Below are 47684 nucleotides of genomic sequence, written 5' to 3'. Positions count from 1 at the left end.
CGCCCGGCACCCCACCCGCCGACGCGGCCGCCTGGATCGAGGGCTTCGTCGGCGGCGCCTCCGGCGGAGGCATGCTCCTCGTCCACGACGAACGCCTCCTCGCCCTGGCCGACGGGCCGCGTGCGACCAGTTCGCCGAGCGTGCGGCGCACGCCGGGTTCGTACGCCGAGAACGTGCGGCGCAGCAGCGGCAGGACGTCGGTGAAGGCACCCGCGGGCACCGACGTCAGCCAGCCGTCGACCAGGGCGAGGAGGCGTTCGTCGTGGACGAGGAGCATGCCTCCGCCGGAGGCGCCGCCGACGAAGCCCTCGATCCAGGCGGCCGCGTCGGCGGGTGGGGTGCCGGGCGAGAGCGCGAGGCCCATGAGCCGTGCCGCCTCGTCCTCGCCGAGCCGTCCCTCGTCGAGCAGGAGCCGGGCCGCCCGTCCGCGGATCACACCGGGAACGCCGTCGCGGTCGGCGAGTCGCCGCAGCACCCGGCTCCAGCGGTCGGCGAGCCCTCCGGTGCCGGGCAGCAGGCCGAGCGCGGTGTGGACGCCGTCGAGACGGCCGCGCATCTCCGCGGCGGCGTCGGCGTCCAGCCCCGTGCAGGCGGGTGGCAGCCCGACGCAGATCCGTTCGGCGATCCCGGCGGCGACCTCGCCGAGGGCGGCCGTGTCGGTGGCCCGCACGTCCCCGTAGCGCAGGGAGCGGGCGAGTGCGGGGAGCGCCTGGGCGAGGTGGCCGACGTCGGTGTCGAGGGCGGCCCGGTCGGCGAGCGCCGTCATGACGACGGGCAGGGCCTCGGAGAGGCCGGCGAGCAGGCACTGCTCGGCGAGCGCGGTGACCTCCGCGAGGGCGCTCGCCTCCAGGGCCCGGCTCTCGGCCTTGGCCGTGGCGGCGGAGGCCACGGTGGTGCCCCAGACTCCGGCTTCGGCGATCCGGACGTGCAGTTCGGGTTGCCAGCGCAGCCGCCAGGTCTCGCGGAAGGTGCCGGTGCTGCCGCGTCCGGCGACCGCCTCCCCCCAGCCGACGGAGAGCAGCCGCAGCCGGTGCAGCAGCCGGCTGCGGGCCGCGTCGTTCTCCTTGCGCAGGTCGAGCTCCACCTCCCGGTCCAGCGCCTCCGGCTTGAGGCGCAGGCTGCGCTGGAGCCGGGTCAGGTCGCGCTGGAGCGGGACGGCGGGGGCCGCTTCCGGGACCGTGCCGAGGACGTCGCCGACGACGAGCCGGTCGCGCACGAGGTCGAGCGGGACGTCCGAGCCGTCGCACATCACGGCACGTACCGCGTCGGTGGTCTCGCCGAGCCCGGCGAGCGGCCGGCCCCGCATCGCCGCGAGGGTCTCCGCGAGCCGCACGGCCTCGATGACGTGGGCGGAGGACACCAGCCGGTCCTCCGCCCTGAGCAGACCGGCGACCTTCGTCATCCAGCGCTCGACGGGCCGGTCGGGGGCGGCGAACAGGTGCCCGTACCAGCCCGGGGCGTCGATGCCCGCGCCGTAGCCCGAGCGGCGGGCGAGCCGGCGGTGGGTCCAGGGGACCCAGGTCGCCTCGGTCTTCACCTTGGGCAGGCCCTTGAGCAGGGCCCGGTCGGCGGCGACCGTGGTCTTCAGGGACAGTGCGGGCACGTGCCAGGCGCCGCAGACGACGGCCACGTCGTCCGCGAACTCCTTCCGGGCCGCTCGCAGTTGCAGTCTCATGTACGCCTCGCGGACGAGGTCGCGCGGGTGGCCGCCGTGCCCGTGGGCCTCGCGCAGCACGCCCATGGCCTCGGCGAGCGCCTCGAAGGGAGCGTACGGATCCGCGGCGCCGCGCAGTTCGACGACGTCCTCCCACCAGCGCTCGGGGTCGTCGTGGCCGGCGACCCGGGCGAGCTCGGCGATCGGGTCGACGCGCGTGTCCCGGTCCGCTCCGTCCACCTCCTCCCCGTCGTCCCAGGTGGGGTCGGTGGCGGCGAGGGTGTGGGCGGCGGGCAGGTCGACGAAGCGCACGGCGGCGCCCGCGGCCAGCGCCCACCGGATCGCCACCCACTCGGGAGAGAAGACCGCGAAGGGCCAGAAGGCGGCCCGGCCGGGATCGTCCACGGCGTGCGCGAGGAGCGCGACCGGCGGGCGCATGTCCTCGTCGCCGGCCAGCGACAGGAGCGTGTCCGCCTCGGGCGGTCCTTCGATCAGCACCGCCGCCGGCCGCGCCGCCTCCAGGGCCGCTCGCACGGCCCGGGCCGAGCCGGGCCCGTGGTGGCGCACGCCGAGGACCAGCGGCCGAGGGCCGGGCGCACGGGCCTCCGCGGCCGGGGCCTGGTCCGGGGCTGCGACGGGGGCCGCTCGCAGCGCCGTCACGCGCTCGCCTCGCGGCAGGCGCGGTAGAAGTCCTTCCAGCCGTCGCGCTCGCGGACGACCGTCTCCAGGTACTCCTGCCAGATGACACGGTCCGCGGCCGGGTCGCGGACGACCGCGCCGAGGATGCCCGCCGCGACGTCGGCGGGGCGCAGCACGCCGTCGCCGAAGTGGGCGGCGAGAGCCAGGCCTCCGGTGACGACGGAGATGGCCTCCGCCGTCGACAACGTGCCCGACGGGGTCTTGAGCCTGGTCCGGCCGTCCGCCGTGACCCCGTCGCGCAGCTCGCGGAAGACCGTGACGACCCTGCGGATCTCCTCGACACCCTCCGGGACGGCGGGCAGGTCGAGGGAGCGGCCGATCTGGTCGACCCGGCGCGAGACGATGTCGACCTCGGCCTCCGGGGTGGCGGGCAGCGGCAGCACGACGGTGTTGAACCGGCGGCGCAGCGCGCTGGAGAGGTCGTTGACCCCGCGGTCACGGTCGTTGGCGGTGGCGATCAGGTTGAAGCCGCGGACGGCCTGCACCTCCTGCCCCAGCTCCGGGATCGGCAGCGTCTTCTCGGACAGGATCGTGATGAGCGTGTCCTGCACGTCGGCGGGGATGCGGGTCAGCTCCTCGACGCGGGCCGTCATGCCCTGGGACATCGCCCGCATGACGGGGCCGGCCACGAGCGCCTCCCGGCTGGGGCCGTGGGCGAGCAGCCGCGCGTAGTTCCAGCCGTAGCGGATGGCCTCCTCGGGCGTTCCCGCGGTGCCCTGGACGAGGAGGGTCGAGTCCCCGCTGACGGCGGCGGCGAGGTGTTCGGACACCCAGGTCTTGGCGGTGCCGGGCACTCCGAGCAGCAGCAGCGCCCGGTCGGTGGCGAGCGTGGTGACGGCGACCTCGACGATGCGGCGCGGTCCCACGTACTTGGGTGTGATCACCGTCCCGTCGGGGAGTGTGCCGCCGAGCAGATAGGTGGCGACGGCCCACGGCGAGAGCTGCCAGCGGGCGGGGCGCGGCCGGTCGTCCGCGGCCGCGAGCGCCTTGAGTTCGTCGGCGAAGGCGTGCTCGGCGTGCGGCCTCAGCGCCTCGGGCGCGGAGCCGGCCCCGACGCCGGGAACGGCGCTCCCGGCGGCCTCGGACACGGCGGTCGTCGTGCTTTCGGGCACGGTCATGGATCCCCCTCCAGATCGTTCGACCTGATGTGTGATCCACCGTGCACCACGCCACTGACAATCGGCCGACTCCCTTGCCCCGCACGGTTTCGGAGGCGTTGTCAGTGGCTCCGCCTACCTTCGGGGCATGGACACACAGGGGGTGCGCTGGACGGCGGACCAGGTGCTGGCACTGGCTCCTGACGACGCCTCGCGCAGAGCGGGAAGCAAGCTCGGCACGGCCGGTCCGTGGTCCGGCGCGGGCGGCAGCGGCGACGGGGCCGTCTGGGGCCTGTGCCGCGGCAGCGGCAGCAAGCCGTACCGGACGGTGGTCGACGTCACGGGCCCGGCGTACACGTGCAGTTGCCCCAGCCGGAAGTTCCCGTGCAAGCACGCGCTGGGGCTGCTGCTGCTCTGGTCGGCGGACGAGGAGGCCGTCGGCGAGGCCGAGGTCCCCGACTGGGCGGCGGAGTGGCTGGAGGGGAGACGCGAACGCGCCGCGGCGGCCGCCGCCCGGGACGCCGACGGCGGGTCGGACGCCCCGGCCGACCCCGAGGCGGCGCGCCGCCGGGCCGAGCGCCGGGCCGCCCGGATCACCGCGGGTGCGCAGGAGTTGGAGCAGCGTCTCGCCGACCTGCTGCGCGGCGGTCTGGCCGCGGCGGAGCAGTCCGGCTACGGCCTCTGGGAGGAGACGGCGGCCCGGATGGTCGACGCCCAGGCGCCGGGACTCGCGGGCCGGGTACGGGAGTTGGGGGCGATACCCGGCTCGGGTCCCGGCTGGCCCGTACGGCTGCTGGAGGAGTGCGCGCTGACCCATCTGCTCGACCGGGCCTGGCTGTCGGTCGACCGGCTGCCGGACCCGCTCGCGGTGACCGTCCGCACCCGGGTCGGACTGCCCGCGGCGGTGGACGGGCCTTCGATCCGCGACCACTGGCTGGTCCTCGCCCAGTACGACTCCTCCGACGGCAGACTGACGACACGGCGGATCTGGCTGCACGGCCGGCGGACCGGACGCACGGCCCTCCTGCTCTCCTTCGGGGCGGCGGGCCGGGCGCCGCACCTGGCGCTGCCCGTGGGCGTCGTCCTCGACGCCGCGCTCACGCCGCACGCCGGCGCGGGTGCGCTGCGGGCCGAACTGGACACCCAGTTCTCCGCTCCGGTCCCGCTCGACACGCCGCCTCCGGGCGGCACCGTCGGCGAGGCGCTCGCGGCCTACGGCTCGGCCCTGCGGGACGATCCGTGGCTGGACGCGTGGCCCGTGACCCTGACCGAGGTCGTGCCGGTACCGACGGAGTACGGCTGGCAGCTGGCGGACGCCGGACACGGCCGGGACGGGCCGGGCGAGGCACTGCCGCTCAGCGCCCCCGCGCTCGCGCGGCCCGGCCTGTGGCGGCTCGCCGCGCTCTCCGGGGGCCGGCCCGTGACGGTGTTCGGCGAGTGCGGGCACCGGGGCTTCACCCCGCTCGCCGCCTGGTCCCCGGACGCGCCGGGCGAGACCGTCCCGCTCCACTGACGCCCCTTCATGAACCGACACGCGACGAGAACGGCCCGACGAGAGCCTGGAGGACTGTGATGGACGCCTGGGAAGAGCTCGTCACCACCGCGCTGCTCGGCACCGACCGGCGGCCGCCCGAGCCACGCGGCGCGGGCTCCGGCGCTGCGGCCGGCACCGGGTCCGCCGGGGATCCGCCGGTCGCGCTGCTGGACGCGGCCGCGCTGCACACCGTGCGGCGCAGGGCGGGGCTGCGGCCGGGGCCCGCCGCCCCGTTGCCCGACCCCGCACCGGAGGACGGCCGCCACCCGCTGCCCGAGGCGGCCCGCCACCGGCTCGGCCTGCTGCTCGCGGGCCGTGCCGCCCCCGCGCCGTCCGGGGGGCGGCGCGGGGCGACCCCCGATCTCGCGGAACTCCTGCCGCAGTGGCTCGCGGTCGCCAACGAGCACGGCTACCGGGCGCCCGCCTCCGCGCTGCCCGCTCTCCTCGACGCCGCCCGCGCCCGCACGGACCTGCGCCCGCAGGCGCTCGCCCTGGCCGGGCCGCGCGGTCTCTGGCTCGCCGGGCTCAACCCGGAGTGGCGGTTCGCGCTGCGCGGCGCCGGCGGCGCGGGGGTCGCGCTGCCGGACGCCACGGACGACGAGGGCGTGCGCACGCTCTGGGACGAGGGCCTCTTCGCCGAACGGGTGGCGCTGCTGGCCTCCGTACGGGCGAAGGATCCCGCCAGGGGCCTGGAGCTGCTGCGCTCGACCTGGACGGCGGAGCGGGCCGAGGACCGGCTGATGTTCCTGGACTCGCTGCGGGCCGGGCTGTCCGAGGCGGACGAGGAGTTCCTGGAGGCGGCGCTGGCCGACCGCAGCCGCAACGTCCGCTCCACGGCCGCCGAGCTGCTCTCCGCCCTGCCGGCGTCGGCCCTGGCCGGCCGGATGGCCGAGCGGGCCGTGTCCTGCGTGAGTCTCGACCGGACGGTGGGGGCCGCGGCCGTGGTCGTCGAGGCACCGCACGAATGCGATGCGGGGATGCTGCGGGACGGTGTGGTCCCGAACCCGCCCGCGGGCCGCGGGCAGCGGTCCTGGTGGCTGGGCCAGCTCGTGGAGGCGGCGCCGCTGTCCTGCTGGACGGCCCGGTTCGGCGGCCGCCCGCCGGAGGAGATCGTGGCTCTGCCGGTGGCCGACGACTGGCGCGGCGAACTGCACGCGGCCTGGTGCCGGGCGGCGGTGCGCCAGCGCGACGCCGCCTGGTCCCGGGCGCTGCTGGGGTCTCCGGCGGCCCCGCCCGCGACCGGCCCGGGGACCTCGTCCCTGGCGGAACGGGCGAAGCTGCTCTCGACGCTCAGCGACGCGGAGCGGGCCGACTGGGTCGCCGCGTTCGTCGCGGCCCACGGCCTGTCCGAGGCGTTCCAGCTGCTCGGCGTCTGCGCCGTGCCGTGGGCGGAGCCGCTGGGGGCGGCGGTGGTCGACGCCTTGGACATCGCTCGGGACGCCGGCAGCTATCCGTGGAGCTTCAGCGGAGTGATGGGGCTGGCGGAGCGCTGTCTGGCGCCGGAGGCCACGCCGCAGCTGGAGGCGCTGACCACCCAGGCGGCCGAACCCGAGGACGCGTCCCCGGGGGCCGGCGGCTACTGGTCGGAGGCTTTCCAGCGGCTGGTGTCGACGCTGCGGCTGCGGGCGCGGATGCACGCGGAGCTCGCCGGGCGCGCCCTGTAGGGCGGGTCCTGCCAATCAGGCCTGGCCCGCTCCGTGCGCCCGTCCGGGTCACGGCGAAGTCGCTCGCTCCGCAGGGCGGGGCGGAGACGGACGGGACGCGGCGGACGGGGGACGGACGGCTGTGTCCCTTCCCGCCGCTCTCGTCGGACGGGCCTCAGGCGGCCACGCGGACGTTCGCGTTCACCCACTGCACGATCGACGCGGTCGTCGCGCCGGGCGTGAAGATCTCCGCGACGCCCTTCTCCTTCAGCGGCGGGATGTCCGCGTCCGGGATGATGCCGCCGCCGAACACCTTGATGTCCTCGGCGTCGCGCTCCCGCAGCAGGTCCAGGACCTTGACGAACAGCGTGTTGTGGGCGCCGGAGAGGATCGACAGGCCGATCGCGTCGGCGTCCTCCTGGATCGCGGTGTCCACGATCTGCTCGGGCGTCTGGTGAAGCCCGGTGTAGATGACCTCCATGCCGGCGTCACGCAGTGCCCTCGCGATCACCTTGGCCCCGCGATCGTGGCCGTCGAGACCCGGCTTGGCCACCACCACGCGGATCGGACCGGTCACACCCATCACTGCCTCCACATGCGACCCCCGCGCGTAGATGCCGGGGAGGTGAACGAACGTTATCGCCAGCATCCCGCAAGCGGCCGTTTCGCGGTGGGCGGGGAGGGGGAAATCACACGGTGGGACATTGTTCGCTCTGCGCCGCACCCTGCTCGGGCCCTCTCCAGGGGCTCACCAGCCGCCAGACCGGGTCGTGCGCAAGGGAGCCGCTACGGGGCCGCCGGACGCCCCGGCCGTGAGCCGCACGGTCGTGGACATCCGGCCATCGCCCCTGCCGTACGGCGCCCGCGTGCCGTGACGGGAGGCCGCGATGGAGCTCACCGGGCTGACGAGGCTCGCCAAGGTCACCACCTCGCTGAAGGCCGGCGCCCTGGAGCTGGCCATCCTCACCGGCCATCTCCTCCTCTACCCCTCGGGCATCGTGGCCGAGCGCGTCGGCGAGCCCGCCGCCGACCCGGAGGACGGGTCCGGGGCCGCCCCGGGTTCCGGGCGTCCCGTCGTCCTGCTCCACGGCTTCGTGGACAACCGCTCCGTCTTCGTCCTGCTGCGCCGCTCCCTCGCCCGGCACGGCCGTCACCGTCTCGAGTCGCTCAACTACTCGCCGCTCATGTGCGACCTGCGCAACGCCGCCGACCTGCTCGGCCGCCGCGTGGAGGAGATCTGCGCCCGCACCGGTCACCAGGAGGTCGACCTCGTCGGACACAGCCTGGGGGGCCTCATCGCCCGTTATTACGTGCAGCGCCTCGGGGGTGACGCACGGGTGCGGACGCTGGTCACGCTCGGTACACCGCACGCCGGCACCACCGTCGCCCCGCTGGCCAGCGCCCACCCCCTGGTGCGCCAGATGCGGCCGGGTTCCGAGGTGCTGCGGGAGCTGGCCGGGCCCGCGCCGGGCTGCCGGACCCGCTTCGTCAGCTTCTGGAGCGATCTCGACCAGGTGATGGTGCCCGTCGAGACGGCCTGTCTCGACCACCCCGACCTGGTCGTGCACAACGTCCGGGTGAGCGGGATCGGGCATCTCGCCCTGCCGGTGCACCCGACCGTGGCCGCCGGGATCCGGCAGGCGCTCGACGCGGAGCAGCCCGGGGGCGCCGCGCCGGACGCCGCGCCGGGGGCCGCGTCCGTCGCCTGACGCCCGCCCGTCGCACGGCGGCGCTCGTCGGCCGGGGTGCCGGCGGGCACCGGAGAGCCCGGCCCTCCGGCGGAACGGTCGCCCGAGAGGCCGTCATGACGACCCTGTTCTTCGAACGTTCCTCGAACACAGAGCCAAAGCTCTCCCCCGGGACCGCCGAAACACGGCCGATTGCCCGTTTCCTGCGGACCGGAAACCCTCCGAAGATTGTCGCCCGCGCGTACCGCCGGGTACAGTCGCGCCACTGCTTCACCCCGGGACACCCCTGCGCGGGCCCGCCCGGACTGGTCCTGCCGCCGAGGCGAGAGAGAAGTTGGTGAACGACCAGCACCCCCACGCCGGGTACGTCGGAAACGACGCCCACGAAACCGGCGGCTTCGCCACGGACCCGTTGTTCGGCTCCCTGCCGGGCGGTTACGACGCAGGTCACAGCGGCCAGTACGACACCACGCAGTGGAACGGCAGCCACCAGTGGGACGCCGGCGCGTACGACACCTACGTCGCACCGCAGCCGATGACGCAGCACTACGACACCACCGGCCAGTACCAGGCCACGGGCCAGTACGACGCGACCGGTCAGTACGAGACCACCGGTCAGTGGGACACCACCGGGCACTACGACACCACCGGCCAGTGGGACGCCACCGCCTGGACCGAGGCGCAGCAGACGGGCCAGTACCAGGCCGCGCAGTTCGCCTCGTACGACACCACCGGTCAGTGGACGACGCCCACGTACGAGACCGGCGCGTACGACGCCACCGCCTGGAACTACGCAGGGCAGGAGCAGCCGCACGAGGCCGCCGAACCCCAGACGTACGGCGTGCCGCAGCAGTACACCCCCGACTACGAGTACGTCCCCGAGGCCGCCGAGTACGCCGCGTCCACCGAGCACGTCGAGGCCGCCGAATACGTCGAGGCCGCCGAGTACGTCGAGCACTCCGCGCACGCCGAGGAGCAGCTCGCGGAGGTCGTCGACGAGGTACTCGCCGAGCACACGGCGCAGTTCGAGTCCCTCGACGCGGACGCCTACCCGTACGAGTACGCCTACGACCACGAGGACGCCGCGGAGTACGAGGAGTCGACGCCCACCGAGGAGCCGGCCGCCGAGATCCGTACGGACGCCCCGGTCGCGGCCCGCCCCGTGCGCCGTTCCTCCGGCGGCAGCCGCGGCCGGCGCCGTACGCCCGCCAAGCGCTCCGCGCTGCTGACCGTCGCCGTGCCCTCCGCCTGCGTGATGGGCGTCGCCGGCATCGCCGCGGCATCCGTCGGCGGGCTCGCCGACGCGGGAGCCGACGGCAAGGGCGACACGACGCTCGCCGCCGCCGACCCGTCCTCGGTCAAGCCGGTGGCCGCCAACAACGAGCTGGACACCCAGCTCGCGGCGCTCAGCGCCGACGCCCGCGACTTCGGCGACCGCGCCAGCCGCACCCAGGAGCGCATCGACCTGAAGCTGCGCCAGGAGGCGGAGAAGAAGAAGCGCGAGGAGGAGGCGGCCCGCAAGGAGGCGCTGCGTCCCAAGTTCGCGCTGCCGGTGAAGCTGCACCAGCTGAGCGCCCGTTACGGGCAGTCGGGCGTCAACTGGATGTCCCTGCACACCGGTATCGACTTCCCGGTCCAGACCGGCACCCCGGTGATGGCCGCGACCGACGGCACCGTCCGCACCCAGCTGAACAGCGCCTACGGCAACATGGTCATCGTGACCGCCCCCGACGGCACCGAGACCTGGTACTGCCACCTCAGCAGCGCCAAGATCCGCTCCGGCAAGGTCAAGGCCGGCGACGTCATCGCGTACTCGGGCGACTCGGGCAACTCCACCGGTCCGCACCTCCACTTCGAGGTCCGGCCGAACGGCAGCTCGCCGATCGACCCGCTGCCGTGGCTCCGCAGCCACGGTCTGGACCCGATCGGCTGAGGCCGACTCCGCACGCGTTCACGAGGAAGGGCCCCGGCCGAAGCCGGGGCCCTTCCTCGTGCGCCCGTACGGGATACGGCGCCGGTCCTGCCGTCAGAGCTTCTCGACGGGCGCGTACCGCAGGAGGAGCCGCTTGGGCTTCTCGTCGCCGAAGTCGATCGTCGCCTGCGCGTCCGAGCCCACGCCCGTCACCTGCACGACCGTGCCGAGGCCGAACTGGTCGTGCGTGACCCGGTCCCCCGGCTGGAGCGCGACGACGGGCTTGTCGCCCGCACGACGGGTGGCGAAGCCGGAGGGACCCGAGCGCGAACGCGAGGAGGAGAGCGAGGAGGTGATCCCCGAGGTCGGCCCGGCGGGCTTGACCATGGGCCCGGTCCGCTTCCACTCCAGATACGTCGGCGGGATCTCCTCCAGGAAACGCGAGGCGGGGTTGTACGAGGGCTGCCCCCAGGCGCTGCGCATCGAGCTGCGGGTCAGGTAGAGCCGCTCGCGGGCGCGGGTGATGCCCACGTACGCCAGGCGGCGCTCCTCCTCCAGCTCCTTGGTCTGACCGAGCGCCCGCATGTGCGGGAAGACGCCGTCCTCCATGCCCGTCAGGAACACCACCGGGAACTCCAGCCCCTTGGCGGTGTGCAGGGTCATCAGCGTGATGACGCCGGAACCCTCCTCGTCCTCGTCGGGGATCTGGTCGGAGTCGGCGACGAGCGCGACCTTCTCCAGGAACTCCGCGAGGGTCGCGGGCTCTTCGCCTCGCTCCTGCTCGAACTCCAGCGCCACGGCGGCGAGTTCCTGGAGGTTCTCGATCCGGGTCTCGTCCTGCGGATCCGTGGAGGCCTGGAGTTCGGCGAGGTAGCCCGTCCGCTCCAGGACGGCCTCGAGCACGACGGCGGGGCCGGCGCCGGAGTCCGCGATGGTGCGGAGCTCCTCCATCAGCGTGTTGAAGCGCTTGACGGCGTTGGCCGAGCGCGCCGCCATGCCGTACGCCTCGTCGACCCGCTTCAGCGCCTGCGGGAAGGTGATCTTCTCGCGCAGGGAGAGGGCGTCGATCATGGCCTCGGCGCGCTCGCCGATCCCGCGCTTGGGGACGTTGAGGATGCGGCGCAGCGGGACGTTGTCCTCGGGGTTGGCGAGGACGCGCAGGTAGGCCAGGACGTCCCGGACCTCCTTGCGCTCGTAGAAGCGCACACCGCCGACGACCTTGTAGGGCAGGCCGACGCGGATGAAGATCTCCTCGAACACCCGGGACTGGGCGTTCGTCCGGTAGAAGACCGCGACGTCGCCGGCCTTCGCGTCCCCGGCGTCCGTGAGCCGGTCGATCTCGTCGGCGACGAACTGGGCCTCGTCGTGCTCGGTGTCGGCGACGTAGCCGGTGATCTGCGCGCCCGCGCCAGCGTTCGTCCACAGGTTCTTGGGACGGCGGCTCTCGTTGCGCTCGATGACGGCGTTGGCGGCCGAGAGGATCGTCTGCGTGGAGCGGTAGTTCTGCTCCAGCAGGATCGTGGTCGCGTCCGGGTAGTCCTCCTCGAACTGGAGGATGTTGCGGATCGTCGCGCCGCGGAAGGCGTAGATCGACTGGTCCGCGTCACCGACGACGCACAGCTCGGCCGGCCCGAGGTCCTCGTAGCCGGTGCCGACCAGCTCCCGTACCAGCGTGTACTGGGCGTGGTTGGTGTCCTGGTACTCGTCGACGAGGACGTGCCGGAAGCGGCGCCGGTAGTGCTCGGCGACGTCGGGGAACGCCTGGAGCAGGTGGACCGTCGTCATGATGATGTCGTCGAAGTCCAGGGCGTTGGCCTCGCGCAGCCGTCCCTGGTACATCCGGTACGCCTCGGCGAGCGTCTTCTCGAAACCGTCGGCGGCCTGGTCGGCGAAGGTCTCCTCGTCGATCAGCTCGTTCTTCAGGTTCGAGATCTTGGCGCTGAACGACTTCGGCGGGAACTTCTTGGGATCGAGGTCCAGGTCGCGGCAGACCAGCGCCATCAGGCGCTTGGAGTCGGCCGCGTCGTAGATCGAGAAGGACGAGGTGAAGCCGAGCCGCTTCGACTCGCGGCGCAGGATGCGGACGCACGCGCTGTGGAAGGTCATGACCCACATGGCGTTGGCGCGCGGGCCGACGAGCTGCTCGACGCGCTCCTTCATCTCGCCGGCGGCCTTGTTGGTGAAGGTGATCGCCAGTATCTGGCCGGGATGGACGTGCCGGGTCCCCAGCAGGTGGGCGATCCGGTGGGTCAGCACCCGGGTCTTGCCGGAACCGGCGCCCGCGACGATGAGCAGCGGGGTGTCGGTGTGGACGACGGCGGCGCGCTGCTGCTCGTTGAGCCCCTCCAGCAGCGCGGCGGGGTCCACGACGGGGCGCGGGGCGCCGTCGCGGTAGTACGCGTCACGGGACGAGGGCTCGCCGGAGCCGCCCTCGGGCGCCGCCCGGGGCAGTCCCCACTCCCCGAAGAGGTCGTGCGGCACCTCCTCCGCGGCCGGGGCGCCGTGGTCGTGGTCCTCGGGCGGCGGCGGGGGCTCCTCCGAGGAGTGGTTCTGGAGGTTCGCCAGGAAGCTGTCGTCGAAAAGGCTGCTCATCGCCTCACGAGTCTAGGCCGCCGCACCGACAACCCGCCCCCACCTTCCGAAGTCACGGCCGAAACACGGAGGGTGACCATCCGCATCAGGTCACGAAAATGTATCGGACAAATCGAGCATCGGACTTCCCAGCCGCCCCGGCGGTTGGCTAGCGTGCTCGCCCAAGCAGCCCGTCCCCTCCGACGGCGAATCGCGCCGAGCGGGCCGCTCACGCCGAACCCGGTTTCGCCACAAGGCGGTTGTATCCGGGCGTCCCTCTCGGCGGTCACGGAAGGAGATGCCGGTCTTGGCGTCCCATCGCAAGCCGCGCAGCACTCGCACGCACTCCCCCGCCGTCGGGGTCACGACGGCCGCGGCCCTCGCCTCGGTCACCCTGCTGTCCACGCAGAGTGCCGAGGCCGCGCCCGTCACGCCGTCGGCACCTTCCGCGCCGACGGTGGAGGAGATCCAGAAGAAGGTCGACGACCTCTACCGGCAGGCAGGCACGGCGACGCAGGAGTACAACCGGGCCAAGGAGGCCACCGACCAGCAGCGCACCAAGGTCGACGGGATCCTGGACGACGTGGCCCGGCGCACCGACGCGGTCAACGAGTCGCGCCGCGCCCTCGGCTCGTACGCGGCGGCGCAGTACCGCGGCGGGGCCGTCGGGCCCACCGCGGCGCTGATCTTCGCGGACAGCCCGCAGGCGTACTTCGACCAGACCCACCTGATGGACCGGCTCACCGAGCGGCAGCGGGGTGCGGTCGCGGACTACGAGAGCAAGCGGGCGGCGGCGGCGAAGCAGCGCGCGGAGGCCACGAAGAGCCTGGAGAGCCTCACCGACTCGCAGGCGGCGCTGCAGACGAAGAAGCGGACCGTCCAGAGCAAGCTGGCCGAGGCCCGCACGCTGCTGGCCAGGCTGACCGCCGAGGAGAAGGCCCGGCTCGCCGAGCTGGAGCGCAAGCGGGAGGCCGAGGCCCGGCGCCAGGCCGAGGAGAAGGCCAAGGCCGAGGCGGCGGAGGCCGAGCGTCGTCGGCAGGCCGAGGCGGCCGCGGCGACCGCACCGACGACGCCGTCGACCGGCGGCTCGGGCTCGACGTACGCGGCCAAGGCGGAGAAGGCACTGGATTTCGCCCGGAGCCAGATCGGCAAGCCGTACGTCTGGGGGGCGACGGGCCCGAGCTCGTACGACTGCTCGGGACTCACCCAGGCCGCCTGGAAGGCCGCGGGCGTCGACCTGCCGCGCACCACCTGGGACCAGGTGGAGGTGGGCACCCGGGTCGCGACGGCGGACCTGCTCCCCGGTGACCTGGTCTTCTTCTACGACGACATCAGCCACGTCGGCCTGTACATCGGCGACGGGATGATGATCCACGCGCCGAAGCCGGGAGCGAACGTGCGCGAGGAGTCGATCTACTACATGCCGATCTACGGGAGCGTGCGCCCGGCCTGAACCCGGGCCCCGGCGCCCTGGTCCACCGAGGCCCCGGTGCGCCGGGGTGCTGGGGCGGGGCCGGTGCGACCCGCGCCGGCCCGGACCCGGCCCTGCCGGGGCCCCGTGGTCCTGCCTGCCCGGTCCGTCGGACGCGCGGGCCGGTCCGTCAGGCGCGCCGGGCGGCCCGTGGGGCGCGCCGGGCGGTTCCCGTCACGTCCAGAGCGTCGCGATGAAGATGTTCGCGACGGTCAGACCGCCGACCGCCGCGAAGACACCCTTGTCGACCTTCTCCTCGTCCCGCTTGACGTAGACGAGGGCCAGGATCACGACGAGGACCGCGAGCTTGACGCCGATCTTCACGTTGTTGACCGGCTGGTCGTCGGCCTGGTTGAGGCCGACCAGCACGATGCCGGTGACCAGCATGGTCAGCGCGCCGTGCAGCATCGCGGGCACGAAGCGGGCCGTACCCGCGCCCATCGCCTTCATCTGGGTCAGGAAGCCGCCGAGCAGGGAGGCGATTCCGATGATGTGCAGGGCGACGAAGACATTGATGAGTACGTCCATGGGGCGGAGCCTAGCCGGGCCATACCACCGCCCCTCCGGTCGGGTCCACCTTGTCCGGCGCTTCGGTCACGCCCGCTCCGCAATGCGGCACCCCTGGGACGCCGGGGTCGGATGGGAACGGTCCGGGAGCGCCAACTGACGCCAATAACGGTCATCTCGACACCACCCCGTGACGTCCAGGTTTAGCGTCCTCCTCCAGGTGGCCGGCACCCCACCACCGTCGGTCCTTCCGGCGGCAGCCGGTCACCCCCGCCGGGAAATCCGGCGGTGGGCCGTCTCCCCTGTGCGGTCCGCCGCCGGTCCCGGTCGGGCAACGACCCCCACAGGGAGAGGATGTGACCCGCCCTCGTGGCAGCACACCGAAAGCCCCGGCAGTTCCCCCTCAGCGGCCAGGCGGTCAGGACCGCCGCCACGCTCGCCCTCGCCTCCGCGGCGACGGCGACGCTCTTCGAGGGCTCCGGGCACGCCGAGCCGGCGCTCACCCCGGCCCAGGTGAAGGCCAAGGTCGACCAGCTGTACCAGGAGGCCGAGGTGGCCACCGAGAAGTACAACGGCGCGAAGGAGAAGGCGGATCGCGCGCGCGGCTCGCTCGACCGGCTGCGCGACGAGGCCGCCCGCCGCACCGACCGCCTCAACGAGGCGCGCGACGGGCTCGGCTCGATCGCCACGGCGCAGTACCGCGCGGGCGGCCTGGACCCCGCCGTGCAGCTCGCCCTGACCTCCGACCCGGAGCAGTACCTGGAGCGGGCGGCGCTGGCCGAGAAGGCCGGCGAGCGGCAGGCGGCGGCCGTCGCCTCCGTGCACCGCGAGCTCACCGGCCTCCGGCAGCTGCACACCGAGTCGGCGGAGCGGCTGACCGAGCTCCAGGGGCACGAGGCAGACCTGCGGCGGCAGAAGGCCGCGGTCCAGGGCAAGCTCACCGAGGCCCGTACGCTGCTGGCCCGGCTGACCGCCGAGGAGCGGGCGCGCTACGAGGCCGCCACGGCGTCCGGCCGGACGGGCGGCGGGAGTTCGGCGTCGGGGGACGCGGCCGCCGTCCGGGCGGACCGGGGATCGCTGCCGCGCGGTCCGGTGTCGGCTCCCAACTCCCGCGCCGCGCAGGCCATCGCCTTCGCCCAGGCGCAGATCGGCAAGCCGTACGTCTGGGGCGCGACCGGGCCTTCTGCGTACGACTGCTCGGGCCTGACGCAGGCGTCCTGGCGGGCGGCGGGTGTCTCGCTCCCGCGCACCACGTACACGCAGATCAACGCGGGGCAGCGGGTCTCGCGCTCCGAACTGGCGCCGGGTGACCTGGTGTTCTTCTACTCGGGCATCACTCACGTCGGCCTGTACATCGGCGGCGGCCAGATGATCCACGCGCCGCGGCCGGGCGCTCCGGTGCGGATCGCGCCGATCGACGAGATGCCGTTCGCGGGGGCCACCCGCGTGACCTGAGGGCGGGTAACTCCCTTGACGCTTGGATAGTGGCGCTATCTACTATGGGTAGTGCCACTATCCAAGCATGGAGAGGACCGCGCGATGCCCACGCTCCCCTGGACCGTCCCGAACCAGGCTCGCCCCGGAACGCGGGCACAGGTCATGGCGTCCCGTTTCGAGGTGCGCTCCCTCAAGGACGTGCCCCGCTTCTTCCTCAAGTCCCTCGCCGCCTGGCGCCAGGTGAGGTCCGCGCCCGGCGCGCTGGGCGCCTCGCTGATCGCCCAGCCGCTGAAACGGACCTTCTACACCCTCTCCGCCTGGGAGGACCGCGACGCGCTCTCCGCGTACGCGCGGGCCGAGCCGCACCGTTCGATCATGCGCGGCCTGCGCTCGACCATGCGGGACTCGACCTTCACGTTCTGGGAGGTGCCGGTGGAGCAGCTCCCGCTGGACTGGGACGAGGCCCGGCGAAGGCTCGCGGCGGAGGAGGCGAGGCCGGCGGCCTGACGGCGGCGCTGCGGGCCGGCCGCCGGCCCGCTGACCCGGCCCCGGCCGCCGGGTCAGACCAGCCGGCGGGCGGTCGCCCAGCGGGTCAGCTCGTGCCGGTTGGACAGCTGCAGCTTGCGCAGCACGGCGGAGACGTGCGACTCGACCGTCTTCACCGAGATGTAGAGCTGCTTGGCGATCTCCTTGTACGCGTATCCGCGGGCGATCAGCCGCAGCACCTCACGCTCCCGCTGGGTGAGGCGGTCCAGGTCCTCGTCCACCGGCGGCGCGTCGGTCGAGGCGAAGGCGTCCAGGACGAAGCCCGCCAGCCGCGGCGAGAACACCGCGTCGCCCTCCTGGACCCGGAAGATCGAATCGACCAGGTCGGTGCCGGTGATCGTCTTGGTCACGTAACCGCGGGCGCCGCCGCGGATCACGCCGATGACGTCCTCGGCCGCGTCCGAGACCGACAGGGCGAGGAAGCGGACGGGCTGCTCGGCGGCCGCCATCAGGCTCGCGCAGCGGCGCAGCACCTCGACGCCGCCGCCTCCCGGCAGGTGGACGTCCAGCAGGACGACCTCGGGCCGCGTCGCGGTGATGACCGCGACCGCCTGCTCGACGTCGGCGGCCTCGCCGACCACCTCGACGCCGGTGACGTCGGTCCGGCCGATCTCGGCCTGCACACCCGTGCGGAACATCCGGTGGTCGTCGACGAGCACGACCCGTACACGGCGCTCCGGGGTCTCCTCCGCGGTCGTCCCGGTCCCGGTCTCGTCGCTCATGCGTCCGCCCTCTCCATCTCAAGCTCCACTTCGGTGCCTCCGCCCGGTACGGACCGCAGCCGCGCGGAACCGCCGTGGCGCTGCATCCGGCCGATGATCGATTCTCGTACGCCCATCCGGTCGCCGGGTACCGAATCCAGATCGAAGCCCGGGCCCCGGTCCCGGACGGAGACGAAGACCGTACGGCCCTCCACCTCGGCGTAGACCTGCACCGCCCCTCCCTGGCCACCGTACTTCGCGGCGTTGACCATCGCCTCACGCGCGGCCTGCATCTGTGCGGCCAGTTTGTCGTCGAGGGGGCAGTCGCCGACGACCACGACCTCCAGCGGCACGCCGTGCTTGTCCTCGACCTCGGCCGCGGCCTTCTTCACGGCCTCGGCGAGGGTGTCGGGCTCCTCGCCCTCGTCCTTGCCGGTGCCCTCGGGCTTGTACAGCCAGTTCCGCAGCTCCCGCTCCTGGGCCCGGGCCAGGCGGCGTACCTCGCCCGGGTCCTCGGCGTTGCGCTGGATCAGGGTCAGCGTGTGCAGCACGGAGTCGTGGACGTGGGCGGCGACCTCGGCCCGCTCCTGGGCGCGGATGCGCATGGTCCGCTCCTCGGAGAGGTCCTGCGACATCCGCACCAGCCAGGGCCCGGCGAGCAGCGCGATGCCGGTGAGCACGGCTATCGCGGCGGTGAACGCCGTGCCGAGCTGGGCGGCCGAGCCGCGGACGACCATGAAGGCGGTGAGCCCGAGGCCGACCAGGGCGACGCCCGCGAGCCCGCGGACGAGCTGGAGGGTGCGCCGGCGGCGGCCCGCGTCGGTCCAGCTGGCACGCCGGGCGTTGTCCGCCTGGCGCCAGACGAGCACGACGCCGACGCCGATCAGCAGGGTCGGCCAGACGTAGCGGTCGGCCTGGTTGCCGAAGTCGATGTTGCCGACGAAGACGGCGGCGCCGATGGCCAGGGCGATGAGCGCGAAGACCTGGCCGCGGTCCGGCTTGCGCAGCCGGCGCCGGCCGTCGGCGGTGGTCTCGAAGACGGGGCGTGGCGCACTGCGGCCGCCGACGCCGAGCGGGACGACGATCCAGAACACGGCGTACAGCAGGGCGCCGAGGCCGTCCGCGAGGAGGAGCGCCGCGAACAGGGCGCGGACCCAGACGACGGGCAGCCCCAGATGTCCCGCGAGACCGCGCGCGACACCGCCGAGCCACCGTCCGTCGGCGCTCCTGTAGAGCTTGCGCACGGGCGGTTCGTCGGTCTCGGCGACGCGGGCGGTGGTCGGCATGCACCGATCGTCACACGGACGCCCGTGCGGGAACATCAGGGTCGGCCCTGAGATCGCCCCTGACTCGGCCTCGGGGTGACGCGCCGCGCGAAGATCAGGGTCGGGCCAGGGTCGGTCCCGGTGCCGCGCGAGGTCACGGGCCGTCACCATGGAGCCATGACGAGTTCGACGCCTTCCTCGCACGAGGCACCGCCGCCGGCGGAGGCCCCGCCCCTCGCGTCGCTGCGGCGTTCGCAGCGGCACAAGGTGGTGGCCGGGGTCTGCGGTGGCCTCGGGCGCCACTTCGACCTGGACCCGGTGATCTTCCGGATCTCGGTCGGCGTGCTGTCGGTCACCGGAGGCATCGGGCTGATCTTCTACGGCTTCGCCTGGCTGCTGATACCGCTCGCGGGCGAGGAGGAGAACGAAGGGCGCAGGCTGCTGGCCGGCCGGGTCGACGGGGCCTCGCTGGCGGCCGTGCTGATGGCGCTCGCCGGCTGCGGCGTGTTCCTGTCGATGCTGGGGAACGGCGGCACGCTCGCGTTCGGGATGATGCTGTCGATAGCGGTGTGCGGCGCGGCCGCCTGGTCGAGGCAGCGGCGCCAGGCCGTCGGCGCCGAACCGGAGAGCCGGCTGGACGCGGCCACCGCCGCCGCGGTCGCCGAGGCGCCGCCGGAGACGAAGGCCCCGCCGCTGGTGGAGTTCCCGTCCTGGTGGAAGGACCCCATCGTCAAGGACGGGTCGACCGGCAGGATCGCCGTCGGCTACCTCTGGGGGCCGCACGGTGTCATGGAGAACGGCGAGTTCCCCGGCGGCGAGGTGCCGGTGCCCGGCAGCCAGTGGGGGCGCAGCACGCCCGAAGCGAAGGGCGGGCCGGCCGCGTCCGCGGTCCGGCGCGGCCCGCGTTCGATCGGTGGCACGGTCTTCCTGCTGGCGTTGCTGGCGGGTGGTCTCGGCACCGGCCTGTCGTGGGAGACGCACCCGCTGGGCACGAGCCTGCAGATCGGCCTGGTCGCCGCGCTGGCGGTGTTCGGCCTGGGCCTGGTGCTCTCCAGCTTCCTCGGCAGGACCGGCTTCGGCACGATCTTCCTGACGATCGTCACGGCGGGTCTGCTGGCGGTGGCGGTCGCCCTCCCGAAGGAGATCTCCACCGACTGGGCCCGGACGACCTGGAGGCCGGCGACGGTCGCCGCCGTGCAGCCCCGGTACGAACTGGGCACGGGCGCCGGCACCCTCGACGTGTCCGGACTCGTCGTGCCCGCGGGCACGACGGTCACGACCGAGGTGGAGGTCGGCGCCGGAAAGCTGCAGGTGATCGTCCCGAAGAACGTCACGGTGAAACTGCGGGCCCAGGTCGGCCTGGGCGATCTCCAGCTCCCCCAGCAGCACCCCGGGGACATCGACATCGCCCCGGACCGGGACGTGACCCGGACGCTCACCCCTCCGGCGGGCACCACCCCGGCCGGCACGCTGGACCTCTCCCTGGAGGTCGGTCTCGGACAGGTGGAGGTCACCCGTGCTGCTTCATGAGTTCCGTCCCGGGCGGCTGATCGCCGGTGCGACCGCCCTCGCCCTCGCCGTCCTCTACGCGGGTGACGCGGCCGCCGCCTGGGTCGCCCCCTGGTACGCGGTGGTGCCGGTGCTCTGCGGCGGCCTGGGCACTGCGGCCCTGGCCACCTGGGTGGCCTACCGGATACGCCGGCGTTCGGCGAGGAGCGCGTCGAGCGACAGCACCGAGGCACCGGCGAGCACCAGCGGCAGCCAGGACATCAGGTAGGCCAGGTCGTTCCCGTAGTAGTACGGGTCGGTCTGCCAGCTGACGGTCAGCCACAGGCTCAGCGAGATCAGCGCGCCGCCGAGGGCGGCCAGCCGGGCGAAGAGCCCCACCAGGGTCCCGATGCCGACGGCCAGCTCTCCGAGGGCGATGGCGTACGCGAAGCCGACGGGGTTGTGGAGCGCGAGGTCCACGAGGGCCGGGATGGCGGAGCTGTCCCGAACGCCCCGCATCATCTCGCCGATCGAGCCCGTGCCGGAGTCGGACAGGAAGGCGGGGTCGGTGAGTTTGTCGATCCCCGCGTAGATGAAGGTGATGCCGAGGAAGAGCCGTAGCGGCAGCAGGGCGTACCGCGACGCGGTCGCCTTCCAGCCGGTGACGGCGCCTCCGCCCGGCATGCCGTGCGCCCCGCTCGTCCGCTGCCTTCGTGCCATCGTCGGCCTGCCTCTCCGCGCCACTGTCCGCAGGACCGATTGTCCCCGGACCCCCTGTATCTGGATACGCGGGGAGCGCGTCGGGAGTTCAGGCCGCCCGGCCCGGGCTCAGTCGACGACGTCGATCGTGACCCGATTGGTCTCCACGCCGGCCGCCGTCACGACCCACACCTCGACCCGGCCGGGCTCCACGTCCGCCGGGAGCGGCACGGTGAGGGCGGTGTCCGTCGGGTTGGCGAATCCGCCGGCCACCGGGACCAGCGGCACGTGGGCGTGCACGGATCCGATCCGTACGACCAGTCGGGTCAAGGCGTCCGGGCCGTGGGCGCCCGCCGGGACGAACCCGAGGCCGCGGATCTCGATGTCGTCGCCGGTCCGGATCGGGGCGTCCAGGTCGCCGGCCTCGCGGGACCGGACCACGGAGAGGACCGTCGGACGGCCGCCCTCGGCGCCCTTCGCGGCGAGGTACCAGGCCGCCGAGACCGCGACCAGGAGCACCAGGGTCCAGGGCGGCCCGGGCAGCCGGTCGGGTTCCCGCCCGAGCCGGACCCCGCACAGCACCAGGGCGGCGGCGGACACCACGACGTACTGGACGTCGGCGAGCGAGGCCCGGCCGTCGTCGTCGCAGAGCAGGTCGGCGGCGCGCGGCCGGTCGGCCCGGATCTTCTGCAGGCGCTGCCCCACGATCCGGACCCGGACGAGGGCGTGCGCGGCGACGGAGACGGCGGCCGTCAGCGCGGCCACGGCCGGCAGCCCGGCACCGTGGGCGAGCCCGAGGCCGATCCCGTCGGCGCCCGTGACCAGGCGCAGGGCGAGGAAGAGCACGGTGTACGCGACGAGGAGCAGCCAGCCGGCGGCGACCGCGCGGGAGGTGGAGAGCCGGTTGTCCGGCCCGATCAGCGGCGCGAGGAGCCCGCCGCGCGCCCGGTGCGCCTGGGCCGCGGCGGTCAGCGGCACCGCCAGGAGGAGCGCCGCGACCAGCGCGGCGGTGCGTGGTCCCGTCCATCCCGTGCCGGTCGCGGTGAGCGCCTGCCCGAGGAGGAGGGCGAGGACCGCGCCCCAGACGGCGCCGAAGGTGGCGCCGCGCACCCGGCGGAACCAGGCGTCGCCCGCGGCGGTCCCGCCCGCGGCGACCGTCCGGGCGGACTGCGCCAGCGCGTCGGAGACCCACTGCCGGGAGGCGACGGGCGAGTGGGCGACCGCTGCGGGCACGCCCCGGCCCTCCGCCAGCTCGTCCCTTCGGGCGAGGAACGCGGCGACCGCGCGCCGGTGCCCCGCCGGACCTCTCTCGGCGCACCGTGCGTGGTCCCCGCACTGTCCGGCTTCCTGTACCGCCACGACAGCCCCACTCCCGATGCTTCAACTTGCCTTTGACTGAGGGGAATTGTGCCGCATCCCGCAGCCCCGCGGAGTGCTTCGAGCGCCCTGCGCAAGAGTGATTGAAGAGTCATCACATTGACGGAAGGACATGTCCTACGACAGGAGTTCGGGCTCCGAGCGGCTGATCCCCCGCCACAGCGGCTGGTAGTTGATCCAGGCGGCCAGATCGGAGCCGAGCTGCTCCCGGGTGGCCATCGCCTCGCGGTGGCCGATCGGCACGGTCTTGCCCGCGGCCCGCGCCTTCAACTGCACCTCGGCGCAGCGCTCCATGGCGATGAACCACCAGGCCGCGGCGTCCACCGAGCCTCCGACGGTCAGCAGTCCGTGGTTGCGCAGGACGATCGCCTTGTACGAACCGAGCGCGGTGGCGATCCGCTTCCCCTCCGCCGGGTCCACGGCGACGCCGGTGTACGCGTCGTAGAGCGCGTGGTCGCGGTAGAAGGCGCAGGCCTCCTGGGTGATCGGCTCGATCAGCTCCCCGAGGGCGGCGAGCGCGCGCCCGTGGACGGAGTGGCTGTGCGCGACGGCGACGACCTCCGGCCTCGCCCGGTGGACCTGCGCGTGCACGGCGAAGGCGGCCTGGTTGACGGGGTGGCCGCCCTGGAGCACCTGACCGTCGCCGTCGACCAGGATCAGCCCGCTCGCGCTCAGTTCGGCGAACGGCACACCGAAGGGGTTGACCCAGAAGCAGTCGGGGAGCTCGGGATCGCGCACGGTCACGTGGCCCGACACGCCTTCCTCGTATCCGAGCCGGCCGAAGAGCCGGAGCGCGCCCGCGAGTCTCCCCTTGCGATGGGCGCGCTCCTCCTCGGCGGTCTCGTGCACGGGAGGCAGGGCGAAGTGGAGCCGCTCGGCGGGCACGGGGGCCGGTATCTCGCTCATGCGCCGGAAGGTAACGCCGGTCATCCCAACTGGCCAGAGAGATCACACGACGAAGCCGCCGCCCCGTCCTGCGGGGCGGCGGCTTCACCGGCGTACGGGAGGGACTACTCCCACTCGATGGTGCCCGGCGGCTTGCTCGTCACGTCGAGCACCACGCGGTTCACATCGGCGACCTCGTTGGTGATGCGGGTGGAGATCCGGGCCAGCACGTCGTAGGGCATGCGGGTCCAGTCCGCCGTCATCGCGTCCTCGGAGGAGACGGGGCGCAGGACGATCGGGTGGCCGTAGGTACGGCCGTCGCCCTGCACGCCCACGGAGCGCACGTCGGCGAGGAGGACCACCGGGCACTGCCAGATCTCGCGGTCGAGACCGGCGGCCGTCAGCTCCTCGCGGGCGATGGCGTCCGCCTCGCGCAGCAGGTCGAGACGGTCCTTGGTGACCTCGCCGACGATGCGGATGCCGAGACCCGGGCCCGGGAAGGGCTGGCGCTGCACGATCTCCTCGGGCAGGCCGAGCTCCTGGCCGACCATGCGGACCTCGTCCTTGAACAGCTGGCGCAGCGGCTCGACGAGCTCGAACTCCAGGTCCTCGGGGAGGCCGCCCACGTTGTGGTGCGACTTGATGTTCGCGGTGCCGGTGCCGCCGCCGGACTCGACGATGTCCGGGTAGAGGGTGCCCTGGACGAGGAACGCGACGTCCTCGCCGACGCCCGCCGACTCCTCGATGATCTCGATCTGCGCCTGCTCGAAGACGCGGATGAACTCACGACCGATGATCTTCCGCTTCTGCTCGGGATCGGAGACCCCGGCGAGCGCGGTGAGGAAGCGCTCCTGCGCGTCGACGACCTTCAGCTGGACGCCGGTGGCGGCCACGAAGTCCTTCTCGACCTGCTCGGTCTCGCCCTTGCGCATCAGGCCGTGGTCGACGTAGACGCAGGTCAGCTGCGAGCCGATGGCCTTCTGGACGAGCGCCGCGGCCACGGCCGAGTCGACGCCGCCGGACAGGCCGCAGATGGCGCGCTTGCTGCCGACCTGCTCGCGGATGGCCGCGACCTGCTCCTCGATGACGTTGCCGGTGGTCCAGGTCGGCTCGATGCCGGCGCCCCGGTAGAGGAAGTGCTCCAGGATCTGCTGACCGTGGGTGGAGTGCAGCACCTCGGGGTGGTACTGGACGCCGTACAGCTTCTTCTCGTCGTTCTCGAAGGCCGCGACCGGCACGACGTCCGTGGACGCGGTGACGGAGAAGCCCTCGGGGGCGGCGGAGCAGGCGTCGCCGTGCGACATCCACACGGACTGCTCGGTCGGGGTGCCCTCGAAGAGGGTCGAACCGGCCCTGGACACGTGCAGCGGCGTGCGGCCGTACTCGCGGGCACCGGTGTTGTCGACGGTGCCGCCGAGGGTGGTCGCCATCAGCTGGAAGCCGTAGCACATGCCGAAGACGGGGACACCCGCCTCGAAGAGGGCACGGTCGAGGCGCGGGGCGCCCTCCGCGTAGACGGACGACGGGCCGCCGGAGAGGATGATCGCCTTGGGGTTCTTGGCCAGCATCTCGGCCACCGGCATGGTGGACGGGACGATCTCGCTGTAGACCCGGGCCTCACGGACACGGCGGGCGATGAGCTGGGCGTACTGGGCCCCGAAGTCGACAACGAGGACTACGTCCGGGTTGGAGACGTCGGGCGCGGCAGCGGGAGTCGCTGATGACACTACGGCGGCCTTCCGGCGGTAGGAGAGGTTCCCCCGAGAGGGGGGCTATTTGTCGATTCTACCGGCGCGCCGGTGGTCGCTTTTCGTCTCACCATCCGAACCCGGTTTGGCCGGCGGCACCGGCCGGGGTCCATACTGTCCGCATGCGCAAGCTCACGACGTACGTCTTTACCTATGGCAACCGGCCCACCGGCTGCCATGGTCGTGCTGCTTGAGCAACTGACAAGCGACTTCCCAGGCGCCCCGGGCCGACAAGGCCCGGGGCGTCTGTCGTATCCGGGCCGTGCCGCCCCGGGGCTCCCCCACCGACACCACGAGGAGCCCCACCATGACCGCCATGCCCACCACCGAGAAGACCGGCGCCCGCACCGACGAGGCCGCGGCCCTGATCGGTGACGCGCGTGACCGGATCGACGCGCTCGACGACCGGATCATCGGCCTGATCCAGGAACGGATGGCCGTCTCGGCCGTCATCCAGGAGGCCCGGATCGGCTCCGGCGGGCGGCGGGTGAACCTGGCGCGCGAGATGGAGGTGCTCGGCCACTACCGGGACGCGCTGGGCAAGCCGGGCACGGCGCTCGCGATGACGATGCTGGAGCTGTGCCGGGGCCGCATCTGAGTGGGCCCCCGCATCTGCGTTCGGGTCCCCTCTCACCCGTACGGCGCGTGACCGGCCCGCGTACCCCTTCGTTGGTCCCGTTGTCCGTGCCACCCAGGGGCGGGCCCGAGAAAACCACGCGTGGCTTCGCTGGAGCGTGTGACGTACCTCAGGTACGTCGTGGGACCTCGCTCCAGCGCGTGTGACCGGACGGCAGGGGACAGCAGCCCGGTCACCCAGAAAAGGCGGTCGGCCCCGGGGACGCCCGGGGCCGACCGCAATCGGTCCAGACGGATGCGCCGGCCGCACCCGTCGAGCACGAGGCGAGACACCCCCGGTCCCTCACCCACAGCTCCACCCACCGCGGCGCAACCCCCCGGCGCCGCGTTCCCTCGGCGCCGCGACCGCCCTGACTCCGGTGCCGACCCCAGGGCCCCGCGCCCGCGACCGGAATCGCGGCGCGGGGCCCTGTCGCGGATCCCGGCCCGGCGCCCCGCCCCGCGCACGGCACCCCGCGCCGTTTCGATAAGTGACGCGTGTCACACGAGGATTCCGTCCTCCGCCTACAACCAACCCCCCTGGTCACAGGTCATCTATGCAGCACCACCCAGAAACTGGAGAGGCGCTGCACTCGGAGGGGGGTGCAGCGCCTCTTCCACGTTCCGGGGGCCGGGCCCTACGGCTTCGGCTCCTTCGCCGCCTTCTTCGGCGGCACGACCGGAATCCCCAGGAACGGCAGCTTCAGCGCCCCGAACGCGTCCGCGGGGACCACCGGGGACTTCGGGGCGACCGCCGCGAGACGGACGTACTCCTCCCCCTGACGCGGCCGGAGGTCCTCCTCGCCCTTGTTCGGCCAGAACGACATCGCCCGCTCCGCCTGCGCCGTGATCGTCAGCGAGGGGTTGACCCCGAGATTGGCGGAGACCGCCGCTCCGTCGACGACGGAGATGCCCGGGTGGCCGTAGAGCCGGTGGTACGGATCGATGACACCGGACTCGGCGTCGGCCCCGATCGGGCAGCCGCCCAGGAAGTGCGCGGTCAGCGGGGTGCCCATGAGCTCGCCGATGTTGGAGCCGGCGAAGCCGTTGATCTCCTCCGCGAGCAGGGCTGCGGCGCGGGTCGCCTCGGGGATCTGGTTGGGGTTGGGCGCGCCGTGGCCCTGGCGGGCGGTGAGCAGGCCCTTCCCGATGCCGCCGGGCTTGCGGTAGGTGGTCAGCGAGTTGTCCAGGGACTGCATGACCAGTCCGATGATGGTCCGCTCCGACCAGCGGCGGTTGGAGAGCGAGCGGAGCGCGAGCGTCGGGTGCTTGACGATCTCCAGGAGCCAGTTCCGTACCCGGTGCGCGCCGTAGGGCACCTGGAGGATCGTCATGCCGCCCATGGCGTTCGAGCCCTTGCCGTACCGCACCGGCTCGATGTGGGTGTTCTCGTCCGGGTGGATGGAGGACGTGATCGCGACGCCGCGCGTGAAGTCGACCTTCGGCTTCCCGTGGCGCTTCCGGTAGCGCCGGTCGGTGGTCTGCGAGCCGACCAGGGCCTCGGAGTTGGTGCGGGTCAGCTCCCCGAGCCGGGCCGGGATACGGGGCAGCAGGCCGGTGTCCTTCATCCGGTGCAGCAGGGTCTGCGTGCCGTACGTGCCGGCCGCGACGACGACGTGGCGGGCCGTGAACGTCCGGCCCTTCCCCTTCTTGCGGTCGTCGGTGGGGAGGGTCTTCACGGCGAAGCCGCCCCGGGCGTCCTCGGTGAGGGCCACGACCGAGGTCATCGGGTGGACGACGGCGCCGGCCTTCTCGGCGAGGTAGAGGTAGTTCTCGTTGAGGGTGTTCTTGGCGCCGTGCCGGCAGCCGGTCATGCACTCGCCGCACTCGGTGCACGCCTTGCGGGACGGCCCCGCCCCGCCGAAGTACGGGTCGGCCACCTCGCCGCCCGGCTTCGCCCGCGTCGCGGCGCCCCCCTCGCCGCCGCCCGCGTCCTCGCCGTCCCCGAAGAAGACGCCGACCGGCGCCATGTGGAAGGTGTCGCCGATGCCCATGGCCTGCGCCGTCGCCTTCAGATGGACGTCGGAGGGGGTCATCGTCGGGTTGATCCGGACACCCAGCATCCGCTTGGCCTGGTCGTAGTAGGGCGTCAGCTCCTCCTGCCAGTCCGTGATGTCCTTCCACTGCGGGTCGTCGAAGAACGGCGCCGGCGGCACGTACAGCGTGTTCGCGTAGTTGAGGGAGCCGCCGCCCACGCCCGCGCCGGCCAGCACCATGACGTTGCCCAGCAGGTGGATCCGCTGGATGCCGTAGAGGCCGAGGGCGGGCGCCCAGAGGAAGTTCTTCACGTCCCAGGAGTTCTTCGGCAGGGTCGCGCGGGTGAAGCGGCGGCCGGCCTCCAGGACGCCGACCCGATAGCCCTTCTCGGTCAGGCGCAGGGCCGTGACCGAGCCCCCGAAGCCGGAGCCGACCACGATGACGTCGTAGTCGTACGCGTCGTCCTCGGCCTGATTCTGGGCAGGGGGTACCGCGGTCATGGCTCTCCTCGTGCGGAAAAGGGGGCGGGCAAGGAACTCGGGACGGAACGGGTCAGCGCAGGCGCAGGGCCTTCATGACCTTCAGGGAGGTGCTCATGAACGCGGCGTACTTCTCGTCGTCCATCCCGAAGGACGGCGCGAGGGGCATCAGCCGCTGCTGGGCGACGGTCTGGGCCTCGGTGAACTTCAGGATGCCCTCGGAGCCGTGGCGGCGGCCGAGCCCGGAGTCCTTCATGCCGCCCATCGGCGCCTGGACACTGCCGTACGCGGGGGCGTAGCCCTCGTTGATGTTGACGGTGCCGGTGCGCAGCCGGGCGGCGACGGCGTGGCCGCGCTTCGCGTCCTTGGTCCAGACGGAGGAGTTGAGGCCGTACGGGGTGCCGTTGGCCTGCTCGACGACCTCGTCCTCGTCGGCGAACCGGTAGATCGAGACGACCGGCCCGAAGGTCTCCTCCGAGCACACGGCCATCGGGGCCTCGACGCCGTCGAGGATGGTGGGCTCGTAGAACAGCGGGCCGATGTCGGGACGGGCCACGCCGCCCGCGACGAGCCGGGCGCCCTTCTCGACGGCCTCCTCGACGTGCCGGGTGACGGTCTCCAGCTGCCGGTCGCTGACCAGGGAACCCATGTCGGCGCCGTACGCGAGCGCGTTGCCGAGGCGCATCGCCTTCGTCCGGGCGGCGAAGCGCTCCAGGAACGCGTCGGCGACGGACTCGTGCACGTACAGCCGCTCGATGGAGATGCAGAGCTGGCCCGCGGAGGAGAAGCAGGCGCGGACGGCGCCGGCGGCCGCCTTCTCGATGTCGGCGTCCTTGAGGACGATCATCGCGTTCTTGCCGCCGAGTTCGAGGGTGACGCCGACGAGGCGGGCGGCGGCGCCCTGCGCCACCTCGCGGCCGGTGCGGGTGGAGCCGGTGAAGGAGACGTAGTCGGCGTGCTTGACGACCTCGGGGCCCACCACCGGCCCGTCACCGAGGACGACCTGGAAGACGCCGGCCGGCAGACCGGCCTCGACGAGCAGGTCGCGCGCCCACAGCGCGGTCAGCGCGGTCTCGGTGTCCGGCTTCATGACGACGGCGTTGCCCGCGACGAAGGCAGGCAGCGCGTCGCCGACGGACAGCTCCAGCGGGTAGTTCCAGGGCGCGATCTGCCCGACGACCCCGCGCGGCTGGCGCAGCTCGGTGACCTTGGTCAGGGTCGGGACGACGCCGGTGTGGTGCTTCGGGCGCAGGTACGCGGGGGCCTTGCGGCCGTAGTGGCGGGCGGCGACGGCGACCGCCTGCACCTCCTCGTGGGCGTGCAGCCGCGCCTTGCCCGTCTCCAGCTGGATGAGGTCGAGGACCTCGGCCTGGCGCTCGAGGACCAGGTCGTGGAAGCGCAGCAGGACGGCCGCGCGCGCCTTGACCGGGGTCGCGGCCCACGCGGCCTGGGCGGCACGCGCGCGGGCGAAGGCCTCGGCCACGTCCTCGGGGGTGGACTCGGGCAGCTCCGCCAGTCGCTCACCGGTGAACGGGGTGTGGTTCGCGGTCCGGCCGGAGCCCACGACTCCGCGGGTCAGCTGGGKGACCACCCGGGAGCAGTTCGACATCGTTCTCCGGCACTGGCGGGCACCCGGCGAGCGGACCGACTGACGGGACGGGCGGGTCGAGCCGGCCGGGGGAGTACGCGAGGTGGAAGTCCTGGCCGGCGCGCAGGCCGGAGCCCTCTTCGAGCAGGTCGCGGAGCAGGCCCTCGGTGGTGCCCGGGTGGACGGGGGTTCGCCGGGCAGGTGGCGTTGCCCGGGCGGCTGACCGGTCTCCCCGATGCGCGCCGCGGCGCGGGCGCCGGCCCGGTAGGCGGCGATGGCGCCCGCGCGGGCGGCCCGGACGTCCACGGCCGGGCTCAGGCTTGCGGCTCCGGAAGGCCCGGCGGCGCTCGGCGATCCCGGTGCCGCCGGGGTCCGGGAGGGCTCCGAGGGCGCTCCCGGCAGCTCGGGCCGGTCGGACGTGGCCGGGTCGATCCCCGTGTGCGCGCGGGCGCCGGGGACAGCGGCTCCGGGCACGGTGCCGGGCCGCGGTCCGGGATCGCCGGCGTCCGTGGCGGGGTAGGCGGCCTCGCCGCCGTACGCCTGCTCGTCGTCCTCGGGCACCGGCACCGGGGCGTATCCGCACAACGCCTCCTCGGCCGCCCCCGCCGCGAGCCCGGTGAGCACCACCCGTCCGTCGTCGCAGACGAGCACCGTGCGGGGGGTGATGTTGCGGTGGGTCCAGCCGTGGGCGTGCAGGGCGCGCAGGGCCGTGAGCACGTCCGAACCGATCTCCGCGGCCCGGTAGGGGCTCAGGGGGCGCTCGGCGAGCAGGGCGGCGAGCGGTCGGGCCGCCACCAGTTCGCTGACTATCCACAGCGAACCGGCTTCGGCGAAGACGTCGAAGACCTGGTCGAGGCGCGGATGGTCGGGGATCTGCGCGGCGGCCTGCGCGGCCTCGACGGCCCGCCGGACAGCGGGGTCGGCCGGTCGCCGGGTCGCCCGGCCCTGGGACCGCTGCGGGGTGAAGCCCCGGCCGTCGTCGTCGAGGAACTCCGCGTCGACGACCTCGGGCAACGGCACCTGCCGGACCAGTACCTCCTGGCCGCTGTAGGTGTCGAAGGCGCGCGTCTGGACGAGTTCGTGCGCGTCCGAGGGTGGCAGCGGCAGGCGATAGCGGTCGGCGAGCACCCTTCCCGCGTAGTCCTCCACGACGCCTCCCACCGAGCGCGCTGTCCCCCGTGCCTCACGCGGCGCGGGGATCGCAGCGATCCCGGCGACCACGCAAAGCCGTCAATTCCGGTCCGGACCGTTGCAGTTGACGGCTCTGTTCGACTGCGTACGGTCCAAGACCTCTCACGATACGTGGCGTCGGTCAGTCCTTGGGGCTGAACGTGGCGAACGCCGTCTCCCGCAGCGTCTTGCACTCCGCCGCGTCCCACTGGTCGGCCTTGCAGCTGATCATGATCGAGTAGCCGTGCTTCGCGTCGACCTTGAAACCGCGGTTCAGGACCCGGACGCGCGTACCGCTCTGGGTCCGCTCGAACTCCCAGTCGGCGACCGTCGGATAGCCCTTGTACGACACGGGCTTGATGCCGATGTGGCGGTAGCCGTTGCTGGTCGCGGCCACGCCGACCTGGGCGGCCCGCCAGGCGCTGGCCGCGTCGTCCCTGGGGCTGGCGTTGAAGTCCACCTGGACGCGCGGGAAGCCGCCGTTCGCGCTGAATATCCCGCCGGATTCCTGCCCCGCTATGCCCGTCATCCGGAAGGAGGCGGGCATCGCCATGGTGAAGTGGAAGCGGTCGTTCGTCACCATGGTGTACCCGGCGGGCAGCTGCGTGCCGCCCGTCCCCGGGCCGCCTGTGCCGGGCTGCCCGGACGGGGTGCCGCTCTGCCCGGCGCTACCGCCCGGCTGCTCGCCGCCCTGCTGGCCCGGGTCGCTCGAACCCTGACCCTTGTCCTTGCCGTCACCGCCGTCGTCGCCGCCGTCGGTGTTTCCGGCCGTCGCGCCGGCGGAGGTCACCTTGTCCCCGGTGCCCTTGCCGCCGCCCTGGTTCGCCTTCTCGTCGCCGTTCAGCGAGACGGCCAGGATGGTGCCGAGCAGGGCGAGGACCACGACCGCGGCGATGATGATCAGCGTGCGGCGGGGCACGACGTCGGTGATCGACGCCTTCGCGGGCGTGGGCCTGTTCCCGCCCTGTGCGGACACGGTGCGGGGTTCGGACTTGGCCGTCGCGGCGGCCGCCGCGTTGCGCACCGACTTCAGGGCGCCGCGCATCCGCTCGGCCGCCGCGTCCGCGGTCTCCTTCGCCTTCGGCTTCGAGGTGGACCTCGCGGGGCGGACCGGTGGTGTCGGGGGCAGCGGCGGCAGCGGTACGACGCGGGTGGCCTCGGGCGACGGCTCCGGCTCGACGGCCGTCACGGGCGCGTCGAGCACGGCCCGCAGCAGCACCCGCGCGCCCGCGTCGTCGAGACGCTGGTCGGGGTCCTTCGCGAGCAGGCCGTAGATGACCTTCTCCAGCAGGGGGCCGGCGTTCTTCGGCGGCTCGACCGGCTCGGTCATCACCGCGGTGAGGGTCGCGATCGCGGAGCCCTTGTCGTACGGCGGGCTTCCTTCCACGCTCGCGTACAGCAGTCCGCCCAGCGACCACATGTCGGCGGCCGGACCGGGCTTGTGGCCACGGGCCCGCTCGGGCGAGATGTACGACGGGGCGCCGACGAGCATGCCGGTGGAGGTGATCGAGGGGTCGCCCTCGACCTGGGCGATGCCGAAGTCGGTGAGCACGACCCGGCCGTCCTCCGCGATGAGCACGTTGGACGGCTTCACGTCGCGGTGCAGGATGCCTTCACGGTGCGCGGAGCGCAGCACGTCGAGGATCGCCAGGCCCACCTCGGCCGCGCGGTGCGGGGTCAGGGTGCCGTCCTCGCGCACGGCGTCGGCGAGGGACTTGCCCTCGATGAGCTCCATGACGATCCACGGCCGGTCGTCCTCGYCGACGACGTCGTAGACCGTCACCGCGCCGTTGTTGCGGATCCTGGCGATGGCCTTCGCCTCACGCAGGGTCCGGGTGATGAGGCGTCGCTTCTCGTCCTCGTCGATGCTGTTGGGGAACCGGAGCTCCTTGACGGCGACGGTCCGCCCGAGCGTCTCGTCGACGGCGCGCCACACGGTGCCCATGCCGCCACGGCCGAGCACGGGGCCGATCCGGTACCGCCCGGCGAGGAGGCTTCCCTCGGCGGTGACGGCCGCACCGGAACGTGGCGGCTTCGTGGCACGACCGGTCGCCGCGGGCTTCCGGAGCCCAGCGGCACCGGCTCCGCCCGCCGCGTCGCCACCCGGCGCCGCGGAGGAACCGCCCTGGCCCGCCCTGCCCGCGGCGGACTCGGGGGCGGCCTTGCCGTCGGCACCGTCGGCGGCCCGCCCGGCCGAACCGGACCCGGCCGGAGCCTTGTCCGCCGGAGCCTTGTCCGCGGGCGCCTTGTCCGCGGGCGCCGTGCCGGCCGGTTCGGCTCCCGCCGCTCCGACACCCTGGCCCGACGCGGCGTCAGCCGGCGTCCCTTCCCTCGGCGTCGACGCGTCGCCGGCCGCCGCCGGTCCGGGCACCGCGGCCTGCCCGGCGTCCGTCCGCCGGCCGCCTTCCGCCGCACCGTCCGTACCGGCCCCGGTCTCCGCCCGTGCGTCGGACCCCACGTCCTCCCGCGCTTCACGCGCGGCCGGAACCACACCCCGGTCGCCGTCGGTTCCGGCACCCACACCGGCGTCCCGCCGAGGGTCCCGCGCCGTGTCCCGCGACTGCTCCGCCTCCGACATGCGTCCCCTCTGCGATCCCTGATCTTCGCCCGCGTCTGCCGCTTCCCGCGCGATGCGGTAACCCGCCCTGGAAGAGAGCCCATTGTCTCTCACCCCGGGACCCGTGCTGCTCCCGGGTCCGCACTCCGGGAGGACGGCCTCGGCGGAAAACCACTCCCACCATGCCACCCGACGCCGGACCACCCCCTTCAGGTTCCCCACCCGCCTCCACGAGATCGCACGACTGTCCGCCCAGAGGCCGCATCGGCGACCGATTTCCCCTGCTTCTACCCGAAGAATCCTCGGAGCAACGTCCTCGACGCCCTCGGAATGCCGCCCCGCTCCCTCGCCCGCGCAAGCGCCGGCAAACCTTCCTCCGACCCGGGCCGGGTGGCCGAAAACGATCGCCGACGGCGCGGTGACCGATCGGCCTGCCGGAACCCCCGGCCCGCACCGGCCGAAGCGCCCGGATCGACACCGGCCGCCGGCCGGGACCGTCCGGGTCGCCCGAAGCGCACCCGAGGTCCCTCCCGAGCCGGCCGGAGGTACGTCCGGGGCCGCCAAGGACGGCCGCCGGCACGCCCCCGGACGTACGGTCAGATCGGCACGATGTCCGGTGCGCCCAGTCGCGCCGCGTCGGCCGTCAGGTCGTCGGGCTGCCGCTGGGACTCGCGTTCCGCCTCCACCCGCTTCTCGTAGTGCTCGATCTCCTTCTCGATCTGGTGCGCGTCCCAGCCCAGGACGGGCGCCATCAGTTCCGCGCACTCCCGTGCGCTGCGCGTGCCCCGGTCGAAGGTCTCGATCGAGATCCGGGTCCGCCGGGTCAGCACGTCGTCCAGATGCCTGGCCCCCTCGTGGGAGGCGGCGTAGACGATCTCGGCCCGCAGGTAGTCGTCGGCCGCCGCCAGCGGTTCGCCGAGTCCCGGATCGGCGGCGATCAGCTGGAGGACCTCCTCGGCCATCGATCCGTACCGGTTGAGCAGGTGCTCGACACGCACGACGTGGAGTCCGGTGCGCGCGGCGGTCCTCGCCCGCGCGTTCCACAGAGCCCGGTACCCCTCGGCGCCGAGGAGCGGGACGTCCTCGGTGACGCAGGCGGCCACCCGCTGGTCGAGCCCGTGCACGGCCTCGTCCACGGCGTCCTTGGCCATCACGCGGTAGGTGGTGTACTTGCCGCCGGCCACGACGACCAGGCCGGGTGCCGGGTGGGCGACGGTGTGCTCCCGCGAGAGCTTGCTGGTGGCGTCCGACTCGCCGGCCAGCAGCGGCCGCAGTCCCGCGTAGACCCCCTGGACGTCGTCCCGGCCGAGCGGGACGGCCAGCACGCTGTTCACGTGCTCCAGCAGGTAGTCGATGTCCGCGCTGGACGCGGCCGGATGGGCCTTGTCCAGGTCCCAGTCGGTGTCCGTGGTGCCCACGATCCAGTGCCTGCCCCACGGGATCACGAACAGGACGGACTTCTCGGTCCGCAGGATCAGGCCGGTGGTGGAGTGGATCCGGTCCTTCGGCACCACCAGGTGGATGCCCTTCGACGCCCTGACGTGGAACTGCCCCCTCTCCCCGATGAGCGCCTGGGTGTCGTCCGTCCACACCCCGGTCGCGTTCACGATCTGCTTGGCGCGGATCTCGTACTCGCCGCCGGTCTCCACGTCCTGGACCCGGGCCCCCACCACCCGCTCCCCCTCGCGCAGGAAGCCGACGACCCGCGCCCGGCTGGCGACCTTCGCCCCGTAGGACGCCGCGGTGCGCACCAGCGTGGCGACGAACCGGGCGTCGTCCATCTGGGCGTCGTAGTACTGCATCGCCCCGACCAGGGCGTCCTTCCGCAGACAGGGCGCCACGCGCAGGGCGCCCTTGCGGGAGAGGTGGCGGTGGACCGGGAGCCCGCGGCCGTGGCCCGACGACACCGACATCGCGTCGTAGAGCGCGACGCCGGCACCGGCGTAGAAACGCTCCCAGCCCTTGTGCTGCAGGGGGTAGAGGAAGGGCACCGGCTTCACCAGATGGGGTGCGAGCCGCTCCAGCAGCAGCCCGCGCTCCTTCAGCGCCTCCCGGACCAGCGCGAAGTCCAGCATCTCCAGATAGCGGAGCCCGCCGTGGATGAGCTTGCTCGACCGGCTGGACGTGCCCGACGCCCAGTCCCGGGCCTCGACCAGGCCGGTCGACAGTCCTCTCGTGACCGCGTCGAGGGCCGTACCGGCGCCGACCACGCCGGCTCCCACGACGAGCACGTCGAGTTCGCGCTCGGCCATCGTCACGAGCGCCTCGGTGCGCTCGGCGGGTCCCAGTGTCGCTGTCCTCACTGCTGCCTCCCGTCGTCCCCCCCGTGTGGTCGGGCTCACAGACTCGATTCTGTCCCGCCCCTCCGACTTCAGCCACTGCCTGTGGATAACACTCGGCGACCTTCGACCCGACAATGCCGCGTATCGGTCATATTTACGCCTAGTCTGACATTGCATTCGCCCCGTTCTGTCCACAGGACTTGCGCACCTCGTCCCCTCCGGCTACTGGGAAGGACGGCCCACCCTCATGCCCGCTGATCTCGCCGTCATCGGCCTCGGCCACCTCGGACTGCCCCTCGCCCAGGCCGCCGTCGCCGCCGGCGTCGACACCATCGGCTACGACACCGATCCCCGCCCCGTCGCCGAACTCGCAGCCGGCCGGCCGCCGGTCGACGGCTCGCTCACGGCGTCGGAGATCCGTCGGATGCTCTCGGGGGGCTTCCGCCCCACCACCAACCCCGCCGAACTCGGCCGGGTCCGTACGGCCGTCATCTGCGCCCCCACCCCGCTCGGCCCCGACCGCACCCTCGACCTGACCGCCGTCACGGACGCCGCCCGCGCCCTCGCCGCCCGGCTGCGCCCGCACACCACGGTCCTGCTGGAGTCCCCCGTCCACCCGGGCACCACCGAGGGCCTGCTCCGCGACCTGCTCGAAGAGGGCTCCGGCCTGCGCGCCGGCCAGGACTTCCACCTCGCGTACTCCCCCGGCCGGCTCGACCCCGGCAACCGCACCCACGGATTCACCGGCACGCCGAAGGTCATCGGCGGCCTCACCCCCGCCTGCACCGAGTCCGCCGCCGCCTTCTACGGCCGGATCACCGACAAGGTGGTCCGCGCCCGCGGCCCGCGCGAGGCGGAGACCGTCAAACTGCTCGAGACCAACTTCCGCCACGTCAACATCGCCCTGGTCAACGAGATGTCGGTGCTCTGCCACGAGCTGGGCGTCGACCTGTGGGACGTCATCCGCTGCGCCGAGACCAAGCCCTTCGGCTTCCACGCCTTCCGCCCCGGCCCGGGCGTCGGCGGTCACGGTGTCGCCGTCGACACCATCGGCACCCACCGGCCGCTGCGCATGGTCGAACTGGCCGGCCAGGTCAACGAACGCATGCCCCAGTACGTCGTCCAGCGCTGCGCCACCCTGCTCAACGAGCACGGGAAATCCGCCCGCGGGGCACGGGTGCTCCTCCTGGGGACCACGTACAAGCCCGACCTCGCCGACCGCGAGGGCTCCCCGGCCGACGAGATCGCCCGCCGGCTGATGGACCTGGGCGCCGTCGTCAGCTACCACGACCCCCACGTCCCGGACTGGCGCGTACGCGACCTGCCGGTCCCCCGCGCGGACTCCCTCTACGAGGCGGCGGCCCACGCCGACCTGACCGTACTGCTCCAGCACCACCGCACGTACGACCTCCAGGGGCTCGCCGTCAAGGCGCAACTCCTCCTGGACACCCGCGGGGCGACACCCGCGGGTGCGGCCCACCGCCTCTGAAAATCCCGCCGCCGGCTGTCGGAACGGGCTGCTAGTCTCCGGTCCTCTTTGGTCGCACGTCCGTGCGCAACCGTCCCTGGGGGGATCCAGCAGATGAGCCAGTCCGTTCCGCCGTCCGGCAACCCGTTCGCCGAGGGTGCGCCGCAGCCCCCGTACCCGGCCGCCCCCGCGCCGGCACCGGCCCGCAACAACCTGGGGCTCGGCCTGGTGGCCGCCCTCGTGGCCGCCCTGGTCGCGGGCGGCGTCTACGGCGGCATCGCCGGCGCCATCGACCGGGAGATCGGCTGGGCCGCCATCGGCGTCGGCTTCCTCGTCGGCTTCGCGTCCGGCAAGGTCGGCGGCTCCAACCCGGTCCTGCCCGTCGCCAGCGCGGCGCTCTCGCTCGGTGCCGTCTACGTCGGCCAGCTGCTGGCCATCGCCATCATCATCGGCAAGGAGCTGAACGTCTCCGCCACGGACGTCCTCCTCGAGAACTTCGACGTGGTGACGAAGGTCTGGGGCGAGAGCAAGGACCTCATGACCTTCCTGTTCTTCGCCCTGGCCGCCTTCGCGGCCTTCTCGGGGGCCAAGAAGTCCGCCGAGTGACAGCCCGCACGCACGGGAGGGGCCCCGCACCGGTCGGTGCGGGGCCCCTCCCGTGTGCGGGACCGCGTCAGCGCTTGTGCTGGGAGTCCGCGACGGTGACCTCGACCCGCTGGAACTCCTTGAGCTCGCTGTAGCCCGTCGTCGCCATCGCCCGGCGCAGCGCGCCGAAGAAGTTCATCGAGCCGTCCGGGATGTGCGAGGGACCCGCGAGGATCTCCTCCGTCGTCCCGACGATGCCCAGGTCCACCAGCTTGCCGCGCGGCACGTCCTCGTGGACGGCCTCCATGCCCCAGTGGTGCCCCTTGCCCGGCGCGTCCGTCGCGCGGGCCAGCGGAGAGCCGATCATGACGGCGTCGGCACCGCAGGCGATCGCCTTCGGCAGGTCGCCGGACCAGCCCACGCCGCCGTCGGCGATGACGTGCACGTACCGGCCGCCGGACTCGTCCATGTAGTCACGGCGGGCCGCGGCGACGTCGGCGACGGCGGTCGCCATCGGGACCTGGATGCCGAGGACGTTGCGCGTGGTGTGCGCCGCGCCGCCGCCGAAGCCGACCAGGACACCCGCGGCACCGGTGCGCATCAGGTGCAGGGCCGCGGTGTACGTGGCGCAGCCGCCGACGATGACCGGGACGTCGAGCTCGTAGATGAACTGCTTGAGGTTCAGCGGCTCGGCCGCGCCGGAGACGTGCTCGGCGGAGACGGTCGTGCCGCGGATGACGAAGATGTCCACGCCCGCGTCGACGACGGCCTTGGAGAACTGCGCCGTGCGCTGCGGGGAGAGTGCCGCGGCGGTGACCACACCGGAGTCGCGCACCTCCTTGATGCGCTGGCCGATCAGCTCTTCCTTGATCGGGGCGGCGTAGATCTCCTGCAGACGGCGGGTCGCGGTCTCCTCGTCCATCTCCGCGATCTCGTCGAGGAGCGGCTGCGGGTCCTCGTACCGGGTCCAGAGGCCCTCGAGGTTGAGGACGCCCAGTCCGCCCAGCTCGCCGATACGGATGGCGGTCTGCGGCGACACGACCGAGTCCATCGGGGCGGCCAGGAAGGGGAGCTCGAAGCGGTAGGCGTCGATCTGCCAGGCGATCGAGACCTCCTTCGGGTCCCGGGTGCGCCGGCTCGGTACGACGGCGATGTCGTCGAACGCGTACGCCCTGCGGCCGCGCTTGCCGCGCCCGATCTCGATCTCAGTCACGATGTGTGGCCTTTCCCTCTACGTCTGCGCGTACCAGTATCCCCGACACAAGCGTGAGGGGCGGTTCCGGTCACATGCCGGAACCGCCCCCACGCGTCGCGCTCTGTTACTTCCTGCTGTAGTTCGGCGCCTCGACCGTCATCTGGATGTCGTGCGGGTGGCTCTCCTTGAGACCCGCCGACGTGATCCGGACGAATCGGCCGTTCGCCTGAAGGTCCGGCACCGTGCGGCCGCCGACGTAGAACATCGACTGGCGCAGGCCGCCCACCAGCTGGTGGACGACGGCGGACAGCGGACCGCGGTAGGGCACCTGGCCCTCGATGCCTTCGGGCACGAGCTTCTCGTCGGAGGCGACGCCCTCCTGGAAGTAGCGGTCCTTGGAGAAGGAGCGCTGCTCGCCGCGGGACTGCATGGCGCCCAGCGAGCCCATGCCGCGGTACGACTTGAACTGCTTGCCGTTGATGAAGAGCAGCTCGCCCGGGGACTCCTCGCAGCCGGCCAGCAGCGAACCCAGCATCACCGTGTCCGCGCCGGCGACGAGCGCCTTGGCGATGTCGCCGGAGTACTGCAGGCCGCCGTCGCCGATGACCGGGACGCCGGCCGCCTTGGCGGCGAGGGAGGCCTCGTAGATCGCGGTGACCTGCGGGACGCCGATGCCGGCCACGACACGGGTGGTGCAGATGGAGCCGGGGCCGACGCCGACCTTGATGCCGTCGACACCGGCGTCGATCAGCGCCTGGGCGCCGTCGCGGGTCGCGATGTTGCCGCCGATGACGTCGACGGCGGAGTTCGACTTGATCTTGGCGACCATGTCACCGACCAGGCGGGAGTGACCGTGCGCGGTGTCGACGACGATGAAGTCGACGCCCGCCTCGATCAGGGCCTGGGCGCGCTCGTACGCGTCGCCGGCGACGCCGACGGCCGCGCCGACGAGCAGGCGGCCTTCCTTGTCCTTGGCGGCGTTCGGGTACTTCTCGGCCTTGACGAAGTCCTTGACCGTGATGAGGCCCTTGAGCAGACCGGCCTCGTCGACGAGCGGGAGCTTCTCGATCTTGTGGCGGCGCAGCAGCTCCATGGCGTCCACGCCGGAGATGCCGACGTTGCCCGTGACCAGCGGCATCGGGGTCATGACCTCGCGCACCTGGCGGCTGCGGTCCGACTCGAAGGCCATGTCGCGGTTGGTGACGATGCCGAGCAGCTTGCCCGCCGGGTCGGTCACCGGGACGCCGCTGATGCGGAACTTGGCGCAGATCGCGTCGGCCTCGGCCAGCGTCGCGTCCGGGTGCACCGTGATCGGGTCCGTGACCATGCCGGACTCGGAGCGCTTCACCAGGTCGACCTGGTTGGCCTGGTCGGCGATGGAGAGGTTGCGGTGCAGGACACCCACGCCACCCTGCCGCGCCATGGCGATCGCCATGCGGGCCTCGGTGACCTTGTCCATCGCCGCGGACAGCAGCGGGATGTTCACCCGCACGTTCCGGGAGATGTACGAGGAGGTGTCGATCTGGTCGGGCGCCATGTCGGACGCGCCGGGCAGCAGCAGCACGTCGTCGTAGGTCAGCCCGAGTGTCGCGAATTTCTCGGGCACTCCGTCGACGTTGACAGTCATGACACCTTCCCCAAACGGCCTTGATCGGTGCGGATGTCCATGCTAACGGGCTCGGGCGGTGTCTCATTCCACGATCAAGATCACCGGGAAGCTTTGTACGTTCATACGTGTACGTGAGGGCAACCGCTCCCCGGCAACCCTTACGGCCCGGCAGGACGGGTCGGCCTACTGTTCGGCCAGGGCCCGCAGCCGGCTGAGCGCCCGGTGCTGGGCCACCCGCACGGCTCCCGGCGACATTCCGAGCATCTGCCCGGTCTCCTCGGCCGTCAGGCCGACCGCCACCCGCAGCACCAGGAGCTCGCGCTGGTTCTCCGGCAGGTTGGCGAGGAGCTTCTTGGCCCACTCCGCGTCGTCGCTGAGGAGCGCGCGCTCCTCGGGGCCGAGCGAGTCGTCGGGACGTTCCGGCATCTCGTCGGAGGGCACCGCCGTCGACCCGGGGTGCCGCATCGCGGCCCGCTGCAGGTCGGCGACCTTGTGCCCGGCGATGGCGAAGACGAAGGCCTCGAACGGCCTGCCGGTGTCCTTGTAGCGCGGGAGCGCCATGAGGACGGCGACACAGACCTCCTGCGCGAGGTCCTCGACGAAGTGGCGGGCGTCACCGGGCAGGCGGTTCAGCCGGGTGCGGCAGTAGCGCAGGGCGAGCGGGTGCACGCGCGCGAGCAGGTCGTGCGTGGCCTGCTGATCGCCCTCGACGGCACGGTGGACGAGCGCACCGATCTCCCCTGGCCCTACGGGCATGGGGGACCCCATGGTCTCGTCGTCGCGCATCGCTCCATGGTGCCTTGACGCTTCGGCGTCCGCGGCACCGCGTCCGTAGTTGTGCACCGAAGCGTTATGAGTAGGTGCGCCGGCACTCATCTCCTGCGCCCTCCCCTCCCGCTCGATCGACTCGTCCCCGAGGAACTCCACATCTCAAGGATGCGTCATCCCGCGCGTTAGTGACACAAGCTGCTCCGCCGCGGAGGCGAAAGTCGGCGCGAGCGGGGTCTTGCGACTCCGCCCCGCCCGCCGGAGCGGACGGGGATGCGACCGTCGTTCATCGCTAGCGGACGAGGCCCCAGCGGAAGCCGAGCGCCACCGCGTGCGCCCTGTCCGACGCGCCGAGCTTCTTGAACAGGCGCCGCGCGTGGGTCTTGACGGTGTCCTCGGAGAGGAAGAGCTCGCGCCCGATCTCCGCGTTGGACCGCCCGTGGCTCATGCCTTCGAGCACCTGGATCTCACGCGCGGTGAGGGTGGGCGCCGCACCCATCTCGGCCGAACGCAGCCGGCGCGGGGCGAGTCGCCATGTCGGGTCGGCGAGGGCCTGGGTGACCGTGGCCCGCAGCTCGGCGCGCGAGGCGTCCTTGTGCAGGTAGCCACGGGCACCGGCGGCGACCGCGAGCGCGACGCCGTCCAGGTCCTCGGCGACGGTGAGCATGATGATGCGGGCGCCGGGGTCCGCGGAGAGCAGTCGGCGGACGGTCTCCACGCCACCCAGACCGGGCATGCGTACGTCCATCAGAATCAGGTCCGAGCGATCCGCACCCCAGCGGCGGAGGACTTCCTCGCCGTTGGCCGCGGTGGTCACGCGCTCCACGCCGGGCACGGTCGCGACCGCGCGGCGAAGCGCCTCTCGGGCAAGCGGGGAGTCGTCGCAGACGAGGACGGATGTCATGGCCGCCCTCCGCAGCTGATGCGCGTCACCTAGAGCCTCCAGGGCTGGTACGTATCGTCACCTGTGCGGTTGACGCTCTCGGACATTTGCCCGAGCGCTTGTTCCTTCAACCGCCTCCGCACTCTCAACGACGGTCACTCGAAAGAGTTACGGGTCGGACGGTCGCCTTCGGCACTCTACGTGAGGGCGCGATCGCAGAGGAGAGCCTCGCAGGTCAGCCCGCCCTTCACTGGAAGCTATGCCCCATTTAGCGGGTTTTCTTCCCTTTTGGTGGTGTCTGTGGCTAGATTCGCAATGAGTCATATTTACATCTACTTAGACAGTAGTTGTACGGTCGGGTCGAACCCACGGTCGTGGGTACGCGCGACCCGTGGGGGGAGAAGGGCCCCCGCGCATCAGCCGCAACCCGCCCACCTATCCGTTCGACAACGGTTTCAAGGGGACTAGCGCAATGGCAGATTTCTCCCGCCTTCCCGGACCCAACGCCGATCTGTGGGACTGGCAGCTGCTTGCGGCCTGCCGCGGAGTCGACAGTTCTCTGTTCTTCCACCCCGAGGGAGAGCGTGGCGCGGCACGGAGTGCGCGTGAGAACTCGGCGAAAGAGGTCTGCATGCGGTGCCCGGTACGCGCCGAGTGCGCGGCACACGCATTGGCCGTACGCGAGCCCTACGGCGTATGGGGCGGCCTCACCGAGGACGAACGCGAAGAGCTCATGGGACGAGCGCGCAATCGCCTGATCACGGCGTCCGGCACGGCATCGGCAGCACGTTCGGCAGGCGTGGGGCGCACCTGAAGGAACGTTTCTTCAGCTGAGTGATGACGGATTGATTCCGAGGGGGCCGGGCCCGCACCCCGCCCGGCCCCGTGGAGCCGCACCGCACGCGGCCCGGGGGCGTGCGGCGCGCCGGGGGCCGGTGCGGCCCGGTCCGGTCCGGCGTGCGGTTCCGGTTCGGCGCGGGGCCCCGGCGGCGCGGTTCGGCCGGGATCTTCGAGGCGGGTGCGGCTCGGGTGTGCGGCTCGGGCAGGCCCGGCTCCGATCTCGGCGTACGCGAGCCGGCGGCCCTTGACTCAGGGCGGCCCTTGGTTCAGGGGCGCGCGGGTCAGTTCGGCCAGGGTCGCGGCGACCGCCGGGACCTGTGCCAGGTCGGGCAGGGTCAGGGCCACGATCTCCCGCTCCACGGCCGGCTCCACCGACACCACCTTCGCCCCTCGGGGACGCACGGACTCGATCGCGAGCGTCGGCAGGACCGCCACCCCCAGACCGGCGCCGACCAGGCCCACCACGGCGGGGTAGTCATCGGTGGCGAAGTCGATGCGCGGGGTGAAGCCCGCCTCCTCGCAGACGTCGACCAGCTGCCTGCGACAGCGGGGGCAGCCCGCGATCCAGGACTCGTCGGCCAGCTCGGCGATGCCCACCGACTCCGCCTCCGCCAGTCGGTGCCCATCCGGCACCAGACCCACCAACCGGTCGGCGAGCAGCGGACGGACCACCAGGTCGTCCCACTCGCCCGGGCCCGCTCCGTAGCGGAACGCGAGGGCCACGTCGCAGTCGCCCTCCCGCAGCATCTCGACCGAGCGCGGCGGCTCGGCCTCCACCAGGGAGACCCGCGTGCCGGGGTGCGCCGCGCGCAGGGCGGCGAGGGCCGTGGGCACGAGGGTGGAGCTGCCGCTGGGGAAGGAGACCAGCCGGACGCGGCCGGCGCGCAGGCCGGCGATCGCGGCCACCTCCTCCTCGGCCGCGGTGAGGCCCGCGAGGATGCCCGAGGCGTGCCGGACGAGGGCCTCGCCGGCCTGGGTGAGGCGCATCTCGCGGCCGGTGCGGATCAGCAGCGGGGTGCCCGCGGAGGATTCGAGCGCCTTCATCTGCTGGCTCACCGCGGGCTGGGTGCAGCCGAGTTCGCGTGCGGCGGCGGAGAAGGAGCCGGTCGCGGCGACGGCACGCAGGACACGGAGATGACGGGCCTCGATCATGCGTCGAGCATAAGCGAGTCTTGGGCTTTGCGCCGCATATTGATTCATCACTTTGAGTTCTTTCGCCTAGGGTGCCCCCATGAAGCTGCTGAGTGTGAACGCCGGACGGGCCAAAGCCGCGGACTACACCGACTCCCCCACCGGGATGACCGGCATCGACAAGCGCCCCGTCGAGGGACCGGTGCGGATCTCGGTGCCCGGGGAGGACGGACCCGGTGCGAGCGGCGTCGCCGGGGACGCCGTGTGCGACCTGCGGTTCCACGGCGGCGCCGACCGTGCCGTGTACGCCTTCGCCCGTGAGGACATGGACCGTTGGGAGCGCGATCTGGAGCGTCCCCTGGCGAACGGCTGCTTCGGCGAGAACCTCACCACCCTCGGTCTCGACGTGAACGGGGCGCTCATCGGCGAGCGCTGGCAGGTCGGCCCCCAGGTGGTCCTCGAGGTGACCGGCGGCCGCATTCCCTGCCGTACCTTCGCGGGCTTCCTCGGGGAGCGGGGCTGGGTGCGGCGCTTCACGCAGTCGACCGCCGGTCCGGGCGCGCTGCTGCGGGTGATCGAACCCGGCGAACTGAGGGCGGGCGACCCGGTGACGGTCGTCCACCGGCCCGCGCACGACATCACCGTCTCCCTGCTGCACCGCGCCGCGACGACCGAGCGGTCGCTGCTGCCCGGCACGCTGGTGGCGGCGGAGTGGATGGAGTCGGGGTTGCTGGACCTCGCCCGCACGTACACGGAGAAGTACGGCACCGCCGGAAGCTGACCCTCCGCGGTCCGCGCCTCGGGGAGACCCCCGAGGCGCGGATCGGGGTCGGTTCGGGGGCGGCCCAGGGACCTCCCCCGATGTGTGCGCCGGCCGCCGGACGGGACGCTTTCCGCATGTCTCGGCTCAAGCGGGTCCTCATCGTGCTCGGGTCGGCCGTCGCGGTCTTCGTCGCGGCGGTCGGCGGTCTCTTCCTGTGGCTGTACACGGACGCCAAGGCGTCCACGGCCGGCTCGACGGAGTTCACGAACGAGCTCGCCATACCCCCGCTCGCGAAGTCGGTCGTGCGGGCGGACGGGACCCGGGTCTTCGACCTCACGATGCGTGCGGGCGAGAAGGAGTTCCGGCCCGGGAAACGGACACCCACGTGGGGCTTCGACGGAGCCCACCTGGGGCCGACGCTCCGTGCCGAGCGCGGGGAGAAGGTCGCCGTGCGGGTCGCGAACGAGCTCGACGAGGCGTCGACCGTCCACTGGCACGGGATGCACCTGCCCGCGCGCATGGACGGCGGCCCGCACCAGATGGTGGCGCCGGGCGCGACGTGGACCCCGAACTGGACGGTGGACCAGCCCGCCGCCACGCTCTGGTACCACCCGCATCCGCACGGGGCGACCGAGAAGCACGTCCAGCGCGGCCTGGCCGGGATGTTCCTGCTCGACGACGCCCGTTCGAAGACGCTGGCGCTGCCCGGCCGTTACGGCGTCGACGACCTGCCGGTCGTCGTCCAGGACGTGAGGTTCGACGGGGCGGCCTTCGACCACGGACACGGCCTGATGGCGAGCGTCGGCTTCCTCGGAGACCGGACCATGGTCAACGGGACGCTCGCGCCGTACAAGGAGACGGCTGACGAGCGGGTACGGCTGCGCCTCCTCAACGCCTCCACGGCGCGGGTCTACACCTTCGGCTTCGACGACGACCGGCGGTTCGCCCTGGTGGGGACCGACGGAGGTCTCCTCGAGAGGCCCGCGGAGCTGAACCGGACACGGCTCTCGCCGGGCGAGCGGGCGGAGATCGTGGTGACCATGCGCCCGGGTGAGCGGACGGTTCTGCGGTCCTACCCCCTCGACGCCGGACTGGATTTCTGGAACCAGCGGTTCAGCGGTGGCGACGACTCCTTCGACGTGTTGCAGCTGCGGGCGGCGAAGACCCTGCGGCCCTCGCCCGGGGTGCCGGCGCGGCTGGGCCTGCCCGAGGTGCTGGACGGCAAGGACGCGGTGCGCGGGCGCCACTTCGATCTCCGGCGCTCGGGGATCAACGGCCGGCCGATGGAGATGGACCGAATAGACGAGACCGTCACCCGGGGGACGACGGAGACCTGGACGGTGCGCAACGTGGACGGGATGCCGCACAACTTCCACGTGCACGACGTGCAGTTCCGGATCCTGGCGGTGAACGGCGAGCAGCCGCCCCCTGCTCTCCGCGGCGCCAAGGACACGGTGTTCGTCCCCTCGGGCACGACGGTGAGGCTCGCGATGCGCTTCGACGGTCCGGCCGATCCCGATACGCCGTACATGTACCACTGCCATCTGCTGTCCCATGAGGACGACGGGATGATGGGGCAGTTCGTGGTGGTGGAGAAGGGCCGGGGGCCGGGCAAGGTCCGTACGCCGGGCGTCCACGCGGGGCACTAACGTGCCGCGTATGACGACTGCACTGATTACGGGCGCGACGGCGGGCATCGGCGCCGCCTTCGCGCGGAAGCTGGCGGCCGAGGGCCACGACGTGGTGCTCGTGGCCCGCGATGTGAAGAGGCTGCGGGAGCAGGCGACCGAGCTGCACGACCGGCACGGCGTCGAGGCCGAGGTCCTGGCGGCTGACCTGGCGGAGGAGAAGGGGATCGCGGCGGTGGAGGCCCGGCTCTCCGATCCGCGGCAGCCGGTGGACCTGCTGGTGAACAACGCCGGCTTCGGCAACAAGGGCCGGTTCCTGGAAGTGTCCATGGCCGACGAGCTGAAGATGCTCACGGTGCACTGCGAGGCGGTGCTGCGGCTGACGTCGGCGGCGGCCGAGTCGATGCGTGCCAGGGGCCGGGGAGGGGTGGTGAACGTGGCGTCGGTGGCCGCGTTCGTACCGCGGGGCACGTACGGCGCCTCGAAGGCGTGGGTGGTTCAGTTCACCCAGGGCGCCGCACGCGACCTGGCGGGCAGCGGGGTGCGGTTGATGGCGCTGTGCCCGGGATTCGTCCGGACGGAGTTCCACGAGCGGGCCGGGATGGGGACGGACAACATCCCCGGCTGGATGTGGCTCGACGCGGACAAGCTGGTGGCCACGGCGCTGGCGGACCTGGCGCGCGGCAAGACGCTGTCCATCCCCGATCCCCGCTACAAGGCGCTGATGGGTGTGGTGAAGCTGGCCCCTCGCGGCCTGCTCGGAGGGGTCTCCTCGAAGGCGGGCCGCAAGTACGGGCCGAAGTGAGCCGATGACCCGGTCGGTCGAGACCCTCCGGGGCGATGCCCGGTCCTTCGCAGGCCCCGATGGTGGGGGGCGACGTCGCCGACACGTCGTTCCCGAACCAGTCCCTGCCGCCGTTGTCGGTGATCACGGCGCCGGCGGACGGGGCGGGCGAGCCCGCGGCGAGCCGGAGGTCGGGGAGGAGCAGCGGATCGGCCCCCGGCGGTTCCGGACGAGCCGGGCCCCCTTCGTCACGCCTGATGTGGTGGCGGGCGACGGTATCGAGGGTCTTCGCCCCCGGTAGGGGCGGATGAGCAGGAAGCCGCCGGCGTCGTCGTGGCTGTAGTCGTACGGGAAGACGGTTCGCCGGGAGGCGCCGTCGGTGTCGAAGGACATGCGGGGGCGAAGACCCTCGATACCGTCGCCCGCCACCACATCAGGCG

The 47684-nt window shown here is 72.9% G+C and carries 36 protein-coding genes; 15 read left to right on the top strand and 21 right to left on the bottom strand.

Going from position 1 to position 47684, the window contains the following annotated elements; all coding sequences use genetic code 11:
- A partial coding sequence (locus tag EAO71_RS29335; RefSeq protein ID WP_410094190.1) for a DUF5682 family protein occupies window positions 1-2305 on the bottom strand: 2305 nt, incomplete at its 3' end.
- Window positions 2306-2310: 5 nt separating this feature from the next.
- Window positions 2311-3471 carry an ATP-binding protein gene (locus tag EAO71_RS29330; protein ID WP_261992404.1) on the bottom strand — a complete coding sequence of 387 codons (1161 nt, stop codon included), beginning with the start codon at window positions 3469-3471 and terminating at the stop codon, window positions 2311-2313.
- A gap of 127 nt (window positions 3472-3598) precedes the next feature.
- Between EAO71_RS29330 and EAO71_RS29325 the strand changes: the two genes are divergently transcribed.
- Together EAO71_RS29325 and EAO71_RS29320 are read left to right on the top strand one after the other, a co-directional pair.
- Window positions 3599-4963 carry an SWIM zinc finger family protein gene (locus tag EAO71_RS29325; protein ID WP_187282873.1) on the top strand — a complete coding sequence of 455 codons (1365 nt, stop codon included), beginning with the start codon at window positions 3599-3601 and terminating at the stop codon, window positions 4961-4963.
- Between the two features lie 59 nt (window positions 4964-5022).
- Window positions 5023-6648: a DUF5691 domain-containing protein gene (locus EAO71_RS29320; RefSeq protein ID WP_147980823.1), complete on the top strand. Its 1626-nt coding sequence runs from the start codon at window positions 5023-5025 to the stop codon at window positions 6646-6648.
- A gap of 154 nt (window positions 6649-6802) precedes the next feature.
- Here the strand turns inward: EAO71_RS29320 and EAO71_RS29315 are convergent, their stop codons facing one another.
- Complete coding sequence (locus EAO71_RS29315; RefSeq protein WP_147980822.1) at window positions 6803-7210, bottom strand: cobalamin B12-binding domain-containing protein; 408 nt, start codon at window positions 7208-7210, stop codon at window positions 6803-6805.
- A gap of 304 nt (window positions 7211-7514) precedes the next feature.
- On the opposite strand from EAO71_RS29315, the gene EAO71_RS29310 reads away from it, so the two are divergent.
- Together EAO71_RS29310 and EAO71_RS29305 are read left to right on the top strand one after the other, a co-directional pair.
- Window positions 7515-8336: a lipase family alpha/beta hydrolase gene (locus EAO71_RS29310; protein WP_147980821.1), complete on the top strand. Its 822-nt coding sequence runs from the start codon at window positions 7515-7517 to the stop codon at window positions 8334-8336.
- A 316-nt stretch (window positions 8337-8652) separates the two neighbouring features.
- The gene (locus EAO71_RS29305; protein ID WP_147980820.1) at window positions 8653-10248 is read left to right on the top strand and encodes a M23 family metallopeptidase; all 1596 of its coding nucleotides are present in this window, start codon (window positions 8653-8655) and stop codon (window positions 10246-10248) included.
- A 93-nt stretch (window positions 10249-10341) separates the two neighbouring features.
- Here EAO71_RS29305 and pcrA read toward each other — a convergent pair whose 3' ends face one another.
- Window positions 10342-12819, bottom strand: coding sequence for a DNA helicase PcrA (gene pcrA, locus EAO71_RS29300; protein ID WP_147980819.1), 2478 nt, complete (start codon window positions 12817-12819; stop codon window positions 10342-10344).
- 277 nt (window positions 12820-13096) lie between these two features.
- On the opposite strand from pcrA, the gene EAO71_RS29295 reads away from it, so the two are divergent.
- Window positions 13097-14251: a C40 family peptidase gene (locus tag EAO71_RS29295; RefSeq protein ID WP_147980818.1), complete on the top strand. Its 1155-nt coding sequence runs from the start codon at window positions 13097-13099 to the stop codon at window positions 14249-14251.
- Window positions 14252-14443: 192 nt separating this feature from the next.
- Here EAO71_RS29295 and EAO71_RS29290 read toward each other — a convergent pair whose 3' ends face one another.
- Window positions 14444-14797 (bottom strand): hypothetical protein, encoded by a 354-nt coding sequence (locus EAO71_RS29290; RefSeq protein WP_147980817.1) that lies wholly within the window; start codon window positions 14795-14797, stop codon window positions 14444-14446.
- 348 nt (window positions 14798-15145) lie between these two features.
- On the opposite strand from EAO71_RS29290, the gene EAO71_RS29285 reads away from it, so the two are divergent.
- Together EAO71_RS29285 and EAO71_RS29280 are read left to right on the top strand one after the other, a co-directional pair.
- On the top strand, window positions 15146-16231 hold the full coding sequence (locus EAO71_RS29285) for a C40 family peptidase (RefSeq protein ID WP_147980816.1): 1086 nt from the start codon (window positions 15146-15148) through the stop codon (window positions 16229-16231).
- Window positions 16232-16315: 84 nt separating this feature from the next.
- A complete protein-coding gene (locus EAO71_RS29280) occupies window positions 16316-16720 on the top strand; it encodes a DUF4188 domain-containing protein (protein WP_147980815.1) in 405 nt (134 codons plus the stop codon).
- 53 nt (window positions 16721-16773) lie between these two features.
- Here EAO71_RS29280 and EAO71_RS29275 read toward each other — a convergent pair whose 3' ends face one another.
- Both EAO71_RS29275 and EAO71_RS29270 read right to left on the bottom strand, forming a co-directional pair.
- Window positions 16774-17481 carry a LuxR C-terminal-related transcriptional regulator gene (locus EAO71_RS29275; protein ID WP_147980814.1) on the bottom strand — a complete coding sequence of 236 codons (708 nt, stop codon included), beginning with the start codon at window positions 17479-17481 and terminating at the stop codon, window positions 16774-16776.
- The gene (locus EAO71_RS29270; protein ID WP_147980813.1) at window positions 17478-18746 is read right to left on the bottom strand and encodes an ATP-binding protein; all 1269 of its coding nucleotides are present in this window, start codon (window positions 18744-18746) and stop codon (window positions 17478-17480) included. Before EAO71_RS29270 ends, EAO71_RS29275 begins: the two co-directional genes overlap by 4 nt.
- A 156-nt stretch (window positions 18747-18902) precedes the next feature.
- Here EAO71_RS29270 and EAO71_RS29265 point away from each other — a divergent pair, with 156 nt between their 5' ends.
- Entirely contained in the window at window positions 18903-20255 is a 1353-nt protein-coding gene (locus tag EAO71_RS29265; RefSeq protein WP_147980812.1) for a PspC domain-containing protein, read from the top strand.
- Between the two features lie 156 nt (window positions 20256-20411).
- Here EAO71_RS29265 and EAO71_RS29255 read toward each other — a convergent pair whose 3' ends face one another.
- The 4 genes from EAO71_RS29255 to guaA form a co-directional block, all read right to left on the bottom strand.
- Window positions 20412-20933: a DoxX family protein gene (locus EAO71_RS29255; RefSeq protein WP_147980810.1), complete on the bottom strand. Its 522-nt coding sequence runs from the start codon at window positions 20931-20933 to the stop codon at window positions 20412-20414.
- Between the two features lie 108 nt (window positions 20934-21041).
- The gene (locus tag EAO71_RS29250) at window positions 21042-22271 is read right to left on the bottom strand and encodes a hypothetical protein (protein WP_187282872.1); all 1230 of its coding nucleotides are present in this window, start codon (window positions 22269-22271) and stop codon (window positions 21042-21044) included.
- Between the two features lie 135 nt (window positions 22272-22406).
- A complete protein-coding gene (locus EAO71_RS29245) occupies window positions 22407-23195 on the bottom strand; it encodes a class II aldolase/adducin family protein (protein WP_147980808.1) in 789 nt (262 codons plus the stop codon).
- 104 nt (window positions 23196-23299) lie between these two features.
- On the bottom strand, window positions 23300-24901 hold the full coding sequence (gene guaA / locus EAO71_RS29240) for a glutamine-hydrolyzing GMP synthase (RefSeq protein ID WP_147980807.1): 1602 nt from the start codon (window positions 24899-24901) through the stop codon (window positions 23300-23302).
- Window positions 24902-25229: 328 nt separating this feature from the next.
- Between guaA and EAO71_RS29235 the strand changes: the two genes are divergently transcribed.
- Window positions 25230-25520 (top strand): chorismate mutase, encoded by a 291-nt coding sequence (locus tag EAO71_RS29235; RefSeq protein WP_147980806.1) that lies wholly within the window; start codon window positions 25230-25232, stop codon window positions 25518-25520.
- A gap of 655 nt (window positions 25521-26175) precedes the next feature.
- Here EAO71_RS29235 and EAO71_RS29230 read toward each other — a convergent pair.
- The 4 genes from EAO71_RS29230 to EAO71_RS29210 form a co-directional block, all read right to left on the bottom strand.
- A complete protein-coding gene (locus EAO71_RS29230; RefSeq protein WP_147980805.1) occupies window positions 26176-28014 on the bottom strand; it encodes a GMC family oxidoreductase in 1839 nt (612 codons plus the stop codon).
- Window positions 28015-28066: 52 nt separating this feature from the next.
- Window positions 28067-29602: a succinic semialdehyde dehydrogenase gene (locus tag EAO71_RS29225; protein WP_147981317.1), complete on the bottom strand. Its 1536-nt coding sequence runs from the start codon at window positions 29600-29602 to the stop codon at window positions 28067-28069.
- Window positions 29603-30893: 1291 nt separating this feature from the next.
- Entirely contained in the window at window positions 30894-33329 is a 2436-nt protein-coding gene (locus tag EAO71_RS29215) for a serine/threonine protein kinase (RefSeq protein WP_147980804.1), read from the bottom strand.
- Between the two features lie 575 nt (window positions 33330-33904).
- Window positions 33905-35611: a glycerol-3-phosphate dehydrogenase/oxidase gene (locus EAO71_RS29210; RefSeq protein WP_147980803.1), complete on the bottom strand. Its 1707-nt coding sequence runs from the start codon at window positions 35609-35611 to the stop codon at window positions 33905-33907.
- 226 nt (window positions 35612-35837) lie between these two features.
- On the opposite strand from EAO71_RS29210, the gene EAO71_RS29205 reads away from it, so the two are divergent.
- On the top strand, window positions 35838-37079 hold the full coding sequence (locus tag EAO71_RS29205) for a nucleotide sugar dehydrogenase (protein WP_147980802.1): 1242 nt from the start codon (window positions 35838-35840) through the stop codon (window positions 37077-37079).
- 93 nt (window positions 37080-37172) lie between these two features.
- Window positions 37173-37664, top strand: coding sequence for a hypothetical protein (locus EAO71_RS29200; RefSeq protein ID WP_147980801.1), 492 nt, complete (start codon window positions 37173-37175; stop codon window positions 37662-37664).
- A gap of 67 nt (window positions 37665-37731) precedes the next feature.
- On the opposite strand, the gene EAO71_RS29195 is transcribed toward EAO71_RS29200, so the two are convergent.
- The 4 genes from EAO71_RS29195 to EAO71_RS29180 form a co-directional block, all read right to left on the bottom strand.
- A complete protein-coding gene (locus EAO71_RS29195) occupies window positions 37732-38856 on the bottom strand; it encodes a GuaB3 family IMP dehydrogenase-related protein (protein WP_147980800.1) in 1125 nt (374 codons plus the stop codon).
- A gap of 106 nt (window positions 38857-38962) precedes the next feature.
- Entirely contained in the window at window positions 38963-40465 is a 1503-nt protein-coding gene (guaB, locus tag EAO71_RS29190; RefSeq protein WP_147980799.1) for an IMP dehydrogenase, read from the bottom strand.
- Between the two features lie 165 nt (window positions 40466-40630).
- The gene (locus EAO71_RS29185; protein WP_315986617.1) at window positions 40631-41233 is read right to left on the bottom strand and encodes a sigma-70 family RNA polymerase sigma factor; all 603 of its coding nucleotides are present in this window, start codon (window positions 41231-41233) and stop codon (window positions 40631-40633) included.
- A 274-nt stretch (window positions 41234-41507) separates the two neighbouring features.
- Complete coding sequence (locus EAO71_RS29180; protein WP_003948568.1) at window positions 41508-42119, bottom strand: response regulator transcription factor; 612 nt, start codon at window positions 42117-42119, stop codon at window positions 41508-41510.
- 451 nt (window positions 42120-42570) lie between these two features.
- On the opposite strand from EAO71_RS29180, the gene EAO71_RS29175 reads away from it, so the two are divergent.
- Window positions 42571-42912, top strand: coding sequence for a WhiB family transcriptional regulator (locus EAO71_RS29175; RefSeq protein ID WP_147980798.1), 342 nt, complete (start codon window positions 42571-42573; stop codon window positions 42910-42912).
- 275 nt (window positions 42913-43187) lie between these two features.
- Here the strand turns inward: EAO71_RS29175 and EAO71_RS29170 are convergent, their stop codons facing one another.
- Window positions 43188-44090: a LysR family transcriptional regulator gene (locus EAO71_RS29170; RefSeq protein ID WP_147980797.1), complete on the bottom strand. Its 903-nt coding sequence runs from the start codon at window positions 44088-44090 to the stop codon at window positions 43188-43190.
- A gap of 79 nt (window positions 44091-44169) precedes the next feature.
- Between EAO71_RS29170 and EAO71_RS29165 the strand changes: the two genes are divergently transcribed.
- The 3 genes from EAO71_RS29165 (at window position 44170) to EAO71_RS29155 (ending at window position 47265) form a co-directional block, all read left to right on the top strand.
- Complete coding sequence (locus tag EAO71_RS29165) at window positions 44170-44850, top strand: MOSC domain-containing protein (protein ID WP_147980796.1); 681 nt, start codon at window positions 44170-44172, stop codon at window positions 44848-44850.
- Window positions 44851-44966: 116 nt separating this feature from the next.
- Window positions 44967-46481, top strand: a complete 1515-nt coding sequence (locus tag EAO71_RS29160) for a multicopper oxidase family protein (protein WP_147980795.1) — start codon at window positions 44967-44969, stop codon at window positions 46479-46481.
- A gap of 10 nt (window positions 46482-46491) precedes the next feature.
- Complete coding sequence (locus tag EAO71_RS29155; protein WP_147980794.1) at window positions 46492-47265, top strand: SDR family NAD(P)-dependent oxidoreductase; 774 nt, start codon at window positions 46492-46494, stop codon at window positions 47263-47265.
- A gap of 123 nt (window positions 47266-47388) precedes the next feature.
- Here EAO71_RS29155 and EAO71_RS38290 read toward each other — a convergent pair.
- On the bottom strand, window positions 47389-47684 hold a 296-nt coding region (locus tag EAO71_RS38290), incomplete at its 5' end, for a hypothetical protein (protein WP_222723599.1).

This window comes from Streptomyces sp. MS191 (genome assembly GCF_008042125.1).
GTDB lineage: Bacteria > Actinomycetota > Actinomycetes > Streptomycetales > Streptomycetaceae > Streptomyces.
Note: the sequence above shows the minus strand (reverse complement) of the source record. Positions and strands in the feature narration are given on the sequence as shown.

Coding starts and splice junctions, on each gene's coding strand:
- EAO71_RS29330 (WP_261992404.1), bottom strand. CDS start 3,471: ATGACCGTGCCCGAAAGCACGACGACCGCCGTGTCCGAGGCCGCCGGG.
- EAO71_RS29325 (WP_187282873.1), top strand. CDS start 3,599: ATGGACACACAGGGGGTGCGCTGGACGGCGGACCAGGTGCTGGCACTG.
- EAO71_RS29320 (WP_147980823.1), top strand. CDS start 5,023: ATGGACGCCTGGGAAGAGCTCGTCACCACCGCGCTGCTCGGCACCGAC.
- EAO71_RS29315 (WP_147980822.1), bottom strand. CDS start 7,210: ATGGGTGTGACCGGTCCGATCCGCGTGGTGGTGGCCAAGCCGGGTCTC.
- EAO71_RS29310 (WP_147980821.1), top strand. CDS start 7,515: ATGGAGCTCACCGGGCTGACGAGGCTCGCCAAGGTCACCACCTCGCTG.
- pcrA (WP_147980819.1), bottom strand. CDS start 12,819: ATGAGCAGCCTTTTCGACGACAGCTTCCTGGCGAACCTCCAGAACCAC.
- EAO71_RS29295 (WP_147980818.1), top strand. CDS start 13,097: ATGCCGGTCTTGGCGTCCCATCGCAAGCCGCGCAGCACTCGCACGCAC.
- EAO71_RS29290 (WP_147980817.1), bottom strand. CDS start 14,797: ATGGACGTACTCATCAATGTCTTCGTCGCCCTGCACATCATCGGAATC.
- EAO71_RS29280 (WP_147980815.1), top strand. CDS start 16,316: ATGCCCACGCTCCCCTGGACCGTCCCGAACCAGGCTCGCCCCGGAACG.
- EAO71_RS29275 (WP_147980814.1), bottom strand. CDS start 17,481: ATGAGCGACGAGACCGGGACCGGGACGACCGCGGAGGAGACCCCGGAG.
- EAO71_RS29270 (WP_147980813.1), bottom strand. CDS start 18,746: ATGCCGACCACCGCCCGCGTCGCCGAGACCGACGAACCGCCCGTGCGC.
- EAO71_RS29265 (WP_147980812.1), top strand. CDS start 18,903: ATGACGAGTTCGACGCCTTCCTCGCACGAGGCACCGCCGCCGGCGGAG.
- EAO71_RS29255 (WP_147980810.1), bottom strand. CDS start 20,933: ATGGCACGAAGGCAGCGGACGAGCGGGGCGCACGGCATGCCGGGCGGA.
- EAO71_RS29245 (WP_147980808.1), bottom strand. CDS start 23,195: ATGAGCGAGATACCGGCCCCCGTGCCCGCCGAGCGGCTCCACTTCGCC.
- EAO71_RS29235 (WP_147980806.1), top strand. CDS start 25,230: ATGACCGCCATGCCCACCACCGAGAAGACCGGCGCCCGCACCGACGAG.
- EAO71_RS29230 (WP_147980805.1), bottom strand. CDS start 28,014: ATGACCGCGGTACCCCCTGCCCAGAATCAGGCCGAGGACGACGCGTAC.
- EAO71_RS29205 (WP_147980802.1), top strand. CDS start 35,838: ATGCCCGCTGATCTCGCCGTCATCGGCCTCGGCCACCTCGGACTGCCC.
- EAO71_RS29200 (WP_147980801.1), top strand. CDS start 37,173: ATGAGCCAGTCCGTTCCGCCGTCCGGCAACCCGTTCGCCGAGGGTGCG.
- guaB (WP_147980799.1), bottom strand. CDS start 40,465: ATGACTGTCAACGTCGACGGAGTGCCCGAGAAATTCGCGACACTCGGG.
- EAO71_RS29185 (WP_315986617.1), bottom strand. CDS start 41,233: ATGCGCGACGACGAGACCATGGGGTCCCCCATGCCCGTAGGGCCAGGG.
- EAO71_RS29180 (WP_003948568.1), bottom strand. CDS start 42,119: ATGACATCCGTCCTCGTCTGCGACGACTCCCCGCTTGCCCGAGAGGCG.
- EAO71_RS29175 (WP_147980798.1), top strand. CDS start 42,571: ATGGCAGATTTCTCCCGCCTTCCCGGACCCAACGCCGATCTGTGGGAC.
- EAO71_RS29170 (WP_147980797.1), bottom strand. CDS start 44,090: ATGATCGAGGCCCGTCATCTCCGTGTCCTGCGTGCCGTCGCCGCGACC.
- EAO71_RS29165 (WP_147980796.1), top strand. CDS start 44,170: ATGAAGCTGCTGAGTGTGAACGCCGGACGGGCCAAAGCCGCGGACTAC.
- EAO71_RS29160 (WP_147980795.1), top strand. CDS start 44,967: ATGTCTCGGCTCAAGCGGGTCCTCATCGTGCTCGGGTCGGCCGTCGCG.
- EAO71_RS29155 (WP_147980794.1), top strand. CDS start 46,492: ATGACGACTGCACTGATTACGGGCGCGACGGCGGGCATCGGCGCCGCC.